The sequence below is a fragment of the Ruminococcus sp. N15.MGS-57 genome, assembly GCF_000980385.1.
Lineage (GTDB): Bacteria > Bacillota > Clostridia > Oscillospirales > Ruminococcaceae > Hominimerdicola > Hominimerdicola aceti.
In genome coordinates, this window is record NZ_LARF01000005.1 from 1 (window position 1) to 57,671 (window position 57,671).

Here is a 57,671-nt window from a genome sequence, read left to right on the forward strand (position 1 = left end):
GAGATCTGGAACAACGCTACAGACGAAGTTACAGAGGCTCTGAAAGCTAACCTTGACCCATACAACCCAATCAACATGATGGCTGACTCAGGTGCCCGTGGTTCTATCAACCAGATCAGACAGCTGGCAGGTATGCGTGGACTTATCGCCAACACATCAGGTTCAACTATCGAGATGCCTATCAGAGCTAACTACCGTGAAGGTCTTAACATTCTGGAATACTTCATTTCTTCCAGAGGTGCGAGAAAGGGACTTGCCGATACAGCTCTGCGTACTGCTGACTCAGGTTACCTTACAAGACGTCTTGTTGACGTTTCTCAGGACGTTATCATTCGTCAGGAGGACTGCGGTACTCACGTTGGTATCGAGATATTCGATATAAAGAACGGAAACGAAATGATTGAGCCGCTCAGCGAGAGACTTGTGGGCAGATACCTTGTTGAGGATCTTAAGGATCCTAAGACAGGCGAGATGATATGCTCAAGAAACAAGCTTATCAACGTTCATGACGCTGAAAGAATAGTTGCTGCACTCGAAGCTGAGGGCAAGGATTCTATCTCTATCAGATCAGTTCTTCAGTGTCAGGCTAAGCATGGCGTTTGCGCTAAGTGCTACGGCGCTAACCTTGCAAACGGAAATATCGTTCAGGTCGGCGAGGCTGTCGGCGTAATCTCCGCTCAGTCTATCGGTGAGCCTGGTACACAGCTTACAATGAGAACCTTCCACACAGGTGGTATCGCTTCTGCGGAAGATATCACACAGGGTCTTCCTAGAGTCGAGGAGCTTTTTGAGAGCAGACGCCCAAAGGGTGCTGCTATCATCACAAGGATCGACGGCGTAGTTAGGATCGAGGAGGTCAAGAAGACCAAGCAGATCACTGTTACAAGCGAGGACACTGAAAATCCTGAGCAGGAGTCTTATGCTATACCATACGGCTACAAGATAAGAGTTCGTGAGGGACAGGCTGTTACAGCCGGTGAGCCACTCACAGAGGGTTCTATCAACCCAGCTGATATCCTTGCAGTTAATGGTCCTAAGGCTGTTCAGAACTACATCATCACCGAAGTTCAGAAGGTTTACCGTCTGCAGGGTGTTGATATCAACGATAAGCACATCGAAGTTATCGTTCGTCAGATGATGAGAAAGGTCAAGATCGACGACTCCGGTTCAAGCTATCTGCTCCCTGGTTCACTTATCGACAGAGGAGAGGTCGCAAGACTCAACGAGGAGATACAGGCTCAGATCGACGCTGGCGACGAGAACGCAAGACTTATCACAACTGTTCCTGTTCTTCAGGGTATCACAAAGGCTTCAAGCTACTCGGATTCATTCCTGTCGGCTGCTTCATTCCAGGAGACAACTAAGGCTCTTACAGACGCAGCTATCAGAGGCAAGACCGATAAGCTCATGGGTCTTAAAGAAAATGTTATTATCGGTAAGCTCATTCCTGCCGGCACCGGTATGGACGTTTACAACAACGTTCAGGTGGTCAAGAATGAGAGTGCGGCTAACCATAACACCGCAGAAACACCGTTGTACTAATGACTTTTATATCAGCCTGCATGGTTTTGACCGTGCGGGCTGATTTTTTTTTATTTTGTATGAAACCTTTTTGCCTGCCACGGCGTTTTAGTATATGAAGGGAAGTGAAAGCATGAAGAATATGACCGAAAGCGAATACCGCCAACTTGTAGAGGAGTATTCGGATATGGTAACAAGGCTTTGCGTGGTGCACACGGGAAATTTTTCCGACGCTGAGGACTGCTATCAGAACGTGTTCTTCAAGCTTTTCAAGCAGATGAAAAAAGGCAGTCTGCCAAACCCGAAAGCGTGGCTCATCAGAGTGGCTCTCAACGAATGCCGGAGTGTTTTGCGGTATCGTTTGAGGAAAAACACAGTCGATCTGAGCAGCATAACGTCTTTCTCAAAGGACGGCAGCGACATAGAGATACTTGACCTTATTTTCAGACTTCCCCCGAAATATCGGGATAGTATTTATCTTTATTACTTTGAGGAGCTGTCAGTGCAGGAGATAGCTGAGCTGACAAATATCAAGGAAAACACGATAAAAACACATCTCAAACGTGGAAGAGAACAACTGAAGGATATGATAATGTTGTGAACTATATGAATGTCAATAAAGACATAAAGTATCGGGACGTCGCATTTCTGTGAAACAGAAATTGAGCCGCTCCACTACAAAAGAGGTAAAAACTATTATGTAGAGGCTGGACTTTCAGCATAACATTGACTAAAGGTATAGTTTGCAATGAGGATATCACAGAAAGGGGCAGCAAATGAAAAAGATAAATGCTTTTTACTGCATTAAAACTCCTTCGGATTGGAAGGAGCGTGCGCTTATGTATGACAGACCTATAGAGAAAAAGAAAACGAAGCTTACAGGCTTTCAGCTTGCAGGTGCGGTGCTTGCGGCTTTGCTTCTGGTGGTGGGCGGTGCGCTGACCCTTTATCGCAGCGGTGATGAGCATAAGATCAATGTCGGTATGCAGCAGCCAAGTATAGACAGTTCGGAAAGCCTTGACAGCACTGAGCTTACGGCTGATTTAGAACAGGCACAAAATGCGCTTAAGCAGGTCGTTAAAGACAAAGAGATAACGGCGGTCGGAACGTATGCCGGCTGCGGCTCGGACGGAACGGGATATCTTTTTGTCGATAAGATATATGTTGAGAAATACACCTCTGAAAAGGGCGGATTGATCGACTATGTTACTGTGAATGAATATGAATACCTGAAATACCACTATTACGCTGCGTTTAAACTTGATTTCAGAGCGAAAGATGTTACCACAGGGAAGTTTGTTTATGCGGACGAACTGAAAGTGGGCGAAAAAATCGCAGTCGGCACAAACTGCGATAATCTGAGTAATTGGAACTCGGATGAGATCGCAACAGGTCTTGGCGAAACGGTCGGTGGCGACAGCTTTGGAACAGACTTCTATTATTCACTTAGATCATCAATAGCCTATGCTTATGATATCGACAGTTCAAAGGATACAGGCAAGGAAAAGCTTGATAAGCTCATTCTTGATAGTGTACAGCATATATACGAAGATATGATACTGCAAGCTGACGACTTCAGCATTGTGCTAAATCCTGTTGAAAAGGACTGGGGATTTAAAATTGATACGCTGGTAAATTCTGTTAAGCATATCAATTATGATGCTGACAATTACGAAAGGGATATTATCTATCCGCTGATAATAACACCAATTGAAAAGGGTAAAGCCATAAACGTTTCCACAGCAGGAGGGTCAAAGGAAGGCATAATTATCAAGGTGGACGGAAGATATTTCAGTATAACTTCCAATTATAAGGATATTGTGGAGCAGGAAGATACTAATAATGAATTGTACGGTTCCCAAAGTGCGACGGTAAAGAAAAACAGAAATTACTTCTTTGATGAAAATGAATGGCTCGTTGCAATTAAATTTGCAACGGGTGCAAACACCTATTTTAGTGATGATCTGAAACTTTATATCAACGAAGTACAAAACGATATAACCTATTCGGACAAGACGGACGACAGCGATTATGTTATAACTTATCATAGATTCAGCGAGACAGAGGTCGAAGTGGCGGATAAAGGACAAATTTTAGATACAGACAGCAAGAGGGAATGAGGGAATATATTTGCAGGGCAGGGCGTGAAAAGCCGCTGCCCTGTGCTTTTTATAGCTTTTGACAGAAAATTTAACTGAAATTTTCAAAAAGTTAAAAAAGTCAAGAAAAAGTGCTTGACAAGAGACGGAGAATAGTGTATAATATCAAGGTATGCTGATGTATTGTATATCGGCGTATAGTATCAAATCTATGAAAGGAGAGAAAATATGCCAACCTTTAACCAGTTAGTAAGAAAAGGAAGAAATGTCCTTGCAGACAAGTCTACAGCTCCTGCTCTTCAGAAGGGTTTCAACTCAAAGAAGAAGGTAGTTATCGATCAGAGCTGCCCACAGAAGCGTGGTGTTTGCACAGTAGTAAGAACTGCTACACCTAAAAAGCCAAACTCAGCTATGAGAAAGGTTGCCAGAGTTAAGCTCACAAACGGAAACGAAGTTACAGCTTACATCCCTGGTATCGGACACAATCTTCAGGAGCACTCCGTTGTTCTTATCAGAGGCGGACGTGTTAAGGATCTCCCTGGTGTAAGATATCACATCATCAGAGGCACTCTCGACGCTCAGGGCGTTGCTAAGAGAATGCAGGCGAGATCCAAGTATGGCGCTAAGAAGCCAAAGGCAGGAGCAGCCAAGTAATCAAAAACTGAAAAGCTCATTTTAGTAACAAGGTAATAACTCATTGTCGCATATTGCGAAGACCACAGTTTATGTGGAGTGATTAATATATATTAGTTGACTCTACAAGGAACTGACGGGGCTGTAAAACGGCTGTGTGCCGTGGTTGCAGAGCGAGTACCTGTGAATTCATTATTTGTGAAGGAGGGAATTAAAGTGCCAAGAAGAGGTAGAGTTACAAAGAGAGACGTGCTTCAGGATCCAGTATACAATTCTAAGCTTGTTACACGTCTTGTAAACAACATCATGCTTGACGGTAAGAAGGGTGTTGCCCAGAAGATCGTTTACGGAGCATTTGAAATTGTCGAAGAAAAGACAGGCAGACCTGCTCTTGAAGTATTCCAGGAGGCTATGGATAACATCATGCCTGAGCTGGAGGTCAAGGCTCGCCGTGTAGGCGGTGCGACTTACCAGGTACCAATGGAGGTTCGTCCTGACAGAAGACAGACACTTGGTCTGAGATGGATAACAAAGTATTCTCGTGAAAGAAACGAGGACACAATGAGAGAGAGACTCGCAGCAGAGATCCTCGACGCTCTTAACGGCGTTGGCGGCTCATGCAAGAAGCGTGACGAAACTCATAAGATGGCTGAAGCTAACAAGGCTTTCGCTCATTACAGATGGTAAGAGGTATAAAGGAGGATATATATGGCAAGAGAATGTAAATTGCAGGATTACCGTAATATCGGTATCATGGCACACATCGACGCCGGCAAGACTACTACTACAGAGCGTATCCTGTTTTATACCGGTGTAAACTATAAGATCGGTGAAACACACGACGGTGCATCTACAATGGACTGGATGGCACAGGAGAAGGAGAGAGGTATCACAATTACTTCTGCTGCTACTACTTGCTACTGGAAGGGTCACAGACTCAACATTATAGATACTCCAGGCCACGTTGACTTTACAGTTGAGGTTGAGCGTTCACTTCGTGTACTCGACGGTTCTGTAACAGTTCTTTGTGCTAAGGGTGGTGTTGAGCCTCAGACTGAAACAGTTTGGAGACAGGCTGATAACTATCAGGTACCAAGAATGGTATATGTCAACAAGATGGATATCATGGGTGCAAACTTCTACAACGTTTTGAATATGCTCCATGAAAGACTTCATTGTAATGCCGTTCCTATCCAGCTCCCTATCGGTGCTGAGGACGACTTCAAGGGTATCGTCGATCTGCTCGAAATGAAGGCTTATGTATACTATGATGACCTTGGAAAGGATATCCGTCAGGAAGAGATCCCTGAGGATCTCAAGGAAAAGGCTGAACAGTATCACGCTGACCTTATCGAGCATCTTGCAGAAGTTGATGACGATCTCGCTGAGAAGTATTTCGCAGACGAAGAGATCACTATCGACGAGATGAAGAAGGTAATCAGAAAGAGTACTATCGCTAACACAATGGTACCTGTTACCTGCGGAACTTCATACAGAAACAAGGGCGTTCAGAAGCTTCTTGACGCTATTGTAGATTATATGCCTTCACCTATCGACGTACCACACATTAAGGGTACTGACGTAAATACAGGTGAGGAAGTTGAGAGAATTTCAGGCGACGATCAGCCATTCGCTGCTCTCGCATTCAAGATCGCTACAGACCCATTCGTTGGTAAGCTCTGCTACTTCAGAGTTTATTCAGGTGTTCTGACAGCTGGTTCTACAGTTTATAACTCCACTAAGGACAAGGACGAGAGAATCGGAAGAATCGTTCAGATGCACTCTAACGCTAGAAAGGATATCGATACTATCTACGCTGGTGATATCGGTGCTGCTATCGGTCTGAAGAACACAACAACAGGTGATACTCTTTGTGATGAAGAGCATCCTGTACTTCTTGAGTCAATGGAATTCCCTGAGCCTGTTATTCAGCTCGCTATCGAGCCTAAGACTAAGGCAGGTCAGGAAAAGATGGGTATCGCTCTTGCAAAGCTTGCTGAAGAGGACCCAACATTCAGAACTTATACTTCTGAGGAAACAGGTCAGACAATTATCGCCGGAATGGGCGAGCTGCACCTTGAGATCATCGTAGACAGACTTCTCCGTGAGTTCAAGGTAGAGGCTAATGTCGGCGCTCCTCAGGTTTCATATAAGGAAACAATTACTGCTCCTGCAAGCGTTGATTACAAGTACGCTAAGCAGTCAGGTGGTAAGGGTCAGTACGGTCACGTTAAGATCAACGTTGAGCCAAACGAGTCCGGTAAGGGCTATGAGTTCATCAACAAGGTTGTCGGCGGTGCTATTCCTAAGGAATACATTCCTGCAGTTGACGCAGGTATCAGGGGCGCTATGGAGAACGGTGTTCTCGCTGGCTTCCAGGTAGTTGACGTTAAGGTTGAGCTGTACGATGGATCTTATCACGAAGTCGACTCTTCTGAAATGGCATTTAAGATCGCCGGTTCTATGGCGTTCAAGGAGGCTATGAGAAAGGCTTCACCAATCATTCTTGAGCCTATCATGAAGGTTTGCGTTATCGCTCCTGATGATTATCTCGGAACAGTTATAGGCGACCTCAACTCCCGTCGTGGACAGATCCTCGGTCAGGAGCAGAGAACTGGTGCTGTTCAGGTAGACGCTCTCGTTCCACTGTCTGAAATGTTTGGTTACTCAAATGACCTGCGTTCTAAGACACAGGGCCGTGGACAGTACACAATGGAGCCTGACAGCTACATTCAGGTACCAAAGTCTATCTCTGAGAAGATCATGGCTTCAAGAAACAAGGACTAATAAATTTGCGGAAAATTTTCTGCTTTTTCTATTGCAAATTTGCATTTTATTTGATATAATTATACTACGGTATGTTAAATCGGAAACTATTAAATTTTAAGGAGGAAAATTCCTATGGCAAAGGCACATTTCGAAAGAACCAAACCACACGTTAACATTGGTACAATCGGTCACGTTGACCACGGTAAGACAACTCTTACTGCTGCTATCACAAAGACTCTTGCTCTTGAAGGTCTTGCTGAGAAGAAGGATTACAACAACATCGACTCAGCTCCAGAGGAGAGAGAGAGAGGAATTACAATCAACACAGCTCACGTTGAGTATGAGACAAAGAACCGTCACTATGCTCACGTTGACTGCCCAGGCCACGCTGACTATGTAAAGAACATGATCACTGGTGCTGCTCAGATGGACGGCGCTATCCTCGTAGTTGCTGCTTCTGACGGTCCTATGGCTCAGACAAGAGAGCACCTTCTCCTTGCTAGACAGGTAGGCGTTCCAGCTATCGTTGTTTTCATGAACAAGGCTGACCAGGTTGACGACGAAGAGCTTCTCGACCTCGTTGAGATGGATATCAGAGAGCTCCTCGACAAGTACGATTTCCCTGGCGATGAGACTCCAATCATCAAGGGTTCAGCTCTTGCAGCTCTTGAAGCTCCAGACGATCTTTCAGATCCAGCTTACAAGCCAATCCTTGACCTTATGGACGCTGTTGATACATTCATCCCAACACCAGACAGAAAGTCTGATCTCCCATTCCTGATGCCTGTTGAGGATGTATTCACAATCACAGGCCGTGGTACAGTTGCTACTGGTAGAGTTGAAAGAGGTCAGCTCAAGACTGGTGACGAAGTTGAGATCCTCGGACTTTCAACTGAGAGACCAAAGACTGTTGTAACAGGTATCGAGATGTTCAGAAAGATCCTTGACTACGCTGAGGCAGGCGACAACATCGGTGCACTTCTCCGTGGTATCCAGAGATCTGACATTCAGAGAGGCCAGGTTCTTTGTAAGCCAGGTTCCATTCACCCATACACAAAGTTCTCAGGTCAGGTTTACGTTCTGAAGAAGGAAGAGGGCGGCCGTCATACTCCATTCTTCAACAACTACAGACCACAGTTCTATTTCAGAACAACTGACGTTACAGGCGTTATCACACTTCCTGCTGACAAGGAAATGTGCATGCCTGGCGATAACGTAGAGATGGATGTTGAGCTTATCACTCCAATCGCTATCGAAGAGGGACTTCGTTTCGCTATCCGTGAGGGTGGTAGAACAGTAGGTTCTGGCGTCGTTACAGCTGTTAGAGACTAATTTTTAGTTCGCTATATAAAGATCGGGTACAAAATGTATCCGGTCTTTTTTTGTCTTAAAATATTATGAATAATAAGTTAAATGATGTTTGCATGCTTTAAAAAAGTACGGCGATATGCTATAATTAATATATCGGGGGTGAGAATTTGAACGATATAAATACTAAAGATTATATGATTGACGTTGCCCAGGATACCACTTATCAAAATCAGAGTGATGATTATAAGAAGTCGTTTGCAAAGTGGCGTTCAAATCCTCAGAATTCTTTTGGATTCCAGTTTATACATGATACAAGAGAACACTCATACATTGATGGTGAGGGTTTTGTGCCTCATAAGGCAGAGGTAGCAGAGAGGATCTCTATGCTAAAATGCTGTAGTTTGTTGGGCATTTGTCTTGTGGTAATGCTTGCTATTGATTTTCTTAACTATTTTATAGTGAATAAATACGCGCCGGATACAACTGGTACATTTGTGTATTTTTCTCAAACAGATGGCGGATATGGCAGATATGGTGTTGGAATGACTTTTATTTTAGGTCTGTTGTTTGCCGCAAAGTTTGTTGTGCCTGGTCTTATTTTTAAGATCGTTACTAAGATCCCTAATAAAGTCGTTTTTGCAAATTCAAAGGGCTACGAAAAAATGCGTGGAACTGCTGTGGTAATTATGATGGTCATAATCGTTGTGGGCAGAGTTGGACAATATATCCTCAGTCTGCTGTTTTCAGCTGTGCATTTAGACGGGGTATATTCTATTTTTGTATTCTCTGAAGATCCTGTTGTTGCTCTTGTTTCTTTTGCTTTCTTTGCGATCATTGTTCCTATAATGCAAGAGATAGTATTTCGAGGAGTTTTTTTGCAGACTTTTCGTCAATTTGGCGACACTTTCGCTATTATGATCACTGCTGTTGTGAATGGTTTATGCTACTATGATATTACATATCTGCCTTTTGTTGTATGCTGTACTGCGGTTCTTGGGCTTTTTACTATACGAACAGGCTCGGTTTTTACTGCAATTTCAATGAGTATTTGCGCCCACATCACGAATTTTGTATTAAGTTACATTGTTCTTTATGATCTTCCTTATGCCAAAATAGCAGAAGTCATAATCTGTACAGTGATCGTTGGTGTATCACTTGTGATGTACTCGAAGCTTACAAGCTTTGGTGACTGGACATTCAACATTGAAAATGATAATTCTTTTATGACGATGTCAAAGCGAGTTAAATCTTTCATTGCAACTAACTCGATCGCAGTGTGGATAGCTGCAATTCTTGTGACCATGTTTGTGTGTGCGAGGATAATATGACGAGAGATGAGCTTTACATGAAAAAAGCGTTGGAGCTTGCGGAAATTGCCGCAGAGCAGGGGGAAGTACCTGTGGGTGCGATAGTTGTGAAGCGTTCCAGCGGTGAAATAATCGGCAGGGGATTCAATCGTCGTGAGTATGGGCGTTCCCCTTTGACTCATGCTGAACTTGTGGCTATTGAGGAAGCGAGTCGCAATCTTGGAGGTTGGCGGCTTATGGGTTGTGAGCTTTTTGTTACTCTCGAACCTTGTCCTATGTGTACGGGTGCGATAATAAATTCTCGAATTGAGCGTGTGGTTTTTGGTGCGTATGACCAAAAGGCTGGTTCTTGCGGGTCGGTGGTAAATCTTTTTGAGCTACCCTATAATCACAAACCTCTTTGCACAGGCGGTATACTGCAAGAGTGGTGTGCAGATACGCTGACGGAATTTTTCAAAAATCTTAGACGTAAAAAAAACCTCTCCGAATAGTTCGGGGAGGTTTTCCTTATATTTCATTTCGATTTTCCAAAGCCTTGTAAAGCGTCACTTCATCAGCATATTCAAGCACTCCGCCAACGGGTAGACCGAACGCCAAACGTGTGACCTTTACACCAAGGGGTTTCAGCAGCCTTGAAATGTAAATTGCCGTAGCTTCGCCATTAACTGTAGGATTAGTAGCCATAATGACTTCTTTAACATTCTCAGGCTCTATCCTCGCAAGCAATTCTTTTATTTTAAGCTTGTCAGGGGAAATGTCGTCCATAGGGGAGAGAAGTCCATGCAAAACATGGTAAACGCCTTTGTACTCCTTAGTACGCTCGAAAGCTGCTATATCCTTTGGGTCTTCTACTACGCAGACCGTTGTGTGGTCACGTCTTGGGTCGGCACAGATAGGACACTTTGGCTTGTCAGTAAAGTTCTGGCAAACACTGCAAAGATGAACGCTTTTGTGGGCATTAGTGATAGCCGCTGCAAAAGCCGATGCGTCCTCGTCTGTCATGGACATAACATAGTAGGCAAGGCGCTGTGCGGACTTCATGCCTATACCAGGGAGCTTTGCAAATTGCTCTGCCAGAAGTACCAAAGGCAGTGCGTTTGACTCAGCCATTAAAACAGACCTGGGAATGATACTCCGCCTGTGAGTTTCTGCATTTCAGTGTCGCTTACTTCATCGAGGTTAGCAACAGCCTGATTGAAAGCTGCCATAACGAGGTCCTGAAGTGTTTCAACGTCCTCTGGATCAACTACCTCAGGCTTGATATCAAGCTTAAGGACGTTTCTCTTGCCGTTGATAGTTACCTCAACAACTCCGCCGCCTGCTGTACCTGTGAACTCTCTCTGCTCAAGGTCTGCCTGAAGAGCTGTGATCTCGTCCTGCATTTTCTGAGCCTGCTTGAGCATCTGATTCATGTTATTGGAAGGACCCTTGCCCATTCCCTGTGGAAGTCTTGCTTTCATTTTAAAAACTCCTTATATTCAAAATTATTTTTTTATATCAACTTCAATATCAAGTTTTTTCGCTTTGTCAAGCAACTGATTTATAGGATTTTCCGTATCCTCAGGTGCGACATTTTTGGCTGATTTGACTTTGATAGTGAAGTTTTGTCCGAAATTATTTTTCAGTATCTCATTGAGCACCGTAGCGTCGCCGCTTGCTTTGAACTTTTTGAGATAAAAGTCATTGTGTACTATCATAAGCAACACATTCTGACACATATAAGCCTTTGAGTTGACTAAGAAACAGCCTATGGCAGGATTTGTCTGCTTGACCTGCTCCACAATGTTGTCCCAAGTTTGCACAAGCTTGAAGTCGCTTGCTTTCATTTTCTTGAAATCCGGGTCAAGAGGCTTTGGTGGTGGAGCTTGTTCCTCCTGAGCTGGTGTGTTGATCTGCGGTTGAGTCTGCAAAACGGCACCATTTTTTAGTGCATTCTCAAGCTGAGTTATTCTATTAAGAAGCACCGTGATCTCAGCATTGCCTGATACAGCCTGTACAGTTGCGCCTGCTTTTTGAGCAGCCCCGCACAGCTTTATGATACACATTTCAAGCTCGATACGCTTTGATGTGCTTTTTGCAAAACGCTCGCTGCACTCCTGCAAAGTATTTATATCCCCGAGTATCTCGTCCAGCTTCATGCGTTCTGCAAGGGCTTTAAGTCTTTCATACTCGTCAGGCAGACAAGTTATAAGATCCTTGTTGTTGTCGATAGTTTTGATTATCATGACATTTCTCATCTGAGCGAGCAGTTCGCCTGCCAAGACTTTCAGATCTTTTGACATATCATAAAGCTTGTCAACGACCCTGAGTGCGCCTGCGGCGTCCTTTTCGGCTATCTTTTCGAGAATATCAAAAAGATAATCACGTCCTGCAATGCCGGAAGCTGAGGACACAACGTCAAGGGTGATGTCATTTTCATAGGCAACGCACTGGTCTAAAAGAGAAAGTGCGTCACGCATACCACCGTCAGAAAGCCTTGCTATCATGCCTGCGGCATCTTCGTGGAGGGTAAAGCCCTCCTGAGAAGCAATATACATAAGCCTTGAAACGATATCCTCGTTTCTTATCCTGTGAAAGTCGAAATGCTGGCATCTCGACACGATAGTTGCAGGAACTTTATGTATCTCCGTAGTGGCAAGAATGAACTTGACATGCGGAGGAGGTTCTTCCATAGTTTTCAGCAGGGCATTGAATGCGCCCGCGGAAAGCATATGCACCTCGTCTATGATATATACCTTATATTTACATCTTTCAGGAGTATAGACAACGCCTTCACGCAGTTCTCTGATATCGTCTACTTTAGAATTTGAAGCAGCGTCAATCTCGATAATATCGGAAAGAGTGCCGTTGTCAGCGTCTTTGCATATCTCACATTCAAGGCATGGCTCACCGTCATGTGGGTCAAGGCAATTGATAGCCTTTGCAAAAATTCTTGCGCAGGTGGTCTTTCCCGTACCTCTCGAGCCTGTGAAAAGATAGGCATGAGCGGTCTTGCCGCTTTTTATCTGATTTTTGAGAGTAGTTGTAATATGCGGTTGTGAAACAACATCGTCAAATGACATTGGACGCCATTTTCTGTACAATGCCTGATACAAAACTCTCACTCCAATCAAGAAAATAAAAAAATCAATCCGACATATGGGCGTGCGGGCGGAACTGTGACACACGAAACAAACCGCTTAATGCTGCTCGGTTCCCCGCCTGACATGGTTCACAGCGTTTCATTGCACAGGACCCGCACACCTATATCTCGGATTGATGAGGAACAATAACTGAATCATATCAATCTAACTTTTGTTACCTTACTATTATAACATACTTCCAATGAAATTTCAAGTGTTTTTGAAAAAAAGTTATAAAAAAAGGCAAAGAACATCAACGCCGCTGAACAAAGCTGGACAGCGGCGGATATTATGTGCTTGTAAAATTATATCAGGTGGCAATGATGAAATTCAGCTTGCCGAACGGATAGTTCACAGGGATACAGAATGCAGTGCCTGACAGGGCAAGCTCACCATTTTCCAAAAATTCCTGCGGTGTAAGTGTAAGCTCAACGCCATGCTCGTTTGACTCATTTACAACGAACAGACCGTCGTTTACGTTCAGAAATTCGCCTGCTGTAGCGTTTACAAAGTCATCGACCTCCGTGAAGCTCTCTTTTGCAAACCTCTCAGCGAAAGCCATATATGTCTTTGAATCTGTGGCAATGCAAGCCTCAGCGTTATATTTTCCATTTATTTTTTGGATAACGATATGTTCTGCTGCAAAATTCTTTATAACTGACGCTTCCATAGGAGTGAAATCGTCACCGATAAATCTGATAAGATTTTTGAAAAGCAAAGTAACATAATCAGTACAGATACGAGCATTTTCATCATTGTCAAAATGATAGAACTCATTGATAAGGTTATGTAGAGTTTCTGTTTGATTGTCTGAAATATCGTCGGTTATCTGATTTTCAGCCTTATAGTCTTTAAGTGCCTTTTCAAACTCAGCATTGGTAAGAGCACCGTTATTAACAAGGGTCTGACCCAGGAGCAGGTAATCTGTAGGCTGCTGAGCGAGAAGCTTTTCAACGTCGTCAGCGGTAACATAGCCAAGCTCCACGGCAAGGTCGCCAAAACGTTTGTCGACACTCTGCTGAGTGATATTGACGTGCTCCACCTGCTCGGCTGTCATAAGACCGGCGTTTATAGCGAGAACACCAAGGCGAAGTCTTGTATGCTTTTTAGCCTCGAAAGCCTGAGTAAGATCCTCGGCGGTACAAAGCTTATGGTTAAAGAGGTAGCCTCCAAAAAACTGCGCAAACATTTACAGTACCCCCCTTGCAACGTTCTCAAGAACTTTTAGAGCGTCATTATCAGCTATAGGTTTCTGCAAAAAGTCCACAGCTCCCGACTTAAGAGCGTCTTTCAAATGGCTCTGAGTACCAACAGAAGAAGCCATTATCACCTTAGCGTCAGGGTCTTCTGCTATTATCTGTTTGAGGGCTTCAATACCTGTTACCTTTGGCATGATGATATCCATGAAAACCACGTCAGGCTTAAACTCCTTATATTTGCTAACAGCCTCCTCACCGTCGGCTGCTTCATAAACGGCTTTTACTCCAAATCCAGAAATAGACATACTGAGCTTTTTGCGAGCGAACATAGAATCGTCGCATATAAGCACTGTCATTTCATTTATATTCACGATAGATCCCTCCCGATTATTTTGCGGCAGCAGTTCCGTAATTGCCGATGACGGAGAAAATAATTTCTCTACTGCCTTGTTTTTAATTATATCATAAAATTCTCCAAAAGTCAAGAGTCGTCAAATATGTTTTATGTTGAAAATATACAAAGGAGTAAATGCAGAATTTACTTGCAGTTTGCTTGACAAAATGAAAAAAGTATGCTATAATCATAATGTTATGTGCCGGTGTGATGGAATTGGCAGACGTGTCGGACTCAAAATCCGATGGTAGCGATACCGTACCGGTTCGACCCCGGTCACCGGCACCATGAAAACGGGTTCTTGTATCAAGAGCCTGTTTTTTTTATTAGTGTCCTCATTCTCTTCTGTCTCTGCTTCTCCACCAAGAGCATTGGCGATGACCTCGGCTTGACAGTGCTTTCAGACGAACGGAAACGCCCCTCAGAGCCGTCCGAGCCTGCGGAGCGGAAAACTAACCGTCTGAAAAGACCTGAGAAGTGCTTGTGTGAGCAAATCTCAGTTCTTTGTGAGTTATTCAGTTTCAAAAAGGGTATGCTGTCATTGTGGCGCGTGCCATAATGATGATATGGACTTGTGCGGAACGGTTTGCAGGTGTTCCAATAGACTACGGGCAAGCAGCACACATCAATATTGTGCCTTAACGAAATCTTAACGCCGTAACCGTAATCTTAACAGCACCTTAACCACTCATGTGATATAATAAAGCTATAATTTGAACGAGAGGTGTACGATGTTACATAAAAATAGAGTAAAAAACAGAACTCATATGACTTCATTTCGGGTCATCATTATCAGTTTCTTTTGCCTGATTCTGGTAGGTACGCTGCTTCTGATGCTGCCGATCTCATCAAGGCAGCGGTGTGTGACTTCATTCCCTGATGCAATGTTCACAGCCGTTTCAGCTACCTGTGTGACTGGACTTGTTGTAAAGGATACTGCTACATACTGGTCTCTGTTCGGGCAGGCGGTCATTCTGATGCTAATTCAGATCGGAGGTATGGGCGTTATCACCGTTGGGCTTGCGATCATTAGAGCATCAGGGCGGAAAATCGGTCTGTGGCAACGCAGTACGATGCAGGAATCCATCTCCGCACCGCAGGTAGGCGGTATTGTGAAGCTGACAGGCTTTATCCTTAAAACATCACTTATCATAGAGATGATCGGTGCGGCTTTGCTTGCACCCGTTTTCTGCAATGATCTTGGTATCGCTAAGGGACTGTGGTATTCCTTGTTTCACAGCATATCGGCTTTTTGCAATGCAGGCTTTGATCTGTTCGGCATAAAAGAACCGTTCTCATCGCTGACCTTTTACCACAGCAACATCTATCTCAATATCATCATTATGCTGCTGATTATTACGGGAGGCATCGGCTTTCTCGTCTGGGGCGATATCGGAACACACAAGCACAGAATCAGGCGCTACTCTCTGCAAAGCAAGGTCGTACTGATGACATCTGCTGTCTTGATCGTTCTGCCTGCGCTGTATTTCTTCTTTTTTGAATATGACCATGGGACTATCCATGACCGGACGATCCATTCACTGTTTCAGTCTGTCACAACACGAACCGCAGGCTTTAACACAACTGATCTCGCTGCTATGGATGAATCAGGTACAGCCATTATGGTCATTCTTATGCTTATAGGCGGTTCTCCAGGTTCCACCGCGGGCGGTATGAAAACAGCGACTTTTGCTGTTCTGTTCCTTTCTGCGATCACAGTGTTTAGCCGCAGAAATGATGTGCAGTGCTTCAAAAGAAGAATATCAGACGAAACTGTCCGCAGTGCAGGCGCTGTTTTGTTTATGTATCTTGTATTGTTCTTTACAAGCGGTGTCATTATCAGCAGAGTGGAAAATCTACCGCTGCTGACCTGTCTGTTTGAAACAAGCTCAGCTATCGGTACTGTTGGGCTGTCACTCGGCATTACAAGCGGTCTGTCTGCTGTATCCCGTGTGATACTGATGATACTTATGTTTTTCGGAAGAGTCGGCGGACTGACACTCATTTATGCAGCTCTGCCGTCGGCGGACAGTCAGAATTCACGCTTACCGCTTGAAAAAATATCTGTAGGGTAAGGAGTCTTATATATGAAAACAGTTTTAATTATCGGAGTAGGTCAATTCGGCAGTCACATTGCCAGACGCATGGAGGAGCTTCGGTGTGAGGTCATGGCAGTAGATGAAAATGAGAAGCATATCAACGATATCCTGCCTTATGTGACCAACGCAAGGATCGGTGACAGCACCAATGAGGAATTTCTCCGTTCGCTTGGTGTAGGAAACTATGATGTTTGTATTGTTGCCCTCGGCAGCCGGTTTCAGTCCTCTCTGGAAACAACGTCTTTGCTCAAGGAGCTGGGGGCAAAGAAAGTCATATCTCGTGCGACAAATGATGTACAAATGAAATTCCTGCTTAAAAACGGAGCCGATGAGGTTGTCTATCCTGAGAAGCAGATGGCACTTCGCATCGCTACAAAATATGCATCAGACAGCATACTCGACTTTATTCATCTGGATAACAATTACTCGATCTACGAACTGAAAGTACCGAAGGACTGGTTCGGAAAGTCGCTTTCACAGATCGATATACGAAAGAAATTCAAGATCAATATTCTGACGATCAAACGAGGAGAAGAGGTATTTATCCCTTCACCGGACACTGTAATTGAAACTGATGACATCGCATTTGTCATAGGTGAGGTTCGGGATATCCAGAAGTGTTTCAGAATCTAGGAGATGATCGTGTGAGAGATGTTCTGCTTGCACTGTCTGTAGGAGCAATGTTTCTCTACGGTTTTTATGTTATGAAAAAAGTAGATGAATTCATCGAGGAGATACAAAAGAGCAGACGTGGACACGACCTGTCAGAAGATGATGTTGACGAACACAAAAGTGATATGTTATAATAACAAGGGTGATCCTTATGACTGCTAATTCTATAAAAAGTTCTAAAGCATTTTCTGTGTTCAAAGACTCCGCTATATGTATTGTGGTGCTGACAGCCGCAACACTTGCCGGATACGCATTCAAAGCCTTTCAACTTGCCGATGCGGACATTATCATGCTGTATATTATTGCTGTGCTTGTGATATCCATTTTTACATCAAAGATGTATTTCTGCCTGATATCATCATTAGTAGGAGTGATGCTTTTCAACTGCTTCTTCACCTATCCTGAGTTTTCTCTTTCAGTTCACGATGCAGGCTATCTTGTCACATTTGTGACGATGTTTATTACAGCGTTCATTGCAGGAACGCTTGCCAATAAGCTGAAACGCAATATCCTGATCGCTGAGCAGAATGCCCGTGAAAAGGAGGCGGCGGCACTTCTGGCGCAGAATGAACAGCTTAGAGCTGATATGCTCCGTTCCATATCCCATGATCTCAGAACACCGCTGACCTCCATATCAGGCAATGCCAGTACGCTCATTTCCGGCGGCGATACGCTTGATGAATCAGCACGTCAGCAGATATACACGGATATTTATTCCGAATCAATGTGGCTTATCGAAATGGTGGAAAATCTTTTATACGCTACACGAATTGAGGACGGCAGAATGCAGCTCAATATCTCGGTAGAGATACTTGATGACATTGTTCAGGAGGCTGTCAGACACACCAAACGCACTCACCCAAAGCGAAATATCATCGTTGATATGTATGACGAGATAATCCCCGTTATGGCAGATGCGAACCTTATCGTACAGGTCATAGTCAATCTTCTGGATAATGCTGTCAAGTACAGTGATGAGGATTCTGATGTTACCGTCAGTGTGCGCCGAGAAAATGCGCATACTGTTGTGGTATCCGTGTCCGATCACGGCACTGGTATCTCCGATGAAGAAAAAGAAAAGGTATTTGATATGTTCTACACGGGTGGCAGCCGTTCCTCAGACAGCAGGAGAAGTCTGGGACTGGGGCTTGCACTGTGCAGGTCAATTATTACTTCACACGGCGGTACTATATCTGTCAGCGACAACATACCAAATGGTACAGTTGTCAGCTTTACTCTGCCAATAGGAGAGGTCGATTTAAATGAATGAATATCTTGTTCTGGTGGTGGAGGATGACAAGCCTATCAGAAATCTTATTACAACTACTCTTAAAATGAACGACTATCGCTTTATTACTGCTGTCAGGGGCAACGAAGCGATCATGCTCAGCGCTTCGCATAAGCCTGATATTATCATACTTGATCTTGGACTGCCTGATATTGACGGCGTTGAGGTGATAGTGCATATACGCACTTGGAGCGATGTTCCTATCATCATAGTCAGTGCAAGGAGCGAGGAAAGTGACAAGATAACAGCCCTTGACAAAGGTGCAGATGATTACCTGACAAAGCCTTTCTCTGTTGATGAACTTCTCGCAAGGCTCAGGGTGATACAAAGGCGGCTTATGAAGTCCGAAAACATTTCGGTCACGGAGTTTGTCAATGGCAGGCTACGGATAGACTATGTTTCGGGCTGTGTTCACCTTGATGATGAAGAACTTCACCTGACACCGATAGAATACAAGCTGCTTTGCCTGCTTGCCAAGAATGTCGGCAAGGTGCTGACGCATAAGTACATTATCCAAAGTGTATGGGGAACTCCTGCGGATAACAGCGAAGCCTCCCTGCGTGTATTTATGGCTACCCTGCGAAAAAAGCTGAGTGACAGCAGTCAGGCGCTGATACAAACACATATCGGTATTGGGTATCGTATGATGAAATTATAGTTTTAGGGAGCAGTACAAAGCAGACACTTTATTTGATGATCTGTATCGCCTTCAATGTCTGCAAAAACAATTGAACTGATTTTTTCTAAAGGAAAAAAGGGCAATGCCTTCCACTCACGGAGGACATTGCCCTTTTCATTATGCTGTGATTATATCAGTCCTGAATCTCCTACATCATAGTTGCGATCCTGTATAATAAAACTTGACACATACAAAACAATCAAAGTATAATAAAAACAAGGGAGTGTGTCATCAATGGGAACATGAAAACAATATGATGAAGAGTTTAAAAAGCAGGCAATAAAGCTCGCAAAGGAGATTGGCACCTAGCTTTATGCCGCTGGGCATATTTTTATTTGTATCGTGTATTATTTTACAGTTCACCTGCCCTAATTTGACAAAAGTACGTCAATGGGGTATAATGTAACCAGCGTTACGCAAATTAATTATAGGCAATACCACACAAGACAAGCCTATACCTATTATTATAGAAACGAGGTCATGAAAATGAGCGAGGAAAGAATACCTAAGAGAAGTGAAGTGCCTGAACAGTTCAAGTGGGCACTGGAGGATATTTATGCCACTGACGAAAAGTGGGCGGAGGACTTGCAGAAGCTTAAGGCTATGCCTGAGAGAATAGCGGCGTTCAAGGGCAGGCTTAGCGAGAGTGCTGACACGCTTTATGATTTTATGAAACTTTCAGACGAGATATCTGTTCTTTGCGACAGCCTTGGCAACTATGCTCAAAGACGTTCTGACGAGGACACTGCAAATGCAAAGTATCAGGGCTTTCTCGGTCAGCTTATGAACGCTTATGTTGCGGTAAACTCAGCAGGAAGCTTTGAAACACCTGAGATAATTTCTATCGAGGAGGATAAGCTTCAGAAATTCTATGAGGATAAGCCTGAGTTGAAGCTTTATAAGCGTGCGCTGGATAAGCTACGTCGTAAAAAGGCTCATATCCTCTCTGAGGCTGAGGAGAAGATACTTGCCCTCACTGGTGAAATGGGTCAGTCCCCTGAGAATATCTACTCTATGTTTTCTGACGCAGACCTGCGTTTCCCTGACGCTGTGGATAAGGACGGCAAGGCTCATCAGGTCACACACGGAAGCTATATCCCACTGGTGCAGAGCGAGGACAGAGTACTGAGAAAGTCGGCTTTCGAGTCTATGTACGGCACATTTGACAAGTTCAAGAACACCTGTGCGGCAACATTGTCGGCACAGATAAAAGCGGTGAACTTCTATGCAAAGGCAAGAAGATATGATTCAAGCCTTGAAGCCGCTTTGGACGGAACAGAAGTGCCTGTTTCAGTGTACAAAAACCTTATTGAAGCCGTCCATGACAATATGCACTATATGTACGATTATGTTGCACTGAGAAAGAAGCTTTTGGGCGTTGATGAGCTTCATTTCTATGACCTTTATACTCCTGTTGTTCCTGACGCAGATATGAAGATAACCTTTGAGGAGGCTAAGGAAACTGTCCTGAAAGCCCTTGCACCTATGGGCGAGGATTACCTTGCAATACTCAAAGAGGGCTTTGAAAACCGCTGGATAGACGTTTACGAGAACGAGGGCAAAACAAGCGGAGCATATTCCGCAGGTGCAAGAGTTCACCCTTATGTGCTGCTCAATCATAAGGATACACTTAACTGTATGTTTACGCTGGCGCACGAAATGGGTCACGCTATCCACTCATATCTGTCAAACAAAAATCAGCCTGTGGTATATTCAGATTACGTTATCTTTGTGGCAGAGGTTGCTTCAACTTGCAACGAAGCCCTTCTTATGCAGTATCTGCTGAAAAATACCGAGGATAAAAAACAGAGAGCTTACCTTATAAACTACTTCCTTGAACAGTTCCGTACCACACTTTACCGCCAGACAATGTTCGCAGAGTTTGAGCTGAAAATAAATGAAATGGTAGCGGCAGGGGAGAGTCTGACAGCCGAAGGACTGAACGAGCTTTACGGCGAGCTAAACAAGCTTTATTTCGGTGACGGAATAGTGCTTGATGATGAGATAAAATTGGAGTGGGCTAGGATACCGCACTTCTATTATGACTATTATGTTTATCAGTATGCAACAGGCTATTCTGCGGCTATCGCACTTTCACAGAGGATATTGAAGTATGGCGAACCTGCGGTAAAGGACTATATAGGCTTCCTGAAAGGCGGCTGCTCAACTGATCCTATCTCATTGCTTAAGGGTGCAGGTGTAGATATGGCAACAACTCAGCCTATCAATGAGGCACTTGCAATGTTCGGAGAGCTTGTAAAGGAAATGGAAGAAGCAATGTCATAAGTGAGGAGTGAGGAGTGAGGAATGAGCATAGCTGACCAAAGTTGTGCCCCCAACACCGAGCGTAGCGAGAGATAAAACGCAGGCTCAAGCCCGGCGTTAGAGGGCTTGTGGGGTCAAGGGGCAAAGCCCCTGCGGAGTATGAGGCAGAGCCTCATTCGGCGACAGCCGACTAAGCGGTGCAGAAAAGTAAAAAAGCATACAAAAGTAAAAGAAACAATAAAGCGGTGTCGGAGAAAAAATCTCTGCACCGCTTTTTCTATCCAAATAAACAAAGTAAAACCCGCAAAGAGCGTAGCGATTTTGCGGTGGAAGGAACTTGCCTGAATGAACAGTATGCCTTTACCACTTCTTGTTTATATCCGCACAACGCATACCTATCTTCAACGCCCTCAGCTCAACATAACAGCCGCATAAAACGCACATTCCGTCCACAAGCTTTTCACAATCCTTGCAAAACGCCAAACGCTGACGATACTCTTCCTCTGATACTTTCTTGTCCGCAGGATATGCCGCAATGTGCGAACGCATATCACGGAGAAAATCATTTTCGTCCATATCCTCCAACAGGCATTTCCTGCACTGAACCTTTGTTATATCACTCATAAAAATTTCTCCATTGTACAAAAAAGCGGACAGCTCAATGCCGTCCGCCTTGTTATCTTATTCTACAGAAATGATGTAGTAGTAAACAGGCTGACCGCCGTTTATAAGGTTTACATCAAGATTTGAGAACTTCGCAGCTACCTGCTTTTGCAGTGCCTCAGCCGCCTCGTCTGTAACGTCTGAGCCGTAAAGGATAGTGATGAATGAGCTGTCGCCCTTAACAAGCTTCTTTGTGAGCTTGTAAGCTGCCTTTGAAACGTCCTTTTCCACAAAGCTCAGCTTGCCGTTTTCAATGCAGAGTATCTCGCCCTGCTTGATAGCGTGACCTTCATAGTCAGAATCCCTTGCCGCAAATGTTACCTGACCTGTGGCAACTCTTTCAAGTGCATTGGTCATCTCAATGCGGTTCGTATTGAAATCAGCGTCAGGGTCAAATGCCAGCATTGCTGACATTCCCTGCGGTATAGTCCTTGTCTGAAGCACGCATACCTTTCTGTCTGCAAGCTTAACAGCCTGCTCAGCCGCCATGATGATGTTCTTGTTGTTTGGCAGAACGAAAACCGTTTCAGCGGGGCATGACATTATTGCCGCAAGTATATCCTCAGTGGACGGGTTCATAGTCTGTCCGCCCTTAACGATGCAGTCAACACCGATATCTCTGAACATTGACTCAATGCCGTTTCCTGCCGCAACTGCAACAAAGCCGTACTGCTTTTCAGGCTTTGCAGGAACGAACTCCTGTTTTGCTTCTTTCTGTCTGGCCTTGTGCTGGAGCTTCATATTTTCTATCTTTGGCAGATTGATGTAGCCAAATTCAAGGCCCTTCTGTATTGCCTTACCAGGGTCGTTGGTATGAACGTGTACCTTTATTATCTCATCGTCCTCAACAACTACAACGCAGTCACCTATGGTTTCAAGATAAGCTCTCAGCTTTGATGAATCGTCAGCGTCAGCTTTCTTTGTGATTATCATTTCAGTGCAGTATGTGAAGTGTATCTCACAGTCATACTGACCAACAGTAGCCGCAAATGTGTCGACTGTTACCTGCTGTTTCTGTGCAGGAGCATCAGCCTTTACTATTTCGCCGCCCTTGAATACATCTCTCATTGCTTCAAAGATAATGAGAAGTCCCTTGCCGCCTGCGTCAACAACGCCTGCCTTGGCAAGCGCAGGGAGTAGCTTTGGTGTTTCATTCAGTGAAAGCTCAGCCTGTTTGCAAACTTCCTCCATTATAATAATAGGATCGTTTGTGGAGTGGAGCATTTCTCTTGCTTTCTCCGCAGACTCTCTTGCAACTGTCAGGATAGTTCCCTCTGTAGGCTTCATTACGCTCTTGTATGCTCCTGAAACGCCCTGTTCCAGCGATTCAACAAGTTCGTTCGCACCCATTTCCTTTTTGCCTGCAAGTCCTTTTGCAAAGCCTCTGAAAATAAGCGAAAGTATAACGCCTGAGTTTCCTCTTGCACCTCTAAGAAGTGCAGAAGCTGTTGTGCTTGCCACAACTGAGCAGTCTGTATCGTCGTTGAGATTTTCAAGCTCTGCTACGGAATTTGTTATAGTCATTGACATATTTGTTCCTGTATCTCCGTCAGGTACTGGGAACACGTTAAGCTCGTCAACTGATTTTTTCTTGTTAGATATGCTGTGTGCGGCACTTATGACAGCGTCACGCAGCAAGCCTCCGTTTATCACTATAGTTTTCCTCCTATTCACTATAGTTTTCCTCCTATACTGTTATAGATATCCTAGGACGTTCAGCCTTTCATTTCGTCAACGTAAACGTTCACAGATTTAACGTTGACCCCTGCCTGCTCTGTCAGAACATAATTTACCTTGTGAATGATGCTGTCAACGATAGCTCCGACATTTATGCCGTAGTTCACAGTGATGTGCAGGTCAACGATAAGCTCGTCCCCGTCCTGACGGATTATAACGCCCTTTGTGGTGTTCTCTTTCTTTAGCATTGCAGAAACGCCCTGTTTTGCACCATAGGCGTTAAGTCCTGCCACGCCGAAACAGCTTTCGGCAGTATCCGAGATAAGCTGTCTGAGATATCCAGTGGATATACCTATAGTTCCAATGTGGTTGCGAAACTTTATCACAGAAAACAACTCCTCTTGATCGTGGCAGGATCACAAGCTTATTTCTTATGCCGCCACATAATAATTTATTTTATTATATCATAAACATTTGACTTTTGCAATAGGTTTTCGCTCTTTTGTACACCTGTCAAATTTATCCCAGAAGCCATTTTGCGGCTTCCAGAGGCGTTTCGGCTATATACACCGCACCTGCCTTCGAAAGCTCCTCTCTTGTGCCGTAGCCGTAAAGCATACCGATACAATCTATACCAAGAGCTTTTGCACCAAGCACGTCATGATGCCTGTCGCCTGCCATTATCACCTGTGAGCGGTCATTAACTCCGCAGTTTTTCAAAGTGTGCACGATAACGTCCGCCTTTACGCTCCTAGAGCCGTCAAGCTCCGCACCGCCTATGTAGTCAAAATACTGCGCAAGGTGAAAATGCTCCAGTATCTTTACAGCAAAGACCTGCGGCTTAGAAGTCGCCACCGCAAGGTGAAGCCCAGCCTCTGACAACTTTTTAAGACATTCTTCAACGCCGTCATAAACACGGTTCTCGAAAATGCCCTTGGTGGTGTAATATTCACGGTAGTATTTAACAGCCTGCTCGCATTTTTCATCATCAAAGCCGTAAAAATCCCTGAAAGAGTCTTTCAGCGGCGGGCCGAGAAACTTTGTCATTGTGCTCATCTCAGGCTCTATGCCGAACTTTTTCAGTGCGTATACAGCCGAATTTATTATGCCCTCGCCCGACTCAGTAAGCGTGCCGTCAAGGTCAAAAAGAACATATCTGTAATTTTTCATGTCATTACCTCACATAATACAATATATCAATTGCTATTATAACGCAAAACAGCTTATTTGTCAAAGAAAATGGGCAATTACGCACAAAAAATCCTGCTGAAATACGGCATTTAGCTCATTGACAAAAATATTGTTATAAGTTAAAATTAAAAAGGTGGTTTGTGTCGGAAAAGCCGCCGAAAAGAAGTGTTTTTCCTTGTATATGGGAAAAGAATAAATATGAATGAGGTGTTATTTTGAAACTTATTTTTGATGTTTCAGACAAGCCAAAGGCTGGTCAACTGGTAGTGTTCGCACTTCAGCAGATGCTGGCTATCCTTGCGGCGACCATCGCTGTGCCGCTTATTATCGGCAACGGTCTTACTCCTGCGGCTGCAATGTTTGGTGCAGGTGTGGGAACTATAGTTTATATCCTTTTTACAAAAAGAAAAAGCCCTGTGTTCCTTGGCTCGTCCTTTGCTTTTTTAGGCTCAATGGCGGCGGCCTTTGCAGGCGGTGTTTCAATGCAGCTTGGTATGCTTGGACTTATCGTTGGTGCATTCCTTGCAGGACTTGTATATGTCGTTATCGCAATAGTAGTAAAATTTGTTGGAGTAGGCTGGCTCAATAAGCTCATGCCTGCGGTGGTAATAGGACCGACCGTTGCTATAATCGGACTTTCCCTTGCAGGAAATGCTATCGGCGACCTCGTCAAGGGCGACGTAACAAAGCAGGTAACAGAGTATGCAGTCTCCACCGACAGCGGCACACCTGAGATAATCGAAACTGTATCCAACGTGCCTGTAGGTTCGTCATATGTGGCTCTTATCTGCGGTCTTATTACCCTCGCAGTGGTAATGCTTTGCTCAACATATGGCAAGAAAACACTCAGACTTATACCTTTTATAATCGGTATCCTCGCAGGCTATGCAGCCGCAGCTATCTTCACTGCTATCGGCAATGTATGTAATATTGACGCCCTTAAAATAGTAGATTTCAGCGTTTTCAGCAGCTATATGCTCACAGACGGCAGCGTTTCACTGAAAACATTTGTGAGCCTGCCTGACTTTGCATTTGTTTCAGGTCTGAAAGGTCTTAAGGAGTTCGACTTCACATATTTTGCAACTATATTTGTAGCCTATGTGCCAGTTGCACTTGTTGTTTTTGCAGAACACGTTGCTGACCATAAAAACCTTTCTTCTATCATCGACCATGATCTCCTTGAAGAGCCTGGTCTTACAAGAACGCTTCTCGGCGACGGTGTAGGTTCTATCGCGGGCGCACTGTTCGGCGGCTGTCCGAACACAACATACGGCGAGTCCGTTGCCTGCGTTGCTATCACGGGAAATGCTTCTGTAGTAACTATCTTTGCGGCAGCAATAGGCTGTATGCTGTTTTCGTTTATCACCCCGCTTGTTGCGTTCGTTGATTCTATCCCTGCCTGCGTAATGGGTGGCGTTTGTATCGCTCTTTACGGCTTTATCGCAGTTTCAGGTCTTAAAATGATACAGGACGCAAACCTTGACGATAACAGAAATCTCTTTGTTGTGTCCGTTATCCTCATTGCAGGTATCGGCGGTCTGACACTCACATTCGGTGATATAACCCTCACAGAAGTAGCGGCAGCACTTATCCTTGGCATTCTTACAAACGTTATGCTCTCAAAGAAAAAAGGCAACGCAGCCAAGAAATAATTATAACAAAATTGCAGAGGCGAACAGTGTTCGCACGTTACTGCACACAAAAATGCGAATTTATAAATCATTACGAAAGGAAATCGGAAAATGGGAAACGTAAATATCATCAATCACCCGCTTGTAAAGCACAAAATAACGCTTATGCGTGACGAAAAGACCGGAACAAGAGAGTTCCGTATACTTGTGGAAGAGGTCGCAATGCTCATGGGCTATGAGGCTATGAGAGATCTTCCAACAGAGGACGTTGAGGTGAAAACACCTATAACCACAAGAAAACTCCCTATGCTCTGCGGCAAAAAGCTTGCTATCGTGCCTATCCTGAGGGCAGGTCTTGGCATGGTAAGCGGACTTCTTGCACTCGTTCCGTCTGCAAAGGTAGGACATATCGGTCTTTATCGTGACGAGGTCACACACGAGCCTCACGAGTATTACTGCAAGCTCCCTGATAGAATAAACGAGCGACTTGTTATTGTCTGTGACCCAATGCTTGCGACAGGCGGATCTGCGATACAGGCTGTTGACTTTTTGAAAGACAAGGGCTGCAAGAACATCAAGTTCATGTGCATAATCGCTGCTCCTGAGGGTCTTGACGCTCTGAGAACGGCTCACCCTGATATCGACATTTATGTAGGCAACCTTGATGAAAAGCTCAACGAGGACGCTTATATCGTTCCTGGTCTTGGCGACGCAGGTGACAGGATCTTCGGCACAAAATAATGGTCTTATACTAATACTCGCTGCTTTGTTTTTTGCAACAGAGCGGCGATTTTTTTGTTTTATTCACTAAAAAAACTTTAAAAAGTTCCTTCAATTTCAGTTGTTAAAATAATTGAAACTTATTTCCGTTGATGATATAATTCAAATGTAGAAATATAGAACAAAATAAAAAAACAGGGCGAACTCATGTAAAAAAATATATTATGAGGATACATCCTAATAAGGAGATAAAAATGTTTGTGAAGAAAACCGGCCGATTTTTTGCGGTCACAAGCATGATCGTGTGCTGCTGTTGCACTGCAACTGTGTTTATCTCATACATAAAACGCAGTAACATACGAATGCTTTGTCTTGGACCATTTTTCCTTGCGGCGGCGATAGTGTTGTATATTGCTCTGAAACGCTGTGAAAAGAAGCTTACCAAAAAGCGTGTCAGACTTATATTTGCTTTTTTCTGCCTGATTTTGCTTGCATTGCAGATATTGTTTGTGCGTTATCTTTATTACAATTACGAAATGGTTGACCCAAAAATAACAGGGGAGTTCGCAAAACGCTTTGTCATGGGTGAGGATCTGGGGAGCATCAAAGAAAGCTATCGTATTTATGCTGCAAAATACCCTAACGCATGGGGCATGATATATTTGCAGATACCCTTTTTCGCCTTATGGAAGCTTTTCACCGGCGGCGTGAGCATCTATGCGGGGCAGACCTTTAACGTAATTCTTATTCAACTTAGCGTAATAATGACCTTTCTCACAGGGGAGAGGATATTCAAACTTAACAGCCAAAGGCTTTTTTGCGGCATTATTTCGGCACTTATGCCTGTTATGCTGCTTTATACTCCGTTTTTTCATTCTGATACAGCAGGCATGATATTTGTAAGCTGTACTCTTTATTTTCTGACCCTTGCGGTGAAAGAAAAAAGCAAAACCAAAAGCGTTGTCTATGCTCTTATAGCAAGCCTTTTTATCGCACTTGGAAACACTGTAAAGGGAAGCATTGCAATAATTCTGATTTCAGTGATGATATTTTTTGTGCTGAAAATGGGTGTAAAAAGGGGAGCTATCCTGAGCCTTGCGGCTGTTATGCTGTTTATTGGCGTGTCAAAGGCGGCATACTATGGCGGTCTTGCCATGGGTATCTCTGATGAAAAAATGGTAGACAGATATCGTTTTCCTGTTACACACTGGATAATGATGAGCCTTAACAGCGAATACAAGACCCACGTTGACGAGGACGTTGACTTCACAATGTCATTTGATACATATGACGCCAAAAAGCAGGCGAATATCCGGGAAATAAAAGCCCGCCTTGAAAACATAAGCACCCCTTATGAAGCCTGCAAAATGGCTTATCACAAAGTCGCCAGAACGTGGGACAGCGGTGGTTTTTCCTATGGCAAATATCTATCACGCTCCGACCCCTCAGGTGGTCTTCGAGAGGTATTGCACAGTCGCTTACTTGGTAGCTATGTAGACGGCTATCACAGTGCAATGCTCATAGCAATGGCGTTTGGTGCAGTTTATGCCGCTGGCAAGCGTCGCCATTCTGCTTTGTTTTTCAGCATAGTGACTCTCACGGGAGTTATACTCTTTTTCCTTATCTGGGAAAATCCACCTAGATATATCGTCACATTTATCCCAGTGATAATGCTTCTTTGCACTGCAGGAACAAGATTTATCACAGCGATTATTTCACGTTTTTGTAAGCGTGCGAGTGCTTCAAAATAAGATAAAAAAAGGCCTCTTATGTTTTTCCATAAGAGGTCGATTATTTTTATTGTGTAACATCAAGATAGAACGCAGGGTTCAATATATAACCCTGATAGCGTATCTCAATGTGCAGGTGGTCGCCTGTTGAAAAGCCGGTCGAACCCATTTTGCCGATAACGTCGCCTTTTTTCACCTCATCGCCTATCTCCACATCTACCTCTGTGAGATGTCCGTAAAGGGTAATGAATTCGTTGCCGTGGTCGATGATAACATAGTTTCCATAACCGCCGCCACAGCCGCAGGACTCCTCCTTGCCATAGTCATGAGTGCAGGTGGTGTTTATCTTTATGACCTTGCCACTGCATGAAGCGTGAATAGGCGTGCCATGAGCCGCAGGAATGTCAAGACCCGTGTGATATGAGCCCCATCGTGCTCCCACGCCTGATGATACGGAGTAAGACCCCGGAACAGGCCATGCGAAGTAGTAATCAGGCTCGGTATCTCCAAGCTTTTCGCCCTTGTCAAGGCGGTCATTTATCTCCTTGTGAAGCTCCTCAAGCTTAACATCTGCAAGTGCCATTGTGGCGGAAACTTCGTTATCTCTTGCTGTTCCGCCTGAGCCTGATGATTTCAGTATGCCAGAAAGGCTGCCCTCAAACTGCTCACGCTCCTCCTCATAGGCTTCGTTCTGCTCTCTGAGCTTTTTCTGCTTAGCTTTAAGCTCTTGCTGTGTTTTTGTACTGGAGCGGTAAAGCTGACTGAGCATATCCTTCTGCTGTGTATACTGTGTGTACTGAGCGTCATACTCGGCTTTCTGCTTGTCAAGGGTCTTTTGCATATCCTCATATTCAGTTTTGAGTTTTATAAGGTTATCAATGATAGTGTCATCATGGTGCGCCACACGCTTTATAAGCTCTAATCTCATGAGTATGTCATAAAAGCTGTCTGATTCCAAAAGCATTGTGGTGTAGCTGTCCGCCCCTGCGATATACATTGCCCTTAATCTTTGTTTAAAGTCCTCTATGCCCTTGTTTATCTCAGCCTGCTTCTTCTCGATATTTCGCTGATTGGTGTTTATCTGAAGCTCCAGTGCGGTCATGTAAGAGTTGAGAACGTCTATCTCGTCATTTATAGAATCTATCTTTTCTTTCAGAAGCTTCTGCTTTTTCTCGCTTTTCTCTATGTCCTCATCATATTGGTCGAGCTGTTCGTTTATTTCCGTCTGCTTTTTTGATAGCTCTCTTAGCTGTTCTGCATACTGTGTGATGTCAAAACCTGTTGACTCCTCCTGAGAATTATCGTCATTTTCTGTTTGTTCATCGCTTTGCTGACCTCCGTCAGTCACAGATTCAGTATAGCTATAGTCCTCCCCCTGCGAGTTTTCAGTGTCCGCTGAGGTTATCTTCAAAGACGAATTGTAGCTGCTTCCTGCAATGCCAGCGGTAACAGCGAATGCGATAATGAAAGTGAGAATACGTTTTAAGCTGTAAAGCCTGTTCATGAAATAAAAGACTCCTTTGGTTGTGGGGCAAGGCCTTTCGGCATTGCCTGTTTATACATAATTTGACGGATTCTGTGCCACGCCGTTCAATCGCACCTCAAAGTGCAGGTGGTCGCCAGTTGAATATCCTGTTGAGCCGACAATACCCAGAACGTCGCCCTTGTTGACGTGCTGACCCTGTGTTACGCTCATATACTGTGAGTGACCGTAAAGGGTCCAGTAGCCGTTGCCGTGGTCGATTATGCAGTAGTTTCCATATCCACCGCCACAGCCGCATGAGCCGTTCTTGCCATAATCGTGTGTGCAGGTGTTGCTGACGAGTATAACAGTACCCTCAGCGGCAGCGCATATCTTTGCGCCTCTTATTCCAGGAGACCAGATGTCGATACCCTTGTGATAAGCGCCCCAGCGCCAACCCACGCCGTAGGAAATATGATAATAACCCGGCACAGGCCATGTAAACTGGCTCTTGTCGGTATAATTGTAGTCACCGTTATTGGTAGAAGATTGACCGCTGTTAGAGGTGTTGCCGTTTGCATTAGAAGATGAAGAATTGCCGTTATTATTCTGCTGTTGCTGCTGTTGTCTACGTTCTTCTTCCTCTCTTCTCTTACGTTCTTCCTCTTCTTTTTTCTTACGTTCCTCTTCTTCCTTCTTTTTGATCTGCTCCTGCTCCTTGTAAAGCTTCTGGAGCTGTGCCTCGAAGTCTTCCTGCTCCTTGTTTATCTGCTCCTTATTGGCTTCATAAGCCGCCTTATCTTCCTCAAGCTGGTCGATAACAGCCTGACTTTTTGCATAAAGGTCGTCAAGCTTTTTCTTCTGCTCAGTGTGATAGGCCTTTTGTTCCTCAAGGGTAGCTTTGTTAGTTTCAAGTTCAGTCTTGTTGGCTTCAAGCTCTGCTTCCTGAGATTCATACTCGCCTTTAAGTTCAACAAGTCCGTCGATCATGGTGTTGTCATGGTCAGCCACTCTTTTGACAAGCTCTATTTTCATAAGCATATCATAAAAGTCCGTCGAACCAATAAGAATATCGGTGTATGAACTATTTCCGGCAACATACATTGCCCTAAGACGTTGTTTGAAGTCAACAACGCCATTTTCTATCTCAGTTCTCTTGTTTTTTATTTTTATTTCGCTCTTTGCGATAGCCTCTTCAAGGTCGGCTATCTCAGTTTCAAGGTCAGTGATAGAATCCTCAAGGGTCAGTATAGTTTCCTGAACAGTTTCTATCTGCTCTTGGATAGCTTTCTGATTTTCTTCCTCCTTGGAGATATCGTCCTTTGTGCTGTTTATCTGCTTGTCAAGGTCAGCCTGCTTTTGTTCAAGCTCGCTTATTTTATCCTTGGCAGAGGATATTTTTTTCTTGTTGTTCTTTATTGCCTGACTTTCTGCAGAAGCGTTCTGCGCTGTCATGACCGGCTGTGTGCCGCCTGCAAGCATTGTCATGGAAGCAACTACGGCGATAGTGAAAGCCAATACTCGCTTCATTGTGAATATACCTGTTTTCATACTTGTCCTCCGTCTTAAAAAAGACCATTTTTACACGTTTTTATCTTTCTCTAACGCATTATCCCGCACGTTCTTTCTTTTTTATCTCATGTCAGGATATGCTTTAAACTGCAACAAAAGGCAGTCTAAAAACCCCGTTGGATCATAGCCTGCCTTATGTCTATATTTGGCAAATGTATTATACTTTAAGATGCTTGCCTGTGCTTATAGAAGTACCCACCGCACCGATAATAGCGCCTGCGATAAGATAAGATGCTGCAACAGGGAGCAAGAGGGATTTGAACGAATACAAATTCTGAACACCGAGAATGCTCCAGAGCTTGAAGTCATCATTGAAGATGTTGTAAATTCCCTCGTAGGCAAACTTTGTGAGTAACAGTGCGCCTGCGGCTGCGAGCAGACCAACTATCATACCCTCGATAAAGAAAGGTATCCTGATAAAGCTGTTGGTAGCGCCTACATATTTCATGATGTTGATCTCTTTACGTCTTGCGAAAACGCTTGCTCTGGTGGTATTTGAAATGATTATCAGACAAACCACAACAAGTGCCACAATGACCGCAAAGGCAACTATCGTAAATACTCTTCTGATACTGATAAGGATATCAGCAAATGCTGTAGGGGACTTTGTTGAGTCAACATTGTCAAAGGTCTCTATCTGAGTGGTTGTTTCGCTCATCTTCTCGATATCCTTGACCGTTACCTTGTATGTGTCAGGCAATGGGTTATCGTCAGCATACTGGAAGAAATCCTTTTCCTCATCAGTCATGCCCTTGAGCATATTTTTCCACGCCTCGTCCTTTGAATAAAGGCTCACCGTATTGATATTTCCGACCTCTTTGAGCTTATTTTCAAGGGCCTGCATATCAGCTTGACTTGTGCCGTCCTTAACGATAACGATAACCTCGCTCTTGTCCTCAATACCGCCGATTATTCTTGTAAGGTTAATGGAAACCAGCACCGAAGTGCCTACCATAAGCAGGGAAACGAGCAGGATACAGAAAGAGGCGAACGTCATCATTCTGTTTTTCCAAATGCCCTTGAAGCCCTGATTTATAAGATATCTAAAACTACTTGCTTTCATTGGAGCCTCCTATCACTTCGTCAAAGGCGATCTGACCTTTGTTGATGTTGATAATTCTGCCTCCGAAATAGCGCACAAGGTCATGCTCGTGGGTAACCATAAGAATGGTAGTGCCGCACTCGTTTATGCCCTTGAGAAGCTCTACTATCTCATATGAAAGCGCAGGGTCGATATTTCCTGTCGGCTCGTCGGCAATGATGAGCTGTGGGTCGTTTACAAGTGCTCTTGCAAGTGCCACACGCTGCTGCTCACCGCCTGAAAGCTCGGTCGGATAGCTTTTCGCCTTATCGGAAAGTCCCACAAGGCTTATAACATACGGAACACGGCTTCTTATGTACTTTGCAGGAGCGTCGATTACTCTCAGCACGAACGCCACGTTCTCATAAACTGTCATTGTAGGGATAAGTCTGAAATCCTGAAAAACAACGCCGATAGTTCTGCGAAGGGCAGGTATCTTTCTTCTTCTCAGCTTTTTCAGATTGAAGCCGTTTACCATTACTGTACCGCTGGTCGCATCTATTTCTTTAAGCACCAGCTTGATAAGTGTTGATTTTCCGGCGCCTGAAGGACCTACCACGAAAGCGAAGTCACCGTCGTTTATCTTCAGGTTTACTTTGTTCAGAGCGTCCACACCGCTTGAATAGGTAACGGACACGTCTTTAAACTCTACCAAAATTTACACCGCCTTAGTTTTACAGAGGCAAGCAAGCCTCTTTTTAGCTCGTAGGACTTAGAACTTGACAGGGTTAGCGGAGAGATACTTCTTTACCATAAGAGCTATCTTGAAGATGATAGCGTGGTCGAACTCTCTCAGGTCAAGACCCGTGAGCTTTTTGATCTTTTCAAGTCTGTACACAAGAGTATTTCTGTGAACAAACAGTTTTCTTGAAGTTTCAGAAACGTTCAGGTTGTTTTCAAAGAACTTCTGAATAGTGAAAAGTGTTTCATGATCCAGCGACTCGATAGAGCCTTTCTTGAAAACTTCCTTAAGGAATGTTTCGCAAAGTGTTGTAGGCAGGTGATAGATAAGTCTTGCGATACCAAGATTGTCATAAGAAACGATATTCTTGTCAGTATCGAACACCTTTCCTACCTCGAGAGCTACCTGTGCTTCCTTGAAGCTTCTTGCCAGATCCTTTACGCCCTCTACTACTGTTCCTATACCTACAGTGACTCTTGTATAGAATTCACTTGAAAGGGTATCGGAAATAGAACGTGCCAGCTTTTCAAGATCCTTTGACTCAACGCCGTTTGCCACTTCCTTAACAAGCACGATATCGCTCTCAGTGATGTTGAAAACGAAGTCCTTGGACTTGTCAGGGAAAAGGTTCTGGATAACATCGTAAGCTGAAACGTCATTTGTGGAGAGTATTCTGATAAGCAGCACCACTCTTGAAATGTCAGCGCTGAAATGCAGCTCTCTAGCTTTAACATGAACGTCGCCCGGCAGCACGTTGTCAAGCACTACGTTCTTGATGAAATTGTTTCTGTCGTATTTTTCGTCATAATACTGCTTTATGCTGGAAAGAGTAATGGCAAGTATGCTTGCATACTTTGCTGCCACCTCGTCTGTTCCCTCAACGAAAACAGCATAGTCAGGTTTCATATGAGCACCGAATGGCTTATAGGTATAACCGTCTCTAACAAAAATGTCGTGTGAATCGACCAGATCTAACGAAACAAATTCGTTAGTCGTTCCGACCTGTGAAAGCTCAGAGCAGGCAATGATAGTTGCGTTCTCATCTATTACGCCTATGACGTAGTCGATAGTGTCACGCATCTGATGAACAACGCTCTGAAATAATCTGTTTGACATAAGTTATTCCCCTCTACTTGCAAAAATTTTCGACCTAAGTTCTGCCATGGGCATAATTACCCCATAAGGGCAGATGTCTGCACATTGTTATTATAACAAAAAACGATATGTTTTGCAAGTGTTTTATAGTGAAAATATGCAAAAAAACTTTTATACCGCAGTTTCAAGCACTGGTCTGCGGTCTGATATATTACAAATTGTAACACATTTTGCTCTCTTATGTGTGAATTTTTTGTTAAATCACAGGTTTTCATGGTGATTTTGTACAAAAGAGGGGCGTAAAGTTCGTTTTGAGTAACCGAATTGTAATTAATAAACTTTTTGTAAATATCCTGAGCTATGTGCATAACAGCGTAGTTAAAGCGTTGCAAAGGGTAAAAAAATATGTTACAATCTATAAAAAGAAAGCTGTAAGATTTGTTATCGGGAGGTAATCAAAATGGACGTAAAAAAATATCTTGAGGCAGGAAAGATAGTATCGGTGTTCGGCATAAAGGGCGAGATAAAAGTACAGCCATGGTGTGATGGACCTGAATTTCTCTGCGGATTTGACACACTATATTATAAGAGCGGTACTCCTGTGGAGATAGAGCGTTCGAGAGTTGCAAAGAATATCGTTGTAATGAAAGTCAAGGGTGTTGACACTGTGGAGGAGGCTCAGAAGCTTCGCAACAGGGTGCTTTATATCGACCGTGACGATGTGGAGCTTGATGAGGGCTGCTATTTTGTTCAGGATCTTATAGGTCTTGAAGTGGTCGACGCTGACAGCGGTGAAAGCTACGGCAAGATAACAGACGTAAGTCAGACAGGCGCAAACGATGTTTACCACATAACCGATGAAAAGGGAAATGTAAGGCTTATTCCTGCAATACCTGAAGTTGTGGCTGAAACTGATATCGAGGATGGCGTGATGAAGATAACTCCGTTGGAGGGGCTTTTTGATTAATGAAGTTCTGCAAATACGAGGACTTGGAAAGGCTTGTCAGAGATTATTCTGACGGAATGTTCAGCCTGATATTTCCAAAGGTGAACAGCCATAAAAAGTCGCTTGAATGTATCGAGAGAGTTTTTACAGCATACATAGATGAAAGCCCACGGCTGAGAAGTCCCAGGGCTGAGGAAAAATGGCTTATAAAAAGGCTGAGAAAAGAGAGCGGATTCAACAGGCTTGCCAACACATATAAGGGCGAGGGGCTGAGTTTTATTGAGCTTGACAATATGCTCACAAGTCTGAGGGTATACTATAATAACGAGGGCAACAAGCCGAAAAAGCGCAGGTCTGCTTTATGGAGCTTATTTGTGGTGATAATAATCGCAATTGTGGTGACTATCGGTGTTGTGCAGGGCATAGGATACTATGAAAAAAGCGGCGGCTCTGTGCAGGAGCATTTGAACAGTGCTGCGGAAAACTGGGCTTGCCAGCCTTTTGACATGATATGGAGGAATTGATTTGAACATAGATATTGCAACGCTTTTTCCTGAAATGCTTGAGAATTATCTTTCTGAAAGCGTAGTAGGCAGGGCGAGGGCTAAGAATATTTTCACGGTAACGTGTCATAATATCAGGGACTACACTCAGGACAAGCACCGCAGAGTAGACGATACCCCTTACAGCGAAAGACAGGGTATGCTCATGCAGTGCGAGCCTATTTACAACTGCTACAAGTCGGTGACAGCTGGAAAGGCAAAGCCTCACGTTATCTATATGTCCCCACAGGGAAAAACGCTGACCCAGAAGCGTGCAAAGGAACTTTCTCGGCTTGACAGCATATTTATATTATGCGGTCATTATGAGGGAGTGGACAGCAGGGTCATTGACGAAATAGTTGATGAAGAAATATCCGTGGGGGATTATGTGCTTACCGGCGGAGAGCTGCCTGCGTTGGTGCTGGTGGACTGCGTTGTGAGAATGCTGGAGGGAACGCTTTCGCAGGCGGATTGCTATGAGGACGAGAGCCATTATAATGGTCTGCTAGAATATCCACAGTACACACGTCCTGAGGTGTGGCACGACAGGGAAGTGCCTAAAGTGCTTCTATCGGGCAATCATGCTGAGATAGCGAAATGGCGCCGTGAGGAGGCTGTAAAAGCCACCTATTTGAAGCGTCCTGAGCTGTTGGAAAGAAGTCCGCTGACGGAAAAAGATTTGGCTATTATACACAAATTAGAAGAAAAAGAGAGTAAAAAGTGACATTGGTTTTCAACATTTTTCACATAATTGTTAAATGAATTTGTACAAAGTGATATAATGTAAAAATCTGTGTTGTGAATATATCACAAGTTTAATCACAAAAGTTGCAAAGTTTAGAGCATTGTGCTGAAAATTGCGGGTTTTTCGCTTGTTTGTCTAAAATTTGCGTTGACTAAGGCAGACTTGTCGAGTATAATAAATATATCAAATAACCTGAGGGTATCTTGAAAAAGTCCCTTAATTAGGGAGTTTAACAGCATTATAATGAATGGGAGAGATCAGTATGTTCGTAAAAGACGTAGTAGTACAGAATCAGGTAGGACTTCACGCACGCCCTGCAACATTTTTCATCCAGAAGGCAAATGAATTCAAGTCATCTATCTGGGTAGAGAAAGAGGAGAGAAGAGTAAACGCAAAGAGCCTTCTTGGAATCCTTTCACTTGGCATCGTAGGCGGCACAACTATCAGGATCATTGCAGACGGTCCAGATGAGGAAGCAGCAGTAAAGGGTCTTGTTGATCTTGTTGACAGCGGCTTTGCTGAGGGTGCAAGATAATCGCTCCCTGAATATAACTAAATAGAATAGTTTGATTTAAGCGGAATGTTCTGTGTGGGGCGTTCCGCTTTTTTGCGTCATGCGTCATAAATTAGGTTCATCCTGCGATATCCTCGACAGGACAAAAAAACACCCACAGAAAACTGTGGGTGCCAAAAAATAAAAAATTATAGGGGAGAAGCTAGTAGAAATTAATCTACAAGCTGTATATATGAAGGCTTGGGGTAAAAGCCTACATACCAAAATCAACTGCCGCTCTCGGAACTTTCCTCGGTAGGTCTTGTCCCTTGCGACAAATATATAATACCCTGCCCGTATGTACTGCGTATGAAAGTTTTGTGTTAGTTATGTGAACTTTGTTGAACAATTTTTGAAGGTGTGGTATACTATACCAAGAAGCGACGGAAGCGTCGTGAAAGTGCGTAAAATCGTGATTTGAGATTGGAGGACAGTGCTTGACACTGGTTGGGAATATGCCTAGATTTTTTGTTGACAGCGTATCGGGGAATACGATTTCTATCAGGGGTAATGATGCTTATCATATCGGCAGAAGTTTGCGTATGAGACTTGGAGATATCATAACTGTTTGTGCGGACAGGGTGGAATACAGAGCAAAAATTCTGTCCATTTCTGATAAGGAAGTGGTTTGCGATGTGCTTTCTGCTGAGAAAAGCGAAAACGAGCCTACTGTGAATGTGGTGCTTTATCAGGCGTTGCCTAAGTCTGATAAAATGGATCTTATAGTGCAAAAGGCTGTGGAGCTTGGAGTATACAAGATAGTGCCTGTTATTACGGCGAGGTGCGTTTCAAGACCTGCAAAAAGCGGCTATGAAAAGCGTGTGGAGAGATACAATAAGATAGCTTTGGAAGCGGCGAAACAGTCGGGCAGGGGATATGTGCCTGAGGTGACGAATTTTATCAGCTTTGAGGAGTGCCTTGGTGAACTAAAAGAGTGCGACGAGAGCTTTATGTGTTACGAAAAGGGCGGTGTGAGCCTTAGTAAGACAGGCATTGCCCCTGTCAGTGAGGGCGAGGAAAAGACTATTGGCTTGTTTATTGGCTGTGAGGGCGGTTTCGAGAGCCATGAGGCGGAGAGTTGTAGTCAGGCAGGGGTCACTGTGGTGAGTCTTGGACCTAGGATACTGCGGTGCGAGACAGCTCCACTGGCGGCTCTTAGCGTAATAATGAGCCTTACGGGAAATATGTAGCGGTGGGCAATTTGTCAAAGCTTACTGAGATTTTTTGAGCAGGTTGTATAAAAAATCAGTATTTTTTGTAAACGTCTTGATTTTTTATAACAAATATGCTATACTGTAGATAGTCTGAACGCAGTTCAGAGTGGAATATTCAAAAAAGGAGCGTTTTATTATGGCAAGCGGATTGAAAGTTATAGCTGCACTCGGTGCGATCGCTGCAGGAGCTGCTGCTATTTTTGCATTTAAAAAGCACAAGGAGCTTGAAAACTACGATTACGAAGATCTCGACGAGGATTTCGACGATTGCTGCGGCTGCGACGAGTGTTCTGACAAGGCTGATGAAGCTGACAAGGCAGAGGACGCTGAGAAGTCTGAGGAAAAGGCTGAAGAGCCTGCTGAGGATGAGGCTGCAACTGAGGAGGACGCTGACGTTGAAGTTCAGCTCGACGCTATCGAGGAGCCTGTTGAGGACGTTGACAAGGAATAATCGAGTATCATTTATGAAAACAAAAAGGACAAGCCACTGTGGTTTGTCCTTTTTATTTGCCGATATTATTTGTGTCATTTGTATGTATTTAGGCTTTGCTCAGGCGGGTTTCTATAAAGTCGAAAACCTCGTCTTGGGATATGCCCAGGACGGCTGAAAACTCGTCAAAGAGCAGATTTTCCGCATTCTTGAAAAAACGTTCGTCTAATGAATGGAGATGTCTGCCCTTCGCGATAAGATGTTTCTGTCTGAGATACAATGTTCTCACAAGCTGTGCAAGTCGCTTTCTGTCACCGCTTTCAAGTACCTGTGAATAAAGCTCGGCACGCTCGCTGCTGCTTTCTTTCCAAAGGGAGCTCTCCTCGGGCATTTCTTTTATGATCTCCTCTATCTCATCGCCTGTGAGCAGAGGTTTGAACTTTGTTTTAAGCTCGTCATTATCTACCGGCACATACAAGGTGGAATTGATTTGGTGGACAGGCTTTAGAACTATGTAGCGCTTTTTCTGACCCTTGACGGTCTGTTCGCACTCGCCCTCGACTTTGCACACTCCGGTCGTACCATATGATATGACGTCGCCTTTTTTTAGCATTTTTAACGCTCCTTCCACATTAAATCGTGAATACAACTTTATTTTGTCTCTTATATACATTATAGCACTTTTTTTCTAAAAATGTCATAGGCAATTTTAACAAATCCTACATAGAAGAGGATTGTATACTTTACATATCTTTATAGTAGGTCTTGTTTTTGGTTAGTCCCAGAAGATAGTCTACATTTGTTTTGTGATATTCAGCTAGGGCTATGAGGATATCCGTGGGAATATCACGCTGTCCTAGTTCGTAGTTGCTGTAAGCTTGCTGTGAGCAATGGAGTATTTTTGCCATATCGTTTTGTTTAAGGTCTGCATCTTCTCGCATATCTCGTATTCTTTGAAAAACCATGCGGCGCTCCATTCCTTTCTGATAGTCTATATTTAATATATCATACAACATTATGTTGTGCTTTTCTTACTACATTATGTTGTAAAAGCCCTATGGCTGTTTGTGAGAAATTAACAAAATATTTATAAATACCGAAGATTTTGTTGACTTGTATAAAAAAATGTTGTAAAATAAATTCATTAAAGAAATATGGAGGTAACATTATGAAAAAAATATCTGCTCTTTTATTGGCAGTGGTAATGGCTTTTGGCATGGCAGGCTGTTCTGACAGTGGGTCTTCCGACAGTGATAACGAAAGCTCTGCTGCGGCTGTGCAGACGGAAAGCAGTGCTGCTGACTCATCAGAAGATGCAACAGCAACGACAACTACCACAACAACTGCTTCTGCGGTAACGGAATCATCACAGGCTGAGGTGGCTGACACAAGCACTGCTGACGAAAACAAGCCTGCAAGCGTTGACAGCAACGATATTGCGGCTAGTGCTATCGAGCCTTCTGAAACAAGCGAGGAAAATCTTGCGCCTATCGGTCAGTGGATAAAGACTACCAGATACTGTGCTACAGACAAGATCTACCACACTATCTATACAAGGATAACAAAGGTAGTTAGCAAAAGTGAGGATGCAGATTATGTAAACAAGGCTATCGAGCTCAACAACTCTGTTGGCAGTGATTTTTCTAAGATAGACGAGAGCGAGCTGAAAATACCTGATGACTGTGAGCTTTGCGTTATGGAATATGAGGTATATGTTCCGGAGGATTTCCCTAGCGATGATTGGGGCATAATCTCTCCTGATGTAAACTATTCTGCTTCTAACAAGGGCGGCGGAGGAATACCTTCTGCTGACGGAGCTTCTACTTATATCGGCATGGGCGGAACTACTGAGCTTCTTACACAGAAAAAGAACGAATATTTTGTTGGAAATACATACAAGTATGTAAACCTTTTCCTTATGGTAAAGGGCTACAAGGATTACAAGTTCACATTCAGCTCTTATCCAGAGGGAACAACTTCTGACAGCTCTGATGACGCTGTAACGGCATATATCAGCGCAGAATAATATGTATTTTGGGGCAGGCACGTTGTGTCTGCCTTTTTTTCTTTGCGGAGAAATTGACAATGTGGGGCAAGCGTGTTATAATAAAGTATTATGGAAAAGTATACTTGTCTGAGAGAGGAAAATCAGTAAATGAACGAAAATAATATACGAAATTTCTGCATTATAGCTCATATAGACCACGGCAAATCTACTCTTGCCGACAGAATTTTGGAGCTTACCGATACTGTGAAGCTGAGAGATATGGAAGATCAGCTTCTCGATAATATGGATATCGAGCGAGAAAGAGGTATCACTATCAAAGCTCGTGCGGTGCGCCTTAATTATCACGCTGACGACGGGCAGGACTATGTTTTCAACCTTATCGACACTCCAGGTCACGTTGACTTCAACTATGAGGTGTCACGTTCTCTTGCTGCCTGTGAGGGTGCATTGCTTATCGTTGACGCTTCCCAGGGTATAGAAGCGCAGACCCTTGCAAACACTTATCTTGCTATCGAACATGACCTCGAGGTAGTGCCTGTTATAAACAAGATAGACCTGCCGTCCGCTGACCCTGAAAGGGCTTGCACAGAGGTAGAGAACGTTATAGGCATTCCTGCTATGGACGCTCCGAGGATATCAGCTAAAATGGGTACGAACGTCAAAGAGGTGCTTGAACGTGTTGTAAAGGATATACCATGCCCAAAGGGCGACGAGAACGCTCCGCTTAAGGCTCTTATTTTCGATAGCTATTATGACCAGTACAAGGGAGTTATAATATACTGCCGTGTGAAAGAGGGGCATATCAAAGCTGGAGATACCATCAGGCTTATGGCTACGGGAGCTGAATTTCAGACGGTGGAGATAGGCTATATGGGAGCAACTGACCTTGTGCCTGTGGGCGAGCTTCATGCAGGCGAGGTAGGATATATCGCTGCTTCTATCAAGGATATTGGCGACACTCGTGTGGGCGATACTGTGACAAATGCGGCTGAGCCTTGCGCTGAGGCACTGCCGGGATACAAAAAGGTAAACCCTATGGTATACTGTGGAATCTATCCTGCGGACGGAGCAAAATATCCTGACCTTCGTGACGCTTTGGAAAAGCTTATGCTCAATGACGCTTCACTGTCCTTCGAGCCTGAAACTTCAATTGCACTTGGCTTTGGTTTCAGATGTGGCTTTCTCGGACTTCTGCACATGGAGATAATCCAGGAGCGTTTGGAGAGAGAATATAATCTCGACCTTATCACAACTGCGCCGTCTGTTATTTACAAGGTAAATCTGACTAACGGCGAAACTGTGTTTATAGATAACCCGACAAATTATCCTGATGTGGCAAATATTGCTTCGGCAGAGGAACCGATAGTTAATGCACATATTTATACGCCGTCTGAATATGTTGGAAATATAATGGAGCTTTGTCAGGACAGACGTGGCGTATACAAGGATATGAAGTATATAGACGAAACGAGAGTTGACCTGCATTATCAGCTTCCACTCAACGAGATAGTTTATGACTTCTTTGACGCATTGAAATCACGCACAAAGGGCTATGCTTCATTTGACTATGAGATGATGGGCTATGCGAAGTCTAAGCTTGTGAAGCTTGATATACTCCTTAACGGCGAGGTGGTTGACGCACTTTCATTCATCGTACACGAGGATAAGGCTTATTCAAGGGGCAGAAGACTGACGGAGAAGCTTAAAGAGAATATACCAAGACAGCTTTTTGAAATACCTGTGCAGGCGGCTATCGGCGGAAAGATAATAGCCAGAGAAACTATCAAGGCTATGAGAAAAGACGTGCTTGCTAAGTGCTATGGCGGAGATATTACAAGAAAGAAGAAGCTGTTGGAGAAGCAAAAAGAAGGAAAGAAGCGAATGAGACAGCTTGGATCTGTGTCAGTGCCGCAGGAAGCGTTTATGTCGGTGCTGAAGCTGGACGAGTAGCGGCTTCTTTAGTGAGGAGTGAGGAATGGCGAAGCCATATCGAGCAAATCACCAATACAAAGTAGAGAAAACACCGAGCGGAGCGATTTTGCGGTGGTAGAATTTTGGTGTAGGGGCTGGCGCCCTCGACAGCCCGTTCGGAGAGTGGATAGGTTTTGGTTTATACAAATATATCAACATTTTTTTGAAAGGAGCAGCTATGCCTGATATACAAAAGTCTATGAAATTGTCGCTGGCTTTCGGGCTGAGCGGTGCGGTGATATTGCCTGTGCTTTATGAGGTGTATGCCAATATCTCTGCGGCGGCTGGGCTTGTGCTTATCGCTGTGTGGGCGGTGTGTGCAGGAGCTAAATTCTCGGCACTCAAATTCAAGGAAGCTTTTATGGGTATGGTATGCACACTTGCTTATGCAGGTATTCTTGGCGTTATCTGCTATATCGTTATCCACCCCAAAGTTTCCGATATGCTAAACAGGCGGTCGGTGTATTTTCAGCTCAGTTTGAAACAGCAGGCTTATTTCGTGCTTTATGCGGTGCTTATAAGCCTTTGTATGTTCCTTGTGTGGGGCGGTATATTTGGTGTGAAAAAGGCGATAGAGAGATTTCGGCTCAACCGTGAAAAAACAGGAGAGTATATCGACAAGGCTTTTGATGATGACGAGGATATGCTATGACGGGAATTTATATCCATGTGCCTTTCTGTAAAAGAAAATGCCCTTACTGTGACTTCTATTCCGTTTGCAGGCCTGAGCTTTATGAGGACTACACGCAGGCTGTGTGCCGCAATATAGAGGCTTTCAAGGGTAGGGACATAAAATGCGATACTATCTACTTCGGTGGCGGTACGCCATCTGTGCTGTCGGCTGAACAGGTTGACAGGATAATAGATACGGCAGGAAAGTGCTTTGATCTTTGCCAGCCTGAAATAACCTTGGAGGCTAATCCCAGCTCTGTGGACAGGGAGAAGATGTCAGGGTGGAGAAAAGCAGGGGTAACAAGGCTTTCTTTTGGCGTTCAATCGGCTAATGACAGGGAGCTTGGCTTCTTGGGCAGGCTTCATGACTTTTCTCAGGCAAAGTCGGCTGTGGAAACGGCGGCTCAGGTGGGATTTAGGCACATCTCCTGCGATATCATGCTCGGGGTAAAGGGTCAGACCCTTGAAAGCCTTTGGGATAGCATAGAGAGCCTTACGGCACTCCCTGTTGATCATATTTCGGCTTATATGCTGAAAATAGAAAAGGGTACGGCTTTTGATTGTGATGAGATGAGAAACACTGTAGCTGATGACGATATGCTGTGCGATATGTATTTGCAAACTGTGGGACAGCTTGCAAGCAAGGGCTTCTTACAATATGAGATATCAAATTTTGCCAAAGAGGGCGGAAAATCACGGCACAATCTTAAATATTGGCACGGGGAAGAATATATAGGCATTGGCCCGTCGGCACATTCTTTCTTTGATAATGAGAGATATTACTGCAAGAGCGATGTTGAGGAGTTTATTTCTGACAAGGTGCAGAGCATGGTGGTGCTTGAGGACGACCCTGACAAGGCAGAGGAGTATGTCATGCTGGGGTTAAGGCTCACGGAGGGCATTGACATAGGTAAAGCCGAGGAGCTTGGTGGTAAAGAGCTTGGGGAGAATATCCGAAAGAAGGCGGCTTTGTTTCAGAAACGGGGGCTTTGCGTGGTCGAAAAGGGTATTTTAAGGCTTACGCCTGCGGGATTTCTGGCTTCAAACTCTATTATCGGTGAACTGCTGTGGTAAACCTGTATAAATATAAGCAGACAGTGTTGTGCAGTTATACAATAGATATACGATATGTAGGGGATAAACTTGAAAAATGACGGAAAATGTGGTATAATTCACTGCGGCGGAGTGTGTCCGCAGTTTTATATTACCGAGAGGGCTTTTTTATGAAAAGTATAAGATTTATTGCTTTGATTTCAGCAGCGGCAATGTGTTTCGGACTTTGCGCCTGCGGAAAGTCGGAGAAAAAAGACGAGATAGCTGTGCCTATTCTGGAAACTAAGAATATAACATATAAGACGGTAAAAGCTGAGATAGGAGATATCTCTCAGGAGTATCATCAGGAGGGCGTTTATGATTACCCTTACAGTGAAACCGTCACCTTCAAGGCAAGCGGTCAGATAAAGTCTATAGATGTGGAGTCGCCTTGTGATGTGAAAAAGGGTGACCTGCTTTGCACACTTTATTCTGACGATGTGGACGAACAGATAGAAGAGGAAGAAATAAGGCTCAATCAGGCGAAGCAGACGGTCGCTACATTGCAGGCAAACGGTGCTGATTACAGTGAGATACAGCTTTCTCAGTATGATTTACAGATAGAACAGCTCAAATATGACAGTCTTGTGGCGTCCTTGGAGGATTATAAGGTTTACGCTCCATGTGACGGACAGTTTGATCTTGCAGACAGACAAGGTCAGGAGCTGACAGCGTTCATGCCGGTGAATAAGGGCGAGGTGCTTGGGTATACTTCCGATAAATCACAAAAGGCTCTGTGCGTGTCTGTGTTTGATAACGCGCTCACAAACGTGAATTTTGGCACTGCGGTGCAGATAGTGCAGGGTGCCAATACGATGGGCGGCACTGTAACGGATATAATCTACAATGAGAGCGGAGATTTCTCGGCATATGTTTATGTTATAACCCCTGACGAGGAGAACGATATGCTGGATCTTGGCGGCATAGAGGTTGTCTTTGACGTGTATTCAAGGCTTGATACTGTGATAGTTCCGCAGAAGGCGGTGAAGAAGCTTGATGGACGCAACTATGTGAACCTGCTTGTGGACGGTGTAAAGATAGAGCAGGACGTAGAGCTTGGCATCGAGGACAACGACAACGTTGAGATACTTTCGGGACTCAGCGGCGGTGAAGAGATAATACTCAATTGACGGCATTCAGCCAATTAAATACTATTTGATGTGTCTGATTTGTGTTTTAAGAAAAAATAAAGAAATAAAGCACTTGATTTTTTGCGTAATTTCGTGTAAAATAAAAGAACAGAGTGTCTAGGGAGGACTAAAAATGAAGGATTTTTTATCTAACGTATGGGTAAAGCGAGCGGTATCAGTTTTCAATGTCGCTTACTTTGCTGTAATAACTCTGCTCACTTATGCAACGTTCCTGTATGATCTGGAGTTTGCGGCAGGCAGAGAAAAATCGTTTTTCACAGTGTATGTGGTGCTTAACGTAGTTTTTATGGGACTTATGCTCTTTTCAAGACGTGAGCTTGTGACGGAGATACTGAGCATACTCATGCTTCCGGTCGTGTTCTGCATGATACTTTTCAACATGGGCGACTGGATATTGATAGTTCCGCCGTTCATTGTTGCTATCATAATGTTCTTTGCAGCAGGCACGAACGAAACTGTAAAGGTTATAATGGGTACAATATATCTGCTTATGTATGTTCTTGGAATAGTTGCATATTTTGTGCTTAATATCCTTTTCGGAGGCACGTCTGTTGAAACTGTGCTAAATTCAGATCTTGACACATCGTCAAGTGTTTATGCTCTCTACAGAGATAACTTCAAGAAGCTCACTGAAGTAACTTCAGAATCAAATACCATATCGCCTGACGGCCAGTATCAGATAATACTTTATGATGTAAAGGACAGCGACAAGGGTGCTGTAAAGATATGCGTAGTGCCATACAATCAGGATATCGAGCTTAAATTCTTTACTCTTAAGCAGAAAGGTATCAAAAAGACCATTTCCAACAAGGGTATAAGAGGAACAGTTCCTGATGTTGGCTGGGTAAAGGAGGACGGAGTTCTCAAGGTGCAGTACAGACTTTCGGATGCTGATGACCTGAGAGCCACTTCTGTTACAACAATGCCGGATAAGCAGTATTTCCAATTCCTTGGTATTCAATAAGTTCGCAGGACCGTCTGAGAAGGCGGTCTTTTTTTTGTTAAAAATGGCTGTCAATAAGAGTTTATTCATAAAAAGCGTGTGGCTATTTTGGTAAAAACGCTTAGTTTGTATTACAAAACAGTTACATTATATGAAAAGTTGTATGGTACACTTGACAGATTTGTTAAAAAGGTGTAAAATATTAATAGTGTTTTATAACGTTTCGATACTTGTGTGAACGGCTATGAAAGCGTTCACATACAATAGTATCAAGGGAGGATAAGAATTAAAATGAGATCAAAGAGAATACTTGGCGTGGTATCAGCGATAATGATGCTTGGTGTTTGTGCTGTGCCTGCTTATGCCGACAGTGAGGCTGAAATACCTGAATATAGTGCCGACAAGAGTATCCTTACAACAGATACTTCAGCACCGTCCTTGTCGTTTGATATGAAGGATTGGGAGAGATATATCAAGGTGACTCCTGACGGTGAGAAGATATCAGTGGGAGCATCCCAAGAAAAGACCTATGCTTATCAGGGTGCAAGCCTTAAGATAACAGCAACACAGCCTAATGACATAAGCGATTATTGTACTTTTGCTTCGCTTATAAGAGATGATGATAAGAATTTGGTTTATCCTGGCTCTGATTCTGAAGATGCGCCTTATATAACGATGGGCGTTGAGATCGACGCCAAGGATTTTGGTATGACTTGTTTTGACGGCTGTATGGTTTCTTTCAAGTACAGGATAAATCAGGACGCTCAGGGCAAGCTTATGGGAGATTCTGTGTTTGCTTTTCCTTGTACTGAGGAATACAAAAAGGTGACCAGCAATAGTGTTCAGCTTGAAATAAATACAGATGCAAGCAATAATGTTACTCAGTATGCGACAGCACTTATACCAGTACCTGACAAGTGCGGAGCAACAAAGTTCGTATTTGAGATACCGGTTATAAAGAAAATGGATAAGACAGATGTGCTTTATATTGATAATCTTGTAATAGATACTCCGTTGCAGAAGAACGATGTAGATCTTCAGGTAATGAATCTCGATGGCTACAATAAAAGTGCAAAGGCACAGGAGATCGTGCAGGGCTTAAAGATACAGCCTAAGTCAAACGGACTGAGCAGCACTTCGTCATCTGAGGCTGAATCTTCAAAGGGTATCGGAGTAGTAGGCATTGTAGTTATTGTGGTCGTTGCGGTGGTTATTGTCGGTGCTGTTATTTTCGTTATCAAGAAAAAGAAATCGCGGTTCTATTGATTTTTTGATCTGACAAAGAGATGGGCTTTTAGCTCGTCTCTTTTTTGTTTTTTTATGAATATATCCTCATCTCCGAGAAATAATAGCATTAGCCTAAAATGGCATATCTTATACTGAAAGGAACTTAATTATGAAAAAAATGTTCGCTATGCTAACTTGTCTCGGTCTTTGCGGTGTTATGCTCGCAGGCTGTTCAAGAAATGACGATAACTCAGGTTCGACATCTTCCGGCGTTACTGCGACCACAACTTCTAAAAATGAGGTCACAAGCAGACGTGATGACAGCGACACGCTTGTAAGCCGTGTTGGCGATGGTATCAAGGACACTGTAAGCGGTGGTGCGGATATTATTGATGATACTGTAAGCACTGTAGAAAGCGTTGTTGACGATATCATCAGATAAGCTGCACATATGCTTGCGGACTGCTCAGCCGTGATATTATTTCGGCTTGCGGCAGTCCGTTTTTTATTATGAAATCGTATGATAAAACTCAAACAATGTCAAAAATCAATGATTGACTATTGATAAATTATTAACGCCAAATCATAATTAACTAATTATTTGACTAACTGTGAACGAAATGTAAAACCCATGTAAAATAAATGTTTAAGTTTGCGGTTTGCTCTTTAAAAATGTGGGGCTGTGTGGTATAATGAAATACATCAGGCAGATATTTTCTGCTATTAAGAAAATGTAAAGATTTATGGTGGATTTCTTTATGAAAATCGGAGAAAATAAGTGAAAAATATAGGCTCTGAGCTTGGCGGCTTGTTGAAAAAAATATGCTTATGGGGCGGTGTTATGGCTGCTGTATGCTGGGCATTTACTTTGCTGTGGGGCTTTGACATCACACAGCTTGCGGGCTTTGCATTGGGCTGGGGCTATATGTGCCTTTGTATGTACTACCTTGGTGTGACCTGCGAAAAGGCTGTGGAGCTTGAGGGCAAAAAGGCTAAGCGGACAATGCTTGGGTGTTACATGACTAGGTATGGAGTGCTTTTTGTGCTTTGTGCGGGGGCTATGCTCACAAAGGCAGTAAGTCCAGTTGGGATACTGCTGCCGCAGTTTTATCCGAGGATAATTCTGTATGTCATACAGATAAGAGAAAGAAGGGATAAATAAATGACGGGTATTGGAAACGGCCCTAAGATAGTGTTTGAGATAGGCAGTCTGAGGATCACCGAAACGGTGGTGATGGGCTGGCTTATTATAGTTGCGGTGCTGATACTGTGCTTGTGGCTCACACACGATTTGAAAAAAGTGCCTGAGAAAAAACGTCAGGTGGTTGCGGAGATGCTTGTGAACTTCGTCAACAACATGGTCAAAGAGAACATGGGCGTTAAGATGATGAAGTATGCCCCTTATATTGCTACGCTGCTTATTTATGCGGTGTTTGGCGCTCTTATCAGTATGATAGGTCTGAGGTCTATGACTGCGGACATCAATGTTACGGCAACGTGGGCTCTTATGACATTCGTGCTTATCACATACAATAAGATAAAAGCGAATGGTTTCAAGGGCTATCTTAAAAGCTTTGCTCAGCCTGTGGCTTTCATTCTGCCGCTCAATATCATCAGTGAGGTGGCAACGCCTGCGTCTATGGCGTTCCGTCTTTTTGGTAACGTTGCAGGCGGCATGGTAATAACGGGACTGCTTTATGGTGCACTTGGCTCGCTGTCATCTGCACTGGGTCTGACTTTTGAGGCAGGCTCATGGGCGTTCAGTGTATTTCAGGTAGGTATACCTGCGGTGCTTAGCGTGTATTTCGACCTGTTCTCAGGGTGCATACAGGCTTATATCTTCTCGATGCTCACCATGGTAAACGTTGGTGCGGCGGCAGAAACAGAGTAAATTACCGCTTTTGCGGAAAGTATAAAAAATGTAAATAACGGAGGTTTATCATTATGGAAAAGGCTATTCTTCTTGGCTGTTCAGCAATCGGTGCAGGACTTGCAATGATCGCAGGTATCGGACCTGGTATCGGTGAGGGCTACGCAGTAGGAAAGACTATCGAGGCTATCGCAAGACAGCCTGAGGCTAAGGGCGACTGCACAAGAACAATGTTCATAGGCGTTGCTATGGCTGAGTCAACAGGTATCTACGCATTCGTAGTTGCACTTATCCTGCTCTTTGCTAACCCATTTATCGGAAAGCTTTAATAAAAAGCTTCAAACAAGATTTGCTCTGCATTGGTGCGGAGGGGAGGTTGGATAAATGGTATTGGCAGCAGGCGATGTGACAGAGTTTCTGTCAATAGATCTGACAACGATAATTGCGACTTTGCTCAATACGCTCATACTGTTTTTGGTGCTCAAGCATTTTCTGTTCGATAAGGTGAACAAGGTCATCGAGGACAGGAAAAATGATGTTAAGGAAACTTACAGGCAGGCTGACGAGGCAAAAGAAAATGCCGAGAAGCTGGAAGCTGAGTATACAAGCAGATTAGAGGGTGCAAAGGAAGAGTCTGCACAGATTATACAGACGGCAACAAGAAAGGCTCAACAGCGTTCTGACGAGATAATCAGCGAAGCGAGAACTGAGGCAAAGGGTCTTGTGGACAACGCTTCAAGAGAAATCGAAAGAGAAAAGAAGATCGCTGTCAACCAGATCAAGAACGAGATCACCGATATTGCTTTCTCGGCTGCGGCGGCAGTTGTGGAAAAGGATATGACAGGCGAGGACAACGAACGTCTTATCGAGAAGTTCATTGACAATGTGGGTGAGATGTAATGGCAGACAGTATCGGGAATATTTACGGCAATGCACTTTTTGAGGTGTGCTGCGAGGAAAACTGCCTTGATGAAGTCTATGGTGAGCTTGGGAGCATAAAGGATATAATTTTCTCTCAGGGTCAGGAGAAATATGTGGAGCTGCTTGCGTCACCGCTGGTAACGGAGAACGAAAAAAGGGCGGCACTGGAAAAGGTGTTTATGGGCAGGATACAGCCTGTTACGCTTAATTTTCTTTGTCTTGTGAGCGAAAAGGGCAGGATAAGGTTTCTGCCTGAGATATGTGCAAAGTTCAAGGAGCTTTATGAAAAGCATAATAATATCATAGAGGTCACTGCGGTGACGGCTATGCCTCTGTCTGAAAGGCTCAGGAACAAGCTTGTGGCTAAGCTGGAAGCTGTTTCGGGGGCAAAGATAGTGCTTGTGGAAAAGGTGGACAAAAGCCTTATGGGCGGTATCGTGCTGAGATATTCAGACACAGAAATAGACGGCAGCGTCAGAACTAAGCTTGATGATATCAAGGCTCAGATTGACGGGGTCATTGCATAGGAAAGGAACGGTATTTTAACATGAAATTACGTCCTGATGAAATAACAGGCTTGATAAAACAGCAGATCAAGGACTATCGCAGCAAGCTTGAGCTTGACGATGTGGGAACGGTCTGCACTGTTGGCGACGGAATTTCAAGAGTTCATGGACTTGACAAGTGTATGTCGGGCGAACTTCTTGAATTTTCTAACGGAACATACGGCATGGCAATGAACTTGGAGCAGGATTTTGTAGGCTGTGTACTTCTCGGCTCTGAGGACGGAATAAAAGAGGGGTCTGGAGTAAAGAGGACAGGCAGGATAGTTTCTGTGCCTGTGGGAGATGCGCTTCTCGGACGAGTTGTGAACGCTCTCGGTGCACCTATCGACGGCAGGGGCGCTGTGCTTACAACAGAAACAAGACCTGTGGAAAGCCCTGCTTTCGGAATAATTACAAGACAATCAGTAAACAGACCATTGCAGACAGGTATCAAGGCTATCGACTCTATGATACCTATAGGCAGAGGTCAGCGTGAGCTTATTATAGGCGACAGACAGACAGGTAAAACTTCTATAGCACTTGACACTATCATAAATCAGAAAGGCAAGGACGTTATCTGTATCTATGTTGCGATAGGTCAGAAGCAGTCTACTGTGGCAAACGTGGTGGATACCCTTTCTAAGCATGGGGCTATGGATTATTCTATAGTTGTATCGGCAACGGCTTCTGAAATGGCGCCTTTGCAGTATATAGCACCATATGCGGGCGTTGCAATGGCAGAATATTTCATGCTTCAGGGCAAGGACGTGCTGTGCGTTTATGACGACCTTTCAAAGCACGCTGTGGCGTACAGAACTATGTCACTTCTGCTTCAAAGACCAACAGGCAGAGAGGCTTATCCGGGAGATGTTTTCTATCTTCATTCAAGACTTTTGGAGAGAGCCTGCTGTCTTAACAAGGACTACGGCGGAGGCTCTATAACCGCTCTGCCTATTATCGAAACTCAGGCAGGCGATGTTTCGGCTTATATCCCGACAAACGTTATATCTATCACTGACGGACAGATATTCCTTGAATCTGAGTTGTTCTTCTCAGGCGTCAGACCTGCGGTAAACCCTGGTATATCAGTATCCCGTGTAGGCGGTTCGGCACAGATAAAGGCTATGAAAAAGGTTTCAGGATCGCTGAAACTGCTGTATTCGCAGTACAGAGAATTGCAGTCGTTCTCGCAGTTTGGCTCTGACCTTGACAAGGACACTAAGGAAAGACTTGCACAGGGCGAACGTATAGTGGAGGTGCTCAAGCAGGGCAAGACCTCACCGCTTGACGTTGAGAAGCAGGTGGTCATAATCTATGCGGTGGTAAACAACTATCTGAAAAATATCAGAGTTGAGGATATCGCTGAATTTGAGAAAGATCTTTTTGTGTATATAGATGAAACTCACCCTGACATTTTCTCTTCAATAAGAGAAACAGGAGAGCTTACAAAAGAGAATGAACAGGCAATAAAGGACGTGCTTGCGGAGTATTCACAGAAGTTTCTTCAAAGCAGATAAGGAGCGCTGAGCAATGGCAACAGCTAATATGAAAGACGTCAAAAGACGTATCAAAAGCGTTGAAAGCACCATGCAGATAACAAAAGCCATGCAGCTTGTGGCGGCTTCTAAGCTCAGACGTGCCAAAGACAAGGCGGTGGCAGTTCAGCCGTTCTTTGAAACGCTTTTTAAGACAATGTGCGATATATCCTGCGACAGAGCTTTCAAGTCGGTGTATACAAAGAAGAAGTTTCTTAATTCCACACTGCTTATAGTGGTGGCAGGCGACAGGGGACTTGCAGGAGGATTTAACTCCAACGTGCTGAAAATGGCTAAGGCAAAGGCTGACGATGTGCTGTCATCAGGCGGTCAGCTTCGTGTTATGGCTGTGGGCAAAAAGGCTGTTGAGTTCTTTGAGAAGCGTGACTATGACCTTGTGTGGAAATATCCGCAGATAGCGGAGAGCATTGACACTGACACTGTTATAGACATTGTGGAAGATATTATCGCAGGCTTCAGAAATGGTGATTATGACAAGGTAGAGCTTGTGTATACCACATTCGTGTCGGTACTGACACAGGAGCCTTGCAGTTTGCAGATACTTCCCGTGGAGGATCTTGACAAGCTTGGGGGAAGAAAGCATCCGTCAACTATCTATGACCCGTCCCCTGAGGAGGTCTTTGACGGCATGATACCGCAGTATATAGGCGGTATGCTTTATTCTGCGATAGTGGATTCTTACGCTTCTGAGCAGGCGGCAAGACGTACTGCAATGGAGTCTGCAACGGACAACGCAGGAGAAATGATAGACAATCTGTCGCTTCTTTACAACAGAGCAAGACAGGCGCAGATAACTCAGGAGCTTACAGAGATAAGCTCGGCAACTATCGGAAGATAGAAATAATAATTATGCCCCGAATGTGGGCGTTCAAAAGTAAATGTAGTGGGTATTGTTTGAGAAGTCTTGCAGGGGCGAACAGTGTTCGTCTGCATTTTGCAGGCTTTTAAACATATCAAGCTATGATATCCCTTTTTGAAAGGTGGTAAATAAATGGAAAGCAAAAACATAGGCAAGGTAGTCCAGATAGTGGGAGCGGTAGTTGATGTCCGCTTTGAAAAGGACAGCTTGCCTGACCTGCTCAATGCCATTGAGATAGACAACAAGGGCGAAAAGCTCGTTGTTGAGGTGGCTCAGCATATAGGCGACGATATAGTAAGATGTATCGCCATGGGCTCTACAGACGGACTTGTGAGAGGTATCGACGCTGTTGATACAGGCAAGGCTATTTCCGTTCCGGTGGGCAAGGAAACTCTTTCGAGAATGTTCAATCTTCTGGGCGAGCCTGTTGACAATCTGCCTGCCCCTGAAACTAAGGAGCGTTGGGAGATACACAGAGAACCGCCGACATATGAAGAGCAGTCTGCTTCAAACGAGATTCTGGAAACCGGTATCAAGGTCATCGACCTTATCGCACCATATCTGAAAGGCGGAAAGATAGGTCTTTTCGGTGGTGCAGGAGTAGGCAAGACGGTGCTTATTCAGGAGCTTATAAATAACGTTGCCAATCAGCACGGCGGTATCTCGGTATTCACAGGCGTTGGAGAGCGTACCCGTGAGGGCAACGACCTTTATTATGAGATGAAAGAGTCTGGAGTTATCGATAAGACTGTGCTTGTGTATGGTCAGATGAACGAGCCGCCCGGAGCAAGAATGAGAGTTGCACTTTCAGGTCTGACAATGGCAGAGTATTTCAGAGATGTTGAGCATCAGGACGTGTTGCTTTTTATCGACAACATATTCAGATTTACTCAGGCAGGTTCTGAGGTTTCGGCACTCCTTGGCAGAATGCCGTCAGCCGTTGGTTATCAGCCTACACTTGCAACTGAAATGGGTCAGTTACAGGAGCGTATCACTTCCACAACAAAAGGCTCTATCACTTCCGTTCAGGCAGTTTATGTGCCTGCGGACGATTTGACAGACCCTGCGCCTGCAACTACGTTTGCTCACCTTGACGCAACAACTGTGCTTTCAAGAAGTATTTCTTCACTTGGTATCTATCCTGCGGTTGATCCTCTGGAGTCAAACTCCAGGATACTTTCACCTGAGATAGTGGGCAACGAGCATTATCAGGTGGCAAGACAGGTCCAGTCTATCTTGCAGAGGTATGTGGAGCTTCAGGATATCATCGCTATCATGGGTATGGACGAGCTTTCTGACGAGGATAAGCTCACAGTATCAAGAGCAAGAAAGATACAGCGTTTTCTGTCACAGCCATTCTCCGTTGCTGAACAGTTCACAGGTATGAAGGGCAAATATGTGCCTATCAAGGAAACTATCAGAGGCTTCAAGGAGATAATCGAGGGCAAGCATGACGATCTGCCTGAATCTGCTTTTCTGTTCGTGGGAACTATCGACGAGGCTGTTGAAAAGGGCAGACAGATCGCAGAAAGTGAACAGTAGTAACAGAACGTTTAAAGAAAAATACTTGACAAGAGTCGGATTATAGTATATAGTGAATGTATGTGGCAATTTTGTGCCGCATGCGCTGATTTGTAAAAAACTTATGGAGAAAGATTATGACGCCTTTTGATCTTAAGATAATAACCCCTGAAAAAACTTTTTTTGAGGGAAATACTGAGCAGATCATTGTGAGGACCGTATCAGGTGATATCGGTATACTTGCAGGTCATGCGCCATATGTGGCAAATATCGTTTCTTCTCCTTTCCGTATCAAAATAGAAGGTGAGTTCAGAACAGCCGCTATTTCGGGAGGGCTTATAAAGGTGTCTGCTGACGGTGTGACAGTGGTGACATCTGCTATCGAATGGGCTGATGAGATAGACGTTGCAAGAGCCGAAAAGGCAAAGACGGCGGCAGAAAACAAGCTCAGAGAAAATGCTAGCCAGAAAGAGTTTGAAAGGGCGGAGCAGAAGCTGCGACGTGCCATGAACAGACTTGTGGTGGCAGGAAAGAAATAATTATCAAAGTCAGAGCCTTGCGGGATATCCGTGTAGGCTTTGGCTTTGTTTTATTTATTAAGTAAAATCGGCGTAAAGGTAAGGTAAGTAATGGGGTGCGCAGGGGCGTGCTCGGACGTTGTGCAGTGGAAAAAACAAGAAAAGGAATGAATTGATTTGAGTATCTTTAACATTATCGGAATGGCGGGCGGACTTGGTCTGTTTTTATACGGAATGACCATATTGAGTTCGGGACTTGAAAAGGCTTCAGGCGGACTTATGGAGAAGGTCCTTGCGAAAATGACTGGAAACGTGTTCTCCGGAATACTTTTCGGTGCATTGGTAACAGCAGCGGTGCAATCATCGTCTGCAACTACTGTTATCGTGGTGGGACTTGTAAACGCAGGCCTTTTGAAGCTTAAGGGCGCAGTTGGAATAATCATGGGTGCGAATATCGGAACGACCATGACAACACAGATATTAAGGCTCACAAACCTCGAGGGCGACAGCAGCGGCCCTGCTATATTACAGCTTTGCAAGCCGTCTAACTTCTCGTCTATACTTATCGTTATCGGTCTTATAATTATAATGGTGGGCAAGAAGAACAAGACAAAGAACGTGGGCGAGATAATGATGGGCATAGGTATCCTCTTTACCGGAATGATACTTATGCAGGAGAAGATCGCTCCGCTGGCAGAGCTTCCGCAGTTCGAGCAGCTTTTTGCAGTGCTTAAAAACCCTGTTCTGGGCGTATTGGTGGGTGCGATATTCACGGCTATCATACAGTCATCGGCCGCTTCTATAGGCATTTTGCAGGCACTTTCAGTGTCAGGCGCTATCACATTCGCTTCTGCATTTCCTATCATAATGGGTACTAACATCGGTACTTGTGCTACACCTCTTATTTCAAGTATAGGTGCTTCAAAGAACGCTAAGAGAGCCGCTATGATACACTTCTATTTCAACCTTATCGGTACTATAATCTTTCTTATCGGCGTTTATATCATTCAGTATACAATAGGATTTCCGTTCTGGAATAATAGCTTTACAACGGGAAGCATCGCAAACTTCCATACTATCTTCAATGTTGTGGTAACTATAATCTTTCTGCCGTTCTATACAGTGCTTGAAAAGCTTGCCGAATGGACTATCAGAGATAAGAAGAACGCTGAGGACGATGATACTTTCACTAAGGAGGATCTTCTTGACGACAGATTTCTTGTTACTCCAAACGTTGCTATCGCACAGGCTACAGAGGCAGTTGTTCAAATGGGCGTGCTGGCACAGAAAAATTTCATATCGGTAAGAGAGCTTTATGACAAGTATGACCTTAAGTCTATCGACAAGATAAAAGAGCGTGAGGAGCTTATCGATAGGCTTGAGGACAGAGTAGGTTCATATCTTATAAAGCTCAACGACTGCGGTCTGAACGAGGATGAGTCGAGAACTGTTACAGCGCTTTTCCACCTTATTTCAGAGTATGAGAGAATAGGCGACTATACTATAAACATCTATGAAACTGCGG

The 57,671-nt window shown here is 44.1% G+C and carries 58 protein-coding genes, 1 tRNA gene, 1 other RNA gene and 1 pseudogene (1 of these 61 running past the window's edge); 43 read left to right on the plus strand and 18 right to left on the minus strand.

Annotated features, from left to right (window positions below; genetic code table 11):
* The 9 genes and pseudogenes from WS40_RS01535 to tadA form a co-directional block, all read left to right on the plus strand.
* A pseudogene (locus WS40_RS01535) lies at nt 1-1,542 on the plus strand (DNA-directed RNA polymerase subunit beta'); the annotation flags it as partial.
* 112 nt (nt 1,543-1,654) lie between these two features.
* A complete protein-coding gene (locus WS40_RS01540; RefSeq protein WP_181981564.1) occupies nt 1,655-2,122 on the plus strand; it encodes an RNA polymerase sigma factor in 468 nt (155 codons plus the stop codon).
* A gap of 175 nt (nt 2,123-2,297) precedes the next feature.
* The gene (locus WS40_RS01545) at nt 2,298-3,641 is read left to right on the plus strand and encodes a hypothetical protein (RefSeq protein ID WP_046439620.1); all 1,344 of its coding nucleotides are present in this window, start codon (nt 2,298-2,300) and stop codon (nt 3,639-3,641) included.
* Nucleotides 3,642-3,848: 207 nt separating this feature from the next.
* Entirely contained in the window at nt 3,849-4,274 is a 426-nt protein-coding gene (rpsL, locus tag WS40_RS01550) for a 30S ribosomal protein S12 (RefSeq protein ID WP_022288664.1), read from the plus strand.
* 195 nt (nt 4,275-4,469) lie between these two features.
* Nucleotides 4,470-4,940, plus strand: coding sequence for a 30S ribosomal protein S7 (gene rpsG / locus WS40_RS01555; protein WP_022288663.1), 471 nt, complete (start codon nt 4,470-4,472; stop codon nt 4,938-4,940).
* A 21-nt stretch (nt 4,941-4,961) separates the two neighbouring features.
* Nucleotides 4,962-7,040 (plus strand): elongation factor G, encoded by a 2,079-nt coding sequence (fusA, locus tag WS40_RS01560; RefSeq protein ID WP_046439623.1) that lies wholly within the window; start codon nt 4,962-4,964, stop codon nt 7,038-7,040.
* Nucleotides 7,041-7,154: 114 nt separating this feature from the next.
* Nucleotides 7,155-8,354 (plus strand): elongation factor Tu, encoded by a 1,200-nt coding sequence (tuf, locus tag WS40_RS01565; RefSeq protein ID WP_022288661.1) that lies wholly within the window; start codon nt 7,155-7,157, stop codon nt 8,352-8,354.
* Nucleotides 8,355-8,500: 146 nt separating this feature from the next.
* Complete coding sequence (locus tag WS40_RS01570) at nt 8,501-9,661, plus strand: CPBP family glutamic-type intramembrane protease (RefSeq protein ID WP_046439625.1); 1,161 nt, start codon at nt 8,501-8,503, stop codon at nt 9,659-9,661.
* Nucleotides 9,658-10,131, plus strand: a complete 474-nt coding sequence (gene tadA / locus WS40_RS01575; protein WP_046439627.1) for a tRNA adenosine(34) deaminase TadA — start codon at nt 9,658-9,660, stop codon at nt 10,129-10,131. The genes WS40_RS01570 and tadA overlap by 4 nt, the downstream gene beginning before the upstream one ends.
* Before the next feature lie 16 nt (nt 10,132-10,147).
* Here the strand turns inward: tadA and recR are convergent, their stop codons facing one another.
* The 6 genes from recR to WS40_RS01600 all read right to left on the minus strand — a co-directional run bounded on the left by recR (nt 10,148) and on the right by WS40_RS01600 (nt 14,332).
* Nucleotides 10,148-10,750, minus strand: coding sequence for a recombination mediator RecR (gene recR / locus WS40_RS01580; RefSeq protein WP_022288658.1), 603 nt, complete (start codon nt 10,748-10,750; stop codon nt 10,148-10,150).
* Entirely contained in the window at nt 10,750-11,100 is a 351-nt protein-coding gene (locus WS40_RS01585) for a YbaB/EbfC family nucleoid-associated protein (protein ID WP_022288657.1), read from the minus strand. Before WS40_RS01585 ends, recR begins: the two co-directional genes overlap by 1 nt.
* 24 nt (nt 11,101-11,124) lie before the next feature.
* On the minus strand, nt 11,125-12,744 hold the full coding sequence (gene dnaX, locus WS40_RS01590) for a DNA polymerase III subunit gamma/tau (protein ID WP_325208357.1): 1,620 nt from the start codon (nt 12,742-12,744) through the stop codon (nt 11,125-11,127).
* A gap of 37 nt (nt 12,745-12,781) precedes the next feature.
* An RNA gene (gene ffs / locus WS40_RS11245) (signal recognition particle sRNA small type) lies at nt 12,782-12,881 on the minus strand.
* Nucleotides 12,882-13,072: 191 nt separating this feature from the next.
* Complete coding sequence (locus WS40_RS01595) at nt 13,073-13,951, minus strand: chemotaxis protein CheX (protein WP_022288655.1); 879 nt, start codon at nt 13,949-13,951, stop codon at nt 13,073-13,075.
* The gene (locus WS40_RS01600) at nt 13,952-14,332 is read right to left on the minus strand and encodes a response regulator (protein WP_046439631.1); all 381 of its coding nucleotides are present in this window, start codon (nt 14,330-14,332) and stop codon (nt 13,952-13,954) included.
* Between the two features lie 224 nt (nt 14,333-14,556).
* Here WS40_RS01600 and WS40_RS01605 point away from each other — a divergent pair.
* Nucleotides 14,557-14,643 (plus strand) — tRNA-Leu (locus tag WS40_RS01605).
* Between the two features lie 18 nt (nt 14,644-14,661).
* On the opposite strand, the gene WS40_RS11250 is transcribed toward WS40_RS01605, so the two are convergent.
* Nucleotides 14,662-14,880: a hypothetical protein gene (locus WS40_RS11250; RefSeq protein ID WP_325208358.1), complete on the minus strand. Its 219-nt coding sequence runs from the start codon at nt 14,878-14,880 to the stop codon at nt 14,662-14,664.
* 206 nt (nt 14,881-15,086) lie between these two features.
* Between WS40_RS11250 and WS40_RS01610 the strand changes: the two genes are divergently transcribed.
* The 6 genes from WS40_RS01610 (at nt 15,087) to pepF (ending at nt 21,379) form a co-directional block, all read left to right on the plus strand.
* Nucleotides 15,087-16,430, plus strand: coding sequence for a TrkH family potassium uptake protein (locus tag WS40_RS01610; RefSeq protein ID WP_046439633.1), 1,344 nt, complete (start codon nt 15,087-15,089; stop codon nt 16,428-16,430).
* A 12-nt stretch (nt 16,431-16,442) separates the two neighbouring features.
* Nucleotides 16,443-17,087 carry a potassium channel family protein gene (locus tag WS40_RS01615; RefSeq protein ID WP_022288652.1) on the plus strand — a complete coding sequence of 215 codons (645 nt, stop codon included), beginning with the start codon at nt 16,443-16,445 and terminating at the stop codon, nt 17,085-17,087.
* An 11-nt stretch (nt 17,088-17,098) separates the two neighbouring features.
* Nucleotides 17,099-17,260 (plus strand): hypothetical protein, encoded by a 162-nt coding sequence (locus WS40_RS11255; protein WP_181983538.1) that lies wholly within the window; start codon nt 17,099-17,101, stop codon nt 17,258-17,260.
* Nucleotides 17,261-17,277: 17 nt separating this feature from the next.
* On the plus strand, nt 17,278-18,396 hold the full coding sequence (locus tag WS40_RS01620; protein ID WP_046439635.1) for a sensor histidine kinase: 1,119 nt from the start codon (nt 17,278-17,280) through the stop codon (nt 18,394-18,396).
* Complete coding sequence (locus WS40_RS01625; protein ID WP_046439637.1) at nt 18,389-19,072, plus strand: response regulator; 684 nt, start codon at nt 18,389-18,391, stop codon at nt 19,070-19,072. The genes WS40_RS01620 and WS40_RS01625 overlap by 8 nt, the downstream gene beginning before the upstream one ends.
* 507 nt (nt 19,073-19,579) lie before the next feature.
* A complete protein-coding gene (gene pepF, locus WS40_RS01630; RefSeq protein ID WP_046439639.1) occupies nt 19,580-21,379 on the plus strand; it encodes an oligoendopeptidase F in 1,800 nt (599 codons plus the stop codon).
* A gap of 339 nt (nt 21,380-21,718) precedes the next feature.
* On the opposite strand, the gene WS40_RS01635 is transcribed toward pepF, so the two are convergent.
* The 4 genes from WS40_RS01635 to WS40_RS01650 all read right to left on the minus strand — a co-directional run bounded on the left by WS40_RS01635 (nt 21,719) and on the right by WS40_RS01650 (nt 24,868).
* The gene (locus tag WS40_RS01635) at nt 21,719-21,982 is read right to left on the minus strand and encodes a DUF6171 family protein (RefSeq protein WP_022288648.1); all 264 of its coding nucleotides are present in this window, start codon (nt 21,980-21,982) and stop codon (nt 21,719-21,721) included.
* A 57-nt stretch (nt 21,983-22,039) separates the two neighbouring features.
* On the minus strand, nt 22,040-23,674 hold the full coding sequence (locus WS40_RS01640; RefSeq protein WP_046439641.1) for a DAK2 domain-containing protein: 1,635 nt from the start codon (nt 23,672-23,674) through the stop codon (nt 22,040-22,042).
* A gap of 62 nt (nt 23,675-23,736) precedes the next feature.
* A complete protein-coding gene (locus WS40_RS01645) occupies nt 23,737-24,084 on the minus strand; it encodes an Asp23/Gls24 family envelope stress response protein (protein ID WP_022288646.1) in 348 nt (115 codons plus the stop codon).
* A 133-nt stretch (nt 24,085-24,217) separates the two neighbouring features.
* Entirely contained in the window at nt 24,218-24,868 is a 651-nt protein-coding gene (locus WS40_RS01650) for an HAD family hydrolase (protein WP_046439644.1), read from the minus strand.
* A gap of 236 nt (nt 24,869-25,104) precedes the next feature.
* Here WS40_RS01650 and WS40_RS01655 point away from each other — a divergent pair, with 236 nt between their 5' ends.
* The 3 genes from WS40_RS01655 (at nt 25,105) to WS40_RS01665 (ending at nt 28,991) form a co-directional block, all read left to right on the plus strand.
* Nucleotides 25,105-26,541 (plus strand): uracil-xanthine permease family protein, encoded by a 1,437-nt coding sequence (locus WS40_RS01655; protein ID WP_046439646.1) that lies wholly within the window; start codon nt 25,105-25,107, stop codon nt 26,539-26,541.
* Between the two features lie 90 nt (nt 26,542-26,631).
* On the plus strand, nt 26,632-27,261 hold the full coding sequence (gene upp / locus WS40_RS01660; RefSeq protein ID WP_038671163.1) for a uracil phosphoribosyltransferase: 630 nt from the start codon (nt 26,632-26,634) through the stop codon (nt 27,259-27,261).
* 239 nt (nt 27,262-27,500) lie between these two features.
* The gene (locus tag WS40_RS01665) at nt 27,501-28,991 is read left to right on the plus strand and encodes a glycosyltransferase family 39 protein (protein ID WP_325208359.1); all 1,491 of its coding nucleotides are present in this window, start codon (nt 27,501-27,503) and stop codon (nt 28,989-28,991) included.
* A gap of 46 nt (nt 28,992-29,037) precedes the next feature.
* On the opposite strand, the gene WS40_RS01670 is transcribed toward WS40_RS01665, so the two are convergent.
* From WS40_RS01670 to WS40_RS01690, 5 genes are all read right to left on the minus strand, one after another.
* Complete coding sequence (locus WS40_RS01670; RefSeq protein ID WP_325208360.1) at nt 29,038-30,474, minus strand: murein hydrolase activator EnvC family protein; 1,437 nt, start codon at nt 30,472-30,474, stop codon at nt 29,038-29,040.
* A gap of 51 nt (nt 30,475-30,525) precedes the next feature.
* On the minus strand, nt 30,526-31,983 hold the full coding sequence (locus tag WS40_RS01675; protein ID WP_243128167.1) for a murein hydrolase activator EnvC family protein: 1,458 nt from the start codon (nt 31,981-31,983) through the stop codon (nt 30,526-30,528).
* A 178-nt stretch (nt 31,984-32,161) separates the two neighbouring features.
* Nucleotides 32,162-33,067, minus strand: coding sequence for a permease-like cell division protein FtsX (ftsX, locus tag WS40_RS01680; protein ID WP_046439651.1), 906 nt, complete (start codon nt 33,065-33,067; stop codon nt 32,162-32,164).
* Nucleotides 33,054-33,740: a cell division ATP-binding protein FtsE gene (ftsE, locus tag WS40_RS01685; RefSeq protein ID WP_022288638.1), complete on the minus strand. Its 687-nt coding sequence runs from the start codon at nt 33,738-33,740 to the stop codon at nt 33,054-33,056. Before ftsE ends, ftsX begins: the two co-directional genes overlap by 14 nt.
* A gap of 57 nt (nt 33,741-33,797) precedes the next feature.
* Nucleotides 33,798-34,883: a helix-turn-helix domain-containing protein gene (locus WS40_RS01690; RefSeq protein WP_046439652.1), complete on the minus strand. Its 1,086-nt coding sequence runs from the start codon at nt 34,881-34,883 to the stop codon at nt 33,798-33,800.
* Nucleotides 34,884-35,322: 439 nt separating this feature from the next.
* Between WS40_RS01690 and rimM the strand changes: the two genes are divergently transcribed.
* The 6 genes from rimM (at nt 35,323) to WS40_RS01720 (ending at nt 39,313) form a co-directional block, all read left to right on the plus strand.
* Nucleotides 35,323-35,829, plus strand: coding sequence for a ribosome maturation factor RimM (gene rimM, locus WS40_RS01695; protein ID WP_046439655.1), 507 nt, complete (start codon nt 35,323-35,325; stop codon nt 35,827-35,829).
* Complete coding sequence (locus WS40_RS01700; protein ID WP_046439656.1) at nt 35,829-36,332, plus strand: hypothetical protein; 504 nt, start codon at nt 35,829-35,831, stop codon at nt 36,330-36,332. The genes rimM and WS40_RS01700 overlap by 1 nt, the downstream gene beginning before the upstream one ends.
* Nucleotide 36,333: 1 nt before the next feature.
* Nucleotides 36,334-37,074, plus strand: a complete 741-nt coding sequence (gene trmD, locus WS40_RS01705) for a tRNA (guanosine(37)-N1)-methyltransferase TrmD (protein ID WP_046439658.1) — start codon at nt 36,334-36,336, stop codon at nt 37,072-37,074.
* Nucleotides 37,075-37,357: 283 nt separating this feature from the next.
* A complete protein-coding gene (locus WS40_RS01710) occupies nt 37,358-37,630 on the plus strand; it encodes an HPr family phosphocarrier protein (protein ID WP_022288633.1) in 273 nt (90 codons plus the stop codon).
* Nucleotides 37,631-38,085: 455 nt separating this feature from the next.
* Nucleotides 38,086-38,838 (plus strand): 16S rRNA (uracil(1498)-N(3))-methyltransferase, encoded by a 753-nt coding sequence (locus tag WS40_RS01715; protein ID WP_242989174.1) that lies wholly within the window; start codon nt 38,086-38,088, stop codon nt 38,836-38,838.
* Between the two features lie 160 nt (nt 38,839-38,998).
* Nucleotides 38,999-39,313: a hypothetical protein gene (locus WS40_RS01720; protein ID WP_046439660.1), complete on the plus strand. Its 315-nt coding sequence runs from the start codon at nt 38,999-39,001 to the stop codon at nt 39,311-39,313.
* Between the two features lie 88 nt (nt 39,314-39,401).
* Here WS40_RS01720 and WS40_RS01725 read toward each other — a convergent pair whose 3' ends face one another.
* Together WS40_RS01725 and WS40_RS01730 are read right to left on the minus strand one after the other, a co-directional pair.
* Entirely contained in the window at nt 39,402-39,905 is a 504-nt protein-coding gene (locus WS40_RS01725; RefSeq protein ID WP_022288630.1) for a CarD family transcriptional regulator, read from the minus strand.
* A 130-nt stretch (nt 39,906-40,035) separates the two neighbouring features.
* Complete coding sequence (locus tag WS40_RS01730) at nt 40,036-40,257, minus strand: helix-turn-helix domain-containing protein (RefSeq protein WP_022288629.1); 222 nt, start codon at nt 40,255-40,257, stop codon at nt 40,036-40,038.
* Nucleotides 40,258-40,460: 203 nt separating this feature from the next.
* Between WS40_RS01730 and WS40_RS01735 the strand changes: the two genes are divergently transcribed.
* From WS40_RS01735 to WS40_RS01820, 18 genes are all read left to right on the plus strand, one after another.
* Nucleotides 40,461-41,318, plus strand: a complete 858-nt coding sequence (locus tag WS40_RS01735) for a hypothetical protein (protein WP_046439663.1) — start codon at nt 40,461-40,463, stop codon at nt 41,316-41,318.
* Between the two features lie 129 nt (nt 41,319-41,447).
* On the plus strand, nt 41,448-43,250 hold the full coding sequence (lepA, locus tag WS40_RS01740) for a translation elongation factor 4 (RefSeq protein WP_022288627.1): 1,803 nt from the start codon (nt 41,448-41,450) through the stop codon (nt 43,248-43,250).
* Nucleotides 43,251-43,449: 199 nt separating this feature from the next.
* A complete protein-coding gene (locus WS40_RS01745; RefSeq protein WP_022288626.1) occupies nt 43,450-43,923 on the plus strand; it encodes a hypothetical protein in 474 nt (157 codons plus the stop codon).
* Nucleotides 43,920-45,017 carry a radical SAM family heme chaperone HemW gene (gene hemW, locus WS40_RS01750; protein WP_046439665.1) on the plus strand — a complete coding sequence of 366 codons (1,098 nt, stop codon included), beginning with the start codon at nt 43,920-43,922 and terminating at the stop codon, nt 45,015-45,017. Before WS40_RS01745 ends, hemW begins: the two co-directional genes overlap by 4 nt.
* Before the next feature lie 149 nt (nt 45,018-45,166).
* Complete coding sequence (locus tag WS40_RS01755; RefSeq protein WP_046439667.1) at nt 45,167-46,165, plus strand: efflux RND transporter periplasmic adaptor subunit; 999 nt, start codon at nt 45,167-45,169, stop codon at nt 46,163-46,165.
* A 133-nt stretch (nt 46,166-46,298) separates the two neighbouring features.
* The gene (locus WS40_RS01760; protein WP_038671179.1) at nt 46,299-47,150 is read left to right on the plus strand and encodes a hypothetical protein; all 852 of its coding nucleotides are present in this window, start codon (nt 46,299-46,301) and stop codon (nt 47,148-47,150) included.
* A 270-nt stretch (nt 47,151-47,420) separates the two neighbouring features.
* On the plus strand, nt 47,421-48,395 hold the full coding sequence (locus WS40_RS01765) for a hypothetical protein (RefSeq protein WP_046439669.1): 975 nt from the start codon (nt 47,421-47,423) through the stop codon (nt 48,393-48,395).
* 130 nt (nt 48,396-48,525) lie between these two features.
* On the plus strand, nt 48,526-48,798 hold the full coding sequence (locus tag WS40_RS01770; RefSeq protein WP_022288621.1) for a hypothetical protein: 273 nt from the start codon (nt 48,526-48,528) through the stop codon (nt 48,796-48,798).
* Nucleotides 48,799-49,134: 336 nt separating this feature from the next.
* Entirely contained in the window at nt 49,135-49,518 is a 384-nt protein-coding gene (locus tag WS40_RS01775) for a hypothetical protein (protein ID WP_046439671.1), read from the plus strand.
* Nucleotides 49,519-50,247, plus strand: a complete 729-nt coding sequence (locus tag WS40_RS01780; protein ID WP_046439674.1) for a F0F1 ATP synthase subunit A — start codon at nt 49,519-49,521, stop codon at nt 50,245-50,247.
* A gap of 53 nt (nt 50,248-50,300) precedes the next feature.
* On the plus strand, nt 50,301-50,555 hold the full coding sequence (atpE, locus tag WS40_RS01785) for an ATP synthase F0 subunit C (protein ID WP_022288618.1): 255 nt from the start codon (nt 50,301-50,303) through the stop codon (nt 50,553-50,555).
* Between the two features lie 55 nt (nt 50,556-50,610).
* Nucleotides 50,611-51,126, plus strand: coding sequence for a F0F1 ATP synthase subunit B (gene atpF, locus WS40_RS01790; RefSeq protein WP_038671185.1), 516 nt, complete (start codon nt 50,611-50,613; stop codon nt 51,124-51,126).
* Nucleotides 51,126-51,674 carry an ATP synthase F1 subunit delta gene (atpH, locus tag WS40_RS01795; protein ID WP_046439677.1) on the plus strand — a complete coding sequence of 183 codons (549 nt, stop codon included), beginning with the start codon at nt 51,126-51,128 and terminating at the stop codon, nt 51,672-51,674. The genes atpF and atpH overlap by 1 nt, the downstream gene beginning before the upstream one ends.
* 20 nt (nt 51,675-51,694) lie before the next feature.
* Nucleotides 51,695-53,209, plus strand: a complete 1,515-nt coding sequence (gene atpA / locus WS40_RS01800) for a F0F1 ATP synthase subunit alpha (protein WP_022288615.1) — start codon at nt 51,695-51,697, stop codon at nt 53,207-53,209.
* A gap of 13 nt (nt 53,210-53,222) precedes the next feature.
* Complete coding sequence (atpG, locus tag WS40_RS01805; RefSeq protein ID WP_046439679.1) at nt 53,223-54,086, plus strand: ATP synthase F1 subunit gamma; 864 nt, start codon at nt 53,223-53,225, stop codon at nt 54,084-54,086.
* 153 nt (nt 54,087-54,239) lie between these two features.
* The gene (atpD, locus tag WS40_RS01810) at nt 54,240-55,649 is read left to right on the plus strand and encodes a F0F1 ATP synthase subunit beta (protein ID WP_046439681.1); all 1,410 of its coding nucleotides are present in this window, start codon (nt 54,240-54,242) and stop codon (nt 55,647-55,649) included.
* A 116-nt stretch (nt 55,650-55,765) separates the two neighbouring features.
* Nucleotides 55,766-56,167: an ATP synthase F1 subunit epsilon gene (atpC, locus tag WS40_RS01815; RefSeq protein WP_046439683.1), complete on the plus strand. Its 402-nt coding sequence runs from the start codon at nt 55,766-55,768 to the stop codon at nt 56,165-56,167.
* A gap of 156 nt (nt 56,168-56,323) precedes the next feature.
* On the plus strand, nt 56,324-57,671 hold the 5' portion of the coding sequence (locus WS40_RS01820; RefSeq protein ID WP_046439686.1) for a Na/Pi cotransporter family protein. Its footprint extends 431 nt past the window's final position; only the first 1,348 of its 1,779 coding nucleotides appear in the window; its start codon is at nt 56,324-56,326; its stop codon lies beyond the right edge, outside the window.

Excerpts from the sequence above, each read along its gene's own strand:
- WS40_RS01540 (WP_181981564.1), top strand. The coding sequence starts at position 1,655 with ATGAAGAATATGACCGAAAGCGAATACCGCCAACTTGTAGAGGAGTAT.
- WS40_RS01545 (WP_046439620.1), top strand. The coding sequence starts at position 2,298 with ATGAAAAAGATAAATGCTTTTTACTGCATTAAAACTCCTTCGGATTGG.
- rpsL (WP_022288664.1), top strand. The coding sequence starts at position 3,849 with ATGCCAACCTTTAACCAGTTAGTAAGAAAAGGAAGAAATGTCCTTGCA.
- fusA (WP_046439623.1), top strand. The coding sequence starts at position 4,962 with ATGGCAAGAGAATGTAAATTGCAGGATTACCGTAATATCGGTATCATG.
- tuf (WP_022288661.1), top strand. The coding sequence starts at position 7,155 with ATGGCAAAGGCACATTTCGAAAGAACCAAACCACACGTTAACATTGGT.
- tadA (WP_046439627.1), top strand. The coding sequence starts at position 9,658 with ATGACGAGAGATGAGCTTTACATGAAAAAAGCGTTGGAGCTTGCGGAA.
- recR (WP_022288658.1), bottom strand. The coding sequence starts at position 10,750 with ATGGCTGAGTCAAACGCACTGCCTTTGGTACTTCTGGCAGAGCAATTT.
- WS40_RS01585 (WP_022288657.1), bottom strand. The coding sequence starts at position 11,100 with ATGAAAGCAAGACTTCCACAGGGAATGGGCAAGGGTCCTTCCAATAAC.
- WS40_RS01595 (WP_022288655.1), bottom strand. The coding sequence starts at position 13,951 with ATGTTTGCGCAGTTTTTTGGAGGCTACCTCTTTAACCATAAGCTTTGT.
- WS40_RS01610 (WP_046439633.1), top strand. The coding sequence starts at position 15,087 with ATGTTACATAAAAATAGAGTAAAAAACAGAACTCATATGACTTCATTT.
- WS40_RS01615 (WP_022288652.1), top strand. The coding sequence starts at position 16,443 with ATGAAAACAGTTTTAATTATCGGAGTAGGTCAATTCGGCAGTCACATT.
- WS40_RS01620 (WP_046439635.1), top strand. The coding sequence starts at position 17,278 with ATGACTGCTAATTCTATAAAAAGTTCTAAAGCATTTTCTGTGTTCAAA.
- WS40_RS01625 (WP_046439637.1), top strand. The coding sequence starts at position 18,389 with ATGAATGAATATCTTGTTCTGGTGGTGGAGGATGACAAGCCTATCAGA.
- pepF (WP_046439639.1), top strand. The coding sequence starts at position 19,580 with ATGAGCGAGGAAAGAATACCTAAGAGAAGTGAAGTGCCTGAACAGTTC.
- WS40_RS01635 (WP_022288648.1), bottom strand. The coding sequence starts at position 21,982 with ATGAGTGATATAACAAAGGTTCAGTGCAGGAAATGCCTGTTGGAGGAT.
- WS40_RS01650 (WP_046439644.1), bottom strand. The coding sequence starts at position 24,868 with ATGAAAAATTACAGATATGTTCTTTTTGACCTTGACGGCACGCTTACT.
- upp (WP_038671163.1), top strand. The coding sequence starts at position 26,632 with ATGGGAAACGTAAATATCATCAATCACCCGCTTGTAAAGCACAAAATA.
- WS40_RS01670 (WP_325208360.1), bottom strand. The coding sequence starts at position 30,474 with ATGAACAGGCTTTACAGCTTAAAACGTATTCTCACTTTCATTATCGCA.
- WS40_RS01675 (WP_243128167.1), bottom strand. The coding sequence starts at position 31,983 with ATGAAAACAGGTATATTCACAATGAAGCGAGTATTGGCTTTCACTATC.
- ftsX (WP_046439651.1), bottom strand. The coding sequence starts at position 33,067 with ATGAAAGCAAGTAGTTTTAGATATCTTATAAATCAGGGCTTCAAGGGC.
- WS40_RS01690 (WP_046439652.1), bottom strand. The coding sequence starts at position 34,883 with ATGTCAAACAGATTATTTCAGAGCGTTGTTCATCAGATGCGTGACACT.
- rimM (WP_046439655.1), top strand. The coding sequence starts at position 35,323 with ATGGACGTAAAAAAATATCTTGAGGCAGGAAAGATAGTATCGGTGTTC.
- WS40_RS01700 (WP_046439656.1), top strand. The coding sequence starts at position 35,829 with ATGAAGTTCTGCAAATACGAGGACTTGGAAAGGCTTGTCAGAGATTAT.
- WS40_RS01710 (WP_022288633.1), top strand. The coding sequence starts at position 37,358 with ATGTTCGTAAAAGACGTAGTAGTACAGAATCAGGTAGGACTTCACGCA.
- WS40_RS01720 (WP_046439660.1), top strand. The coding sequence starts at position 38,999 with ATGGCAAGCGGATTGAAAGTTATAGCTGCACTCGGTGCGATCGCTGCA.
- WS40_RS01725 (WP_022288630.1), bottom strand. The coding sequence starts at position 39,905 with ATGCTAAAAAAAGGCGACGTCATATCATATGGTACGACCGGAGTGTGC.
- WS40_RS01730 (WP_022288629.1), bottom strand. The coding sequence starts at position 40,257 with ATGGTTTTTCAAAGAATACGAGATATGCGAGAAGATGCAGACCTTAAA.
- WS40_RS01735 (WP_046439663.1), top strand. The coding sequence starts at position 40,461 with ATGAAAAAAATATCTGCTCTTTTATTGGCAGTGGTAATGGCTTTTGGC.
- lepA (WP_022288627.1), top strand. The coding sequence starts at position 41,448 with ATGAACGAAAATAATATACGAAATTTCTGCATTATAGCTCATATAGAC.
- WS40_RS01745 (WP_022288626.1), top strand. The coding sequence starts at position 43,450 with ATGCCTGATATACAAAAGTCTATGAAATTGTCGCTGGCTTTCGGGCTG.
- hemW (WP_046439665.1), top strand. The coding sequence starts at position 43,920 with ATGACGGGAATTTATATCCATGTGCCTTTCTGTAAAAGAAAATGCCCT.
- WS40_RS01755 (WP_046439667.1), top strand. The coding sequence starts at position 45,167 with ATGAAAAGTATAAGATTTATTGCTTTGATTTCAGCAGCGGCAATGTGT.
- WS40_RS01760 (WP_038671179.1), top strand. The coding sequence starts at position 46,299 with ATGAAGGATTTTTTATCTAACGTATGGGTAAAGCGAGCGGTATCAGTT.
- WS40_RS01765 (WP_046439669.1), top strand. The coding sequence starts at position 47,421 with ATGAGATCAAAGAGAATACTTGGCGTGGTATCAGCGATAATGATGCTT.
- WS40_RS01770 (WP_022288621.1), top strand. The coding sequence starts at position 48,526 with ATGAAAAAAATGTTCGCTATGCTAACTTGTCTCGGTCTTTGCGGTGTT.
- WS40_RS01780 (WP_046439674.1), top strand. The coding sequence starts at position 49,519 with ATGACGGGTATTGGAAACGGCCCTAAGATAGTGTTTGAGATAGGCAGT.
- atpE (WP_022288618.1), top strand. The coding sequence starts at position 50,301 with ATGGAAAAGGCTATTCTTCTTGGCTGTTCAGCAATCGGTGCAGGACTT.
- atpF (WP_038671185.1), top strand. The coding sequence starts at position 50,611 with ATGGTATTGGCAGCAGGCGATGTGACAGAGTTTCTGTCAATAGATCTG.
- atpH (WP_046439677.1), top strand. The coding sequence starts at position 51,126 with ATGGCAGACAGTATCGGGAATATTTACGGCAATGCACTTTTTGAGGTG.
- atpA (WP_022288615.1), top strand. The coding sequence starts at position 51,695 with ATGAAATTACGTCCTGATGAAATAACAGGCTTGATAAAACAGCAGATC.
- atpG (WP_046439679.1), top strand. The coding sequence starts at position 53,223 with ATGGCAACAGCTAATATGAAAGACGTCAAAAGACGTATCAAAAGCGTT.
- atpD (WP_046439681.1), top strand. The coding sequence starts at position 54,240 with ATGGAAAGCAAAAACATAGGCAAGGTAGTCCAGATAGTGGGAGCGGTA.
- atpC (WP_046439683.1), top strand. The coding sequence starts at position 55,766 with ATGACGCCTTTTGATCTTAAGATAATAACCCCTGAAAAAACTTTTTTT.